The organism is Denitrobacterium detoxificans (assembly GCF_001643775.1).
Classification (GTDB): domain Bacteria; phylum Actinomycetota; class Coriobacteriia; order Coriobacteriales; family Eggerthellaceae; genus Denitrobacterium; species Denitrobacterium detoxificans.
Map to the genome: position 1 here is coordinate 1258700 of NZ_CP011402.1, position 57671 is coordinate 1316370.

50 protein-coding genes and 4 tRNA genes (2 of these 54 running past the window's edge) are annotated in these 57671 nt (G+C 57.5%); 53 read left to right on the forward strand and 1 reads right to left on the reverse strand.

Going from position 1 to position 57671, the window contains the following annotated elements:
- The 44 genes from plsY to AAY81_RS05580 form a co-directional block, all read left to right on the forward strand.
- Positions 1-486, forward strand: the 3' portion of a protein-coding gene (gene plsY, locus AAY81_RS05365) for a glycerol-3-phosphate 1-O-acyltransferase PlsY (RefSeq protein ID WP_066662338.1). It extends 159 nt beyond the left edge of the window; only the last 486 of its 645 coding nucleotides appear in the window; its start codon lies off the left edge, out of view; its stop codon occupies positions 484-486.
- Positions 487-493: 7 nt separating this feature from the next.
- Positions 494-1498: an NAD(P)H-dependent glycerol-3-phosphate dehydrogenase gene (locus tag AAY81_RS05370; RefSeq protein ID WP_066662339.1), complete on the forward strand. Its 1005-nt coding sequence runs from the start codon at positions 494-496 to the stop codon at positions 1496-1498.
- 5 nt (positions 1499-1503) lie between these two features.
- The gene (locus tag AAY81_RS05375) at positions 1504-1971 is read left to right on the forward strand and encodes a methylated-DNA--[protein]-cysteine S-methyltransferase (RefSeq protein ID WP_066662343.1); all 468 of its coding nucleotides are present in this window, start codon (positions 1504-1506) and stop codon (positions 1969-1971) included.
- Positions 1972-2036: 65 nt separating this feature from the next.
- Entirely contained in the window at positions 2037-2726 is a 690-nt protein-coding gene (gene rpe, locus AAY81_RS05380; RefSeq protein WP_066662353.1) for a ribulose-phosphate 3-epimerase, read from the forward strand.
- Between the two features lie 9 nt (positions 2727-2735).
- Positions 2736-3938, forward strand: coding sequence for a cysteine desulfurase family protein (locus AAY81_RS05385; RefSeq protein WP_066662355.1), 1203 nt, complete (start codon positions 2736-2738; stop codon positions 3936-3938).
- 30 nt (positions 3939-3968) lie between these two features.
- On the forward strand, positions 3969-4868 hold the full coding sequence (locus AAY81_RS05390; protein ID WP_066662358.1) for a Nif3-like dinuclear metal center hexameric protein: 900 nt from the start codon (positions 3969-3971) through the stop codon (positions 4866-4868).
- A 5-nt stretch (positions 4869-4873) separates the two neighbouring features.
- Complete coding sequence (locus tag AAY81_RS05395) at positions 4874-5593, forward strand: zinc ribbon domain-containing protein (RefSeq protein WP_066662360.1); 720 nt, start codon at positions 4874-4876, stop codon at positions 5591-5593.
- Complete coding sequence (locus tag AAY81_RS05400) at positions 5557-6462, forward strand: reverse transcriptase-like protein (protein WP_082867880.1); 906 nt, start codon at positions 5557-5559, stop codon at positions 6460-6462. The genes AAY81_RS05395 and AAY81_RS05400 overlap by 37 nt, the downstream gene beginning before the upstream one ends.
- A 25-nt stretch (positions 6463-6487) precedes the next feature.
- Positions 6488-7183 carry an AzlC family ABC transporter permease gene (locus tag AAY81_RS05405; RefSeq protein WP_066662373.1) on the forward strand — a complete coding sequence of 232 codons (696 nt, stop codon included), beginning with the start codon at positions 6488-6490 and terminating at the stop codon, positions 7181-7183.
- Positions 7170-7493, forward strand: coding sequence for an AzlD domain-containing protein (locus tag AAY81_RS05410; RefSeq protein WP_177168523.1), 324 nt, complete (start codon positions 7170-7172; stop codon positions 7491-7493). The genes AAY81_RS05405 and AAY81_RS05410 overlap by 14 nt, the downstream gene beginning before the upstream one ends.
- A gap of 189 nt (positions 7494-7682) precedes the next feature.
- Positions 7683-8027 carry a 50S ribosomal protein L19 gene (rplS, locus tag AAY81_RS05415; protein ID WP_066662376.1) on the forward strand — a complete coding sequence of 115 codons (345 nt, stop codon included), beginning with the start codon at positions 7683-7685 and terminating at the stop codon, positions 8025-8027.
- Positions 8028-8096: 69 nt separating this feature from the next.
- Complete coding sequence (locus AAY81_RS05420; RefSeq protein ID WP_066662379.1) at positions 8097-8885, forward strand: ribonuclease HII; 789 nt, start codon at positions 8097-8099, stop codon at positions 8883-8885.
- Between the two features lie 105 nt (positions 8886-8990).
- Positions 8991-9440 carry a YraN family protein gene (locus AAY81_RS05425; RefSeq protein ID WP_066662382.1) on the forward strand — a complete coding sequence of 150 codons (450 nt, stop codon included), beginning with the start codon at positions 8991-8993 and terminating at the stop codon, positions 9438-9440.
- A gap of 1 nt (position 9441) precedes the next feature.
- A complete protein-coding gene (locus AAY81_RS05430; protein ID WP_066662385.1) occupies positions 9442-10947 on the forward strand; it encodes a YifB family Mg chelatase-like AAA ATPase in 1506 nt (501 codons plus the stop codon).
- Complete coding sequence (gene dprA, locus AAY81_RS05435; RefSeq protein WP_240480554.1) at positions 10944-11939, forward strand: DNA-processing protein DprA; 996 nt, start codon at positions 10944-10946, stop codon at positions 11937-11939. Before AAY81_RS05430 ends, dprA begins: the two co-directional genes overlap by 4 nt.
- Positions 11940-12040: 101 nt before the next feature.
- Positions 12041-13153, forward strand: coding sequence for an Ldh family oxidoreductase (locus AAY81_RS05440; protein ID WP_066662387.1), 1113 nt, complete (start codon positions 12041-12043; stop codon positions 13151-13153).
- A gap of 81 nt (positions 13154-13234) precedes the next feature.
- Complete coding sequence (locus AAY81_RS05445) at positions 13235-14614, forward strand: ISL3 family transposase (RefSeq protein ID WP_066662389.1); 1380 nt, start codon at positions 13235-13237, stop codon at positions 14612-14614.
- A 171-nt stretch (positions 14615-14785) separates the two neighbouring features.
- A complete protein-coding gene (gene trmFO / locus AAY81_RS05450) occupies positions 14786-16186 on the forward strand; it encodes a methylenetetrahydrofolate--tRNA-(uracil(54)-C(5))-methyltransferase (FADH(2)-oxidizing) TrmFO (RefSeq protein WP_420838402.1) in 1401 nt (466 codons plus the stop codon).
- A 3-nt stretch (positions 16187-16189) separates the two neighbouring features.
- Complete coding sequence (locus AAY81_RS05455) at positions 16190-17152, forward strand: tyrosine recombinase XerC (protein ID WP_066662393.1); 963 nt, start codon at positions 16190-16192, stop codon at positions 17150-17152.
- Between the two features lie 99 nt (positions 17153-17251).
- Positions 17252-20083, forward strand: coding sequence for an excinuclease ABC subunit UvrA (gene uvrA, locus AAY81_RS05460; protein ID WP_066662395.1), 2832 nt, complete (start codon positions 17252-17254; stop codon positions 20081-20083).
- A gap of 52 nt (positions 20084-20135) precedes the next feature.
- Entirely contained in the window at positions 20136-20744 is a 609-nt protein-coding gene (locus tag AAY81_RS05465) for a hypothetical protein (protein ID WP_066662398.1), read from the forward strand.
- Between the two features lie 141 nt (positions 20745-20885).
- Positions 20886-22190 (forward strand): NADP-specific glutamate dehydrogenase, encoded by a 1305-nt coding sequence (gene gdhA, locus AAY81_RS05470; RefSeq protein WP_240480636.1) that lies wholly within the window; start codon positions 20886-20888, stop codon positions 22188-22190.
- Between the two features lie 83 nt (positions 22191-22273).
- The gene (gene uvrC / locus AAY81_RS05475; RefSeq protein ID WP_066662401.1) at positions 22274-24232 is read left to right on the forward strand and encodes an excinuclease ABC subunit UvrC; all 1959 of its coding nucleotides are present in this window, start codon (positions 22274-22276) and stop codon (positions 24230-24232) included.
- 35 nt (positions 24233-24267) lie between these two features.
- Positions 24268-25188: an RNase adapter RapZ gene (rapZ, locus tag AAY81_RS05480; protein WP_082868018.1), complete on the forward strand. Its 921-nt coding sequence runs from the start codon at positions 24268-24270 to the stop codon at positions 25186-25188.
- The gene (locus AAY81_RS05485) at positions 25188-26294 is read left to right on the forward strand and encodes a gluconeogenesis factor YvcK family protein (protein ID WP_066662406.1); all 1107 of its coding nucleotides are present in this window, start codon (positions 25188-25190) and stop codon (positions 26292-26294) included. Before rapZ ends, AAY81_RS05485 begins: the two co-directional genes overlap by 1 nt.
- On the forward strand, positions 26273-27202 hold the full coding sequence (gene whiA, locus AAY81_RS05490; protein WP_066662408.1) for a DNA-binding protein WhiA: 930 nt from the start codon (positions 26273-26275) through the stop codon (positions 27200-27202). Before AAY81_RS05485 ends, whiA begins: the two co-directional genes overlap by 22 nt.
- 71 nt (positions 27203-27273) lie before the next feature.
- Positions 27274-28275 carry a type I glyceraldehyde-3-phosphate dehydrogenase gene (gene gap, locus AAY81_RS05495; RefSeq protein ID WP_066662410.1) on the forward strand — a complete coding sequence of 334 codons (1002 nt, stop codon included), beginning with the start codon at positions 27274-27276 and terminating at the stop codon, positions 28273-28275.
- 77 nt (positions 28276-28352) lie between these two features.
- A complete protein-coding gene (locus AAY81_RS05500; protein WP_066662411.1) occupies positions 28353-29543 on the forward strand; it encodes a phosphoglycerate kinase in 1191 nt (396 codons plus the stop codon).
- 2 nt (positions 29544-29545) lie between these two features.
- Positions 29546-30313 (forward strand): triose-phosphate isomerase, encoded by a 768-nt coding sequence (gene tpiA, locus AAY81_RS05505; RefSeq protein ID WP_066662413.1) that lies wholly within the window; start codon positions 29546-29548, stop codon positions 30311-30313.
- Between the two features lie 21 nt (positions 30314-30334).
- Positions 30335-31882 carry a 2,3-bisphosphoglycerate-independent phosphoglycerate mutase gene (gpmI, locus tag AAY81_RS05510; RefSeq protein ID WP_066662415.1) on the forward strand — a complete coding sequence of 516 codons (1548 nt, stop codon included), beginning with the start codon at positions 30335-30337 and terminating at the stop codon, positions 31880-31882.
- 191 nt (positions 31883-32073) lie between these two features.
- Positions 32074-32325, forward strand: coding sequence for a preprotein translocase subunit SecG (gene secG, locus AAY81_RS05515; RefSeq protein ID WP_066662419.1), 252 nt, complete (start codon positions 32074-32076; stop codon positions 32323-32325).
- A gap of 55 nt (positions 32326-32380) precedes the next feature.
- A tRNA-Leu gene (locus AAY81_RS05520) sits at positions 32381-32468 on the forward strand.
- Positions 32469-32584: 116 nt separating this feature from the next.
- Complete coding sequence (locus tag AAY81_RS05525; RefSeq protein WP_066662421.1) at positions 32585-33514, forward strand: InlB B-repeat-containing protein; 930 nt, start codon at positions 32585-32587, stop codon at positions 33512-33514.
- 101 nt (positions 33515-33615) lie between these two features.
- A tRNA-Gly gene (locus AAY81_RS05530) sits at positions 33616-33691 on the forward strand.
- A 51-nt stretch (positions 33692-33742) separates the two neighbouring features.
- Positions 33743-33816 (forward strand) — tRNA-Cys (locus tag AAY81_RS05535).
- Positions 33817-33909: 93 nt separating this feature from the next.
- Positions 33910-33984 (forward strand) — tRNA-Val (locus AAY81_RS05540).
- Positions 33985-34347: 363 nt separating this feature from the next.
- Positions 34348-37686, forward strand: coding sequence for an ABC transporter ATP-binding protein/permease (locus AAY81_RS05545; RefSeq protein ID WP_066662424.1), 3339 nt, complete (start codon positions 34348-34350; stop codon positions 37684-37686).
- A gap of 72 nt (positions 37687-37758) precedes the next feature.
- Positions 37759-38622, forward strand: coding sequence for a hypothetical protein (locus AAY81_RS05550; RefSeq protein ID WP_066662427.1), 864 nt, complete (start codon positions 37759-37761; stop codon positions 38620-38622).
- 301 nt (positions 38623-38923) lie between these two features.
- Positions 38924-40435 carry an HAD family hydrolase gene (locus tag AAY81_RS05555; protein WP_156501499.1) on the forward strand — a complete coding sequence of 504 codons (1512 nt, stop codon included), beginning with the start codon at positions 38924-38926 and terminating at the stop codon, positions 40433-40435.
- 99 nt (positions 40436-40534) lie between these two features.
- Complete coding sequence (locus AAY81_RS05560) at positions 40535-41266, forward strand: DUF554 domain-containing protein (protein ID WP_240480555.1); 732 nt, start codon at positions 40535-40537, stop codon at positions 41264-41266.
- Positions 41267-41406: 140 nt separating this feature from the next.
- Positions 41407-42156: a lysoplasmalogenase family protein gene (locus AAY81_RS05565; protein ID WP_066662431.1), complete on the forward strand. Its 750-nt coding sequence runs from the start codon at positions 41407-41409 to the stop codon at positions 42154-42156.
- A gap of 202 nt (positions 42157-42358) precedes the next feature.
- Positions 42359-42925: a hypothetical protein gene (locus tag AAY81_RS05570; RefSeq protein WP_066662433.1), complete on the forward strand. Its 567-nt coding sequence runs from the start codon at positions 42359-42361 to the stop codon at positions 42923-42925.
- Between the two features lie 6 nt (positions 42926-42931).
- Positions 42932-45079, forward strand: a complete 2148-nt coding sequence (locus AAY81_RS05575) for an NHLP family bacteriocin export ABC transporter peptidase/permease/ATPase subunit (protein WP_066662436.1) — start codon at positions 42932-42934, stop codon at positions 45077-45079.
- 1 nt (position 45080) lies between these two features.
- Positions 45081-47267 (forward strand): ATP-binding cassette domain-containing protein, encoded by a 2187-nt coding sequence (locus tag AAY81_RS05580; RefSeq protein WP_066662439.1) that lies wholly within the window; start codon positions 45081-45083, stop codon positions 47265-47267.
- Positions 47268-47377: 110 nt separating this feature from the next.
- On the opposite strand, the gene AAY81_RS05585 is transcribed toward AAY81_RS05580, so the two are convergent.
- Positions 47378-49489 (reverse strand): glycosyltransferase, encoded by a 2112-nt coding sequence (locus AAY81_RS05585; RefSeq protein WP_066662442.1) that lies wholly within the window; start codon positions 49487-49489, stop codon positions 47378-47380.
- Positions 49490-49868: 379 nt separating this feature from the next.
- Between AAY81_RS05585 and AAY81_RS05590 the strand changes: the two genes are divergently transcribed.
- The 9 genes from AAY81_RS05590 to AAY81_RS05630 all read left to right on the forward strand — a co-directional run.
- Entirely contained in the window at positions 49869-50660 is a 792-nt protein-coding gene (locus AAY81_RS05590) for a sulfite exporter TauE/SafE family protein (protein WP_066662445.1), read from the forward strand.
- 228 nt (positions 50661-50888) lie between these two features.
- Positions 50889-52805, forward strand: coding sequence for an NADH-quinone oxidoreductase subunit 5 family protein (locus AAY81_RS05595; RefSeq protein WP_177168521.1), 1917 nt, complete (start codon positions 50889-50891; stop codon positions 52803-52805).
- A gap of 28 nt (positions 52806-52833) precedes the next feature.
- Complete coding sequence (locus AAY81_RS05600; RefSeq protein ID WP_066665002.1) at positions 52834-53706, forward strand: NADH-quinone oxidoreductase subunit H; 873 nt, start codon at positions 52834-52836, stop codon at positions 53704-53706.
- 13 nt (positions 53707-53719) lie between these two features.
- A complete protein-coding gene (locus AAY81_RS05605; protein WP_082867881.1) occupies positions 53720-54223 on the forward strand; it encodes an NADH-quinone oxidoreductase subunit B family protein in 504 nt (167 codons plus the stop codon).
- Complete coding sequence (locus AAY81_RS05610) at positions 54223-54681, forward strand: NADH-quinone oxidoreductase subunit C (RefSeq protein WP_066662448.1); 459 nt, start codon at positions 54223-54225, stop codon at positions 54679-54681. Before AAY81_RS05605 ends, AAY81_RS05610 begins: the two co-directional genes overlap by 1 nt.
- A 1-nt stretch (position 54682) precedes the next feature.
- On the forward strand, positions 54683-55771 hold the full coding sequence (locus tag AAY81_RS05615; RefSeq protein WP_066662450.1) for a hydrogenase large subunit: 1089 nt from the start codon (positions 54683-54685) through the stop codon (positions 55769-55771).
- A 4-nt stretch (positions 55772-55775) separates the two neighbouring features.
- Positions 55776-56213 (forward strand): 4Fe-4S dicluster domain-containing protein, encoded by a 438-nt coding sequence (locus AAY81_RS05620; RefSeq protein WP_066662452.1) that lies wholly within the window; start codon positions 55776-55778, stop codon positions 56211-56213.
- Positions 56214-56296: 83 nt separating this feature from the next.
- Positions 56297-56947: a CDP-alcohol phosphatidyltransferase family protein gene (locus AAY81_RS05625; RefSeq protein WP_066662455.1), complete on the forward strand. Its 651-nt coding sequence runs from the start codon at positions 56297-56299 to the stop codon at positions 56945-56947.
- 344 nt (positions 56948-57291) lie between these two features.
- Positions 57292-57671, forward strand: the beginning of a protein-coding gene (locus tag AAY81_RS05630) for a VanW family protein (protein WP_169815798.1). The gene runs 1519 nt beyond the window's last position; the window shows 380 of its 1899 coding nt (coding positions 1-380); the start codon lies at positions 57292-57294; its stop codon lies beyond the right edge, outside the window.

Below are 57671 nucleotides of genomic sequence, written 5' to 3' on the forward strand. Positions count from 1 at the left end.
AAGAAGGGCGGTTATCTGGTCTTCCTGATGGACTTTGGCAAGGGCCTGCTTGCTGGGTTGCTTGCCATGCTCATCACGTCGGCTTTTGCCTCCGCCGAGGGTATGTTTACCACGGGTGACGCCATGGCCATGGCGCTTGCCGGCGGATGCCTGGGCCACGTGTTTTCGCCTTGGCTTGGGTTCCATGGTGGTAAGGGCATTGCCGTGTCCGTTGGCGCCCTCTTTTTTGTCTTCGGCCCCGTTCCCGCCCTAATCGAACTCGCTTCGTTCATCGTGGTCGTGGTGCTAACCAAGTATATTTCCGCGGGCTCCATCACGGCTGCGGTGCTCTGCCCGTTCATGTCGTTCTACGTGTTCTGGGGCGATTGGTTCGCCGCCATCGTTTGCGCGCTCGTGGGCATCCTGGTGGTGTGGGCGCATCGTGCGAACATCTCCCGCTTGCGTGCGGGTACTGAAAACCGCATTGGCAGCTCTAAAAGGGGGTAGTCTCTGTATGAAAATCGGCGTCATCGGTGCAGGTTCCTGGGGTACTGCCATTGCCCAGATGCTTGGGAGCAATGGCCAGAACGTGAACATTTGGGCTCGCAGGCCCGAAGTCGTCTCTTCCATTAATTGCGATCACGTGAACCCACGTTATTTCAGCGATGTTGAGCTCTCGCACAACATCGTTGCTACCGTTGGGTATCGCGATTGCCTGTACAACGCCGACGCCGTTGCCGTTGTCACGCCTTCGAAGCTGTTGCGTGGCGTAGCTCGTGCGCTTGCTCCCATTGCAAGCGATACGCTCCCCATCGTCATCTGCAGCAAGGGCGTGGAAGCCGAAAGCGGTTTGCTTCCCGTGCAGATCTTCGAGCAGGAGATGGGCAACCCTGATCGCTTTGCCGTGCTCTCGGGGCCCAATCATGCCGAGGAAGTCATTCAGGGCATGCCGGCTGCTACGGTCATCGCATCCAAGTCGCCCGAAGTGGCCGCGTTCCTGCAGCAAGCGTTTGCGAGCGACCATTTCCGCACCTACACGTGTTCCGACGTCGTGGGCGTTGAGATTTGCGCTGCCTGCAAGAACGTGATTGCGTTGGCGGTGGGCATGTCATTTGGCCTTGGATACGGGGACAATACTGCTTCGCTGCTCATGACGCGCGGTCTGGCGGAGATGAGCCGTCTGGTGAATGCCCTTGGTGGTGAGGCCATCACGTGTATGGGCCTTGCCGGTACGGGCGACCTAATTGCCACGTGCACTTCCCAGCACTCGCGTAACCGCCGCTTCGGCGAGATGGTGGCGCGCGGTGGCACGCTCGAGGAGTTTACCAACGAAACGCACATGGTCGTTGAAGGTGCGTACGCATGCCAGACGCTCCTTCCGCTGGCGAAGAAGGCCGGTGTGGAAATGCCCATAACCGAAGCCGTACGCCAGGTAATTTGGGAAGGCGCCGACCCTCGTGTTGAGGGGTTGTCTCTGAGCGATCGTCCTCTCAAGCAAGAGTTCTACGGCTTGGGCTAGCCTCCATGCTCAGGCAAACGCATTTCGCATACAACACGCCCCTGGGGCATCTCACACTTTCGTCGAATGGCGAAGCCATAACCGGTCTTGCCTTTGGCGCGGTAGAGCTCGATGGGGAAGAGGCCCCCACCTTGCTTACGAACAGGGCGGCTAACGAGCTCCAGGAGTACTTTGCCGGCAAGCGCCAGGCGTTCACCGTACCTCTTAGCGTTTCCGGATCGGCATTCCAGGAATCCGTTTGGCATGCCATTGCGCGTATTCCATATGGGCAGACTAGATCGTATTCCGATATCGCCGCATCGGCGGGGAGTCCGGGCGCGTATCGCGCATGTGGCATGGCCGCGAATGCCAACCCCATACCCATTTTCATTCCGTGCCACCGCGTTATTGGCGCCAACGGGAAGCTCGTTGGATATGCGGGAGGCATGGATATCAAGGAATTCCTGCTCAATTTGGAAAGAGATTATGCCTAGTTAATTCCTGGGGGTTACAATCGGGTGGCTTTGAGGAACTACTTGCTGTAATCGAAAGGTCTGGCATGTTCGAAACGGTCCGCGTATCGCCTTCAATTTTGTCCTCCGATTTCATGAACCTTCAGTCAGAGATTGCTTCCATCGAGGCAGGTGGTGCGGATTGGGTTCATGTTGACGTCATGGATGGCCATTTCGTTCCGAATCTCACCATCGGTGTACCTGTTGCGCAGCAGCTCGCGCGCATTACGTCTATGCCGCTCGACGTGCATCTCATGATTTCGAATCCACTTGTCCAGCTTCCCTGGTTCCTTGCTTCGCAGCCGTATATGGTCACCATTCACTGGGAAGCGCTCGACCCCGCATGTCCGAATGACGAAGCCAGGAAGGCCGTCGAGCTCATTCACGAGGCTGGCTCGAAGGCCGCAATCGCGTTGAAGCCCGACACCGATGTTTCCGTTCTTGCCCAAACCATTGGTCTTTGGGATATGGTCCTGGTCATGAGCGTGTTCCCGGGCTTTTCCGGGCAGTCGTTCATCGAGGAAACGCCCAATCGCATCCGTCAGGTCGTTCAGCTTGCAAAGGAAGCGGGCGCATCTCCGCTCATCCAGGTGGATGGTGGCATCAATCCCACCACGGCCGCTCTCGTTGGCGCAGCGGGTGCTGATGTCATGGTTGCTGGCAATGGCGTCTTTAAGGCGGCCGATCGCGCCGCCGCCATCGAATCTATTCGTCTTTCTGCTGGTAACGCACGTTAGGAGCACGAAATGGATCGCGTGTATTTCGACTGGGCGGCCACGACGCCGTTGTGCCAGGAAGCGCAGCAGGCAATGGAACCGTATATGCAGGCGGGCATGGGCAACATCGCCGTTGGAGCGAATGCGAACTCCCTTCATTCCGAAGGTCGTGCGGCGTTTGCCGCGCTCGAGCAAGCACGTGCTGACGTTGCCCGTTGCATTGACGCGCGTCCCGATGAAATCATCTTCATGAGTGGCGCTACCGAGTCCGATAACATGGCTCTTTTGGGGATATCGCATGTCGCCTTCGGGGAACTCAAAAAGAGCGGCCGTTCCAGCGTGAGAGGGCATGTTGTCGTATCGGCAATCGAGCACGATGCCGTTTTCAAGACGGCGCGTATGCTCGAACGCATAGGCGTTGACGTTTCGTACCTGCAGCCCGATGCCAACGGCTTTGTTGCGCCCGAGGATCTCAAGAAGGTTTTGCGGCCCGATACCTTCCTCGTTTCCGTTATGCTCGCGAATAACGAAATCGGATCGATTCAGCCTATTGCCGAGCTTGCAAATGTGGCGCATGGGGCGGGCGCACTATTTCATACCGATGCTACGCAGGCTTTGGCGAAGATGCCCGTCTCGGTGCGCGATTTGGGCGTGGATGCCATGAGCTTTTCCTCTCATAAAATTTGCGGCCCGAAGGGCGTAGGTGCACTTTTCCTGCGCCATGGCGTTTCGTGCGACCCTCTCATTTTGGGTGGCGGTCAGGAATCGGGCATGCGCAGTGGCACTCAGAATGTCGCTGGCGTGGTAGGCTTCGCCGCTGCAATGAAGAGGTTCTGCGGTGATTCCGATGCGATTGCCGCAGAGGCGGCAAGGCAGCGTGCGTTGCGTGATTCCCTGTACGAAGGACTTTTGAAGTATCCCCAGGTAGTCAAGACGGTTGATTGCAACGAGGGCGATGCAAACTATCTACCCAACATCGTTAACGTCTGCGTGCGTGGTTTGGAAAGCGAAACGCTCATTCTTCGTTTCGATAGGGAAGGCGTTTCCCTTTCGGGTGGTTCGGCGTGCAGCTCGCATTCCCTCGAGCCCAGTCGCGTCCTGAAGACCATTGGCATCGAGCGAGATCTTGCCCTTTGCAGCCTTCGTTTCAGCTTTGGCGCATTTACGACCGCCCAGGATGTGCAATATGTCCTCCAGACGTTTGATCGCGTGGTGAATTGGAATAAGCGCTAAAATGGTACGTGCATTTTAGGGGTTGATCCAATGGTCAATAGCACGAAGAGTTCTACCAACGGCGCCCATGATTTGGCGCCCGTTCATGCCGAGACGCTAAGCGTGCCCGGTACTGGTTCCTTTACGGTTGGCGACATCGAGCGCGCCCTGCTTTCGCTCTTTCCGAAAAACCAGGCGGAATCCTGGGACAAGATGGGCCTGCTTGTGGGAGACCCTTCCGTTCGGGTAACGAATGTGGGCATTGCTCTCGACCCCACGCTTTCCGCGGTACGCCAGGCTCATCGTATGGGGTGCCAGCTTCTGCTTACGCATCATCCCGTGTTCATCGAGGCCCCCGAATCGTTCACGCCCGCTTCTCAGAGCGTTGTTTCGCCTGGTTCCGTGGTGTTCGAAGCTGCCAGGTTGGGCGTTGCCCTCATGAACTTCCATACCGCGCTCGACGTTAATCCGCGCGTGCCCCAGCTGATTTCTTCAATGCTTGGGCTTTCGTTCCAGGGCATCGTCGATGTCGTCTACCCCGAATCTCAGCGGGGATATGGCCATCTTTGCTATCCCAATGAGGAATCGATTACGCTGCGCACCCTTGCTGCGCGCTGCGTTTCCGTGTTTGGACGTATCCCGCGCGTGTGGGGTGATTTCGATATGCGCGTCCAGAGCGTCGTTACGTGTACGGGCTCGCAGGGAGATTTGGCCCAGATATGTGTTGAACGGGGCCATGATGTGCTAATTTGCGGCGAGATACGCTATCATGACGCTCTTCCCGCAGCAGAGGCGGGATTGGGAATCATCGAGCTTGGGCATGATGTCAGCGAATTGCCGCTGTGTCTCGTGCTCGCCGATGCGCTAGAGGAAATTGGCATGGCTCGTACGGCTATGCATATCATCGACCAGAACTGCAATTGGCTAACACCCGAAGCGGTGAGAAAGTAGGAAGCATGCAGGCTACAGCTGAACAGATTCAAGCCCTCGAATCCCTGCAGGACATCGATCGCCGCCGGCTGCGTGCCCGTATGGAGGTCGAGTCTCTTCCTCATGGGAAGAAGATCGCCGAAATCCGCCACAAGCGTGCTCAGGCCGACGCCAAGCGTGCGCAGGTGGAAGCCATTCTGGCCAAGGCCGAAGAGCAGATGAATCGCTATTCCGAAGAGGACGAGCAGCTCGAGGGCAAGCAGCGCGAAACGCAGGCGAAGATCAACGAGGTGCAGGGCGATTACCGTAGCGTTACGTCCCTCACGCGTGATCTCGACGGGATGCGCAAGCGCCGCGAGACGCTCGAGTTCGAAATGGGCAAGCTTGACAAGAAGATCGAGGAAATCCGCTCGGTTGCCGAGCAGGCTGGCAAGGTCGTAGCTACGCTCTCCTCGCAGGAAACCAAGCTTACTGAGCAGTTCCGCACCGAGACCGCTCGTCTTCAGAACGAGATCGCACAGGCCGACTCCGAGCGCGCCTCCCAGGTAAAGCTCGTGCACGAGCCGCTGCTTTCCACGTACGAAGCTGCGCTCGAGCGTTGTGGCGGCGTTGCCATCGCAAAGCTCGACGACACGCGCTGCTCTGCCTGTCGCAACGTCATCGAGGCGAATAGGCTTCTGCAGATCAAGCGTGAAGCCCCCATTTCGCAGTGTCCCCATTGCCGTCGCCTGCTGCTCATCGACTAGTGTCTACGGGCGTTCTCTACATAGACGGCGCCTCTCACGGCAATCCGGGCCCTTCTGCGTGCGCTTTCGCCTTGCTATCTGAATCGGGTGGGGAAGTGTCGCATGGTGCCTGGTACCTGGGCGATGCCACGAACAACATTGCGGCTTACATGGCGCTCATTTGGGGCATGCAGAATGCCCTGGCAAGCGGGTTTACCGCCGTTGATGTGCGCTGTGATAGCCAGCTCGTGGCCCTGCAGATGGGCGGCGCGCTGAAGGTGAAGACGGCCGATCTAGTTCCCCTGTATCGCAAGGCGTCCGATTTGGCTGGACGCTTCGAATCGTTTTCGATTACGCGCATTCGCCGCGCCGAAAATCACGCCCTGAACGAATTGGCGTGCGAGGCTCTTGACGAGCGCTCGCATAGTGGATCCTATGCGGTGCCTCTCGACGCTGGTCAGGATACGCTCTTCCAGGTACGTGACGAGGCGGAGTCTCCAATTGAGTCTGTTTTCAGCCCCGATGCGTCGTTCCTGTACAAGGGTGGCTATTACGAGCTCACCATCAAGAGTCGCTTCGAGCAGATCACTCCTACCGGTGACCCCGTTACGTGGAGCGTGGAAGCGCGCGTGTCCTCGGAAGAGCTTGACGCGCAAGGTCGCGTCATCTCGTTGGGGACCATGCAGCAGATGCTCGCCGATGTTATCGATGGCCTTGATGGCGCCGATCTTTCCCGGCAAGAGCCTTTCGATGCTCTGCCCGCTACCATGGAGCACCTGGCGCGCGTTATTTTCTGGCGTTTGGATCCTGCCTTGCCTCCGCGCGTTCAGCTTGATGAGGTCGGTATATGGTCTTCGGCTATAGGAGCTAAAATCGTGTATCGCCCGTAGAGGGCAATGTCTATACTACCCAGGTATGGTTAGGAAAGACACATTCTCAAGCGCGCTCAAGGCGGCTATTCCCGTTATGGCTGGCTACGTCGGTATCGGCGTCCCGTGCGGAATCATGGAAAGCTCGGTTGGGCTCAATGCGCTCATGGCATTCGCCGTGAGCATGACGTTCTATTCTGGTGCCGGCCAGTTCATGGTGTCCAGCATGTGGCTTGCGGGAAATCCCGTTTCCGCAATCGTAGCGTCGGTCTCGTTCGTAAATACGCGCCAGATGCTGTATTCCACTGCGTTCGCGCCGTATTTTGCCGGCGTAAAGAAGTGGCTTACCTTCCTGTTTTCCGCCACGGTCACCGACGAGAGCTTTGGCGTGAACATGGGTTTGTTCAGGCAGGGTGGCTGGCGTCCGGCGCAGGCTACGCTCGTTAACTTGCTGTGCATGACCACCTGGGCGCTTTCCAATTCCGTGGGTGTGCTTATAGGAGACGCCCTCTCCATACCCACTGCCATTGCCTCCTTTGCCATGACCTCGATCTTCATCTGCCTGCTCGTTACGCAGAAGTTCGATCGAACCAATATCGTCGTGGTCGTCGCATCCTTTGTGGGCGTGTTTCTGTTCAAGCTCATTGGCCTTTCGGGGGCTGCCATCTTGCTTGGCGCCTGCCTAGGCGTTGCCTGCGGAATGCTCTTCCGCCGAATTGGAGGTCATCGTGAGCTGGTCTGAGTTTCTGCTCATCTATGGATTGTGCCTGGTGGCTATCGTGCTCTGCCGCTGCGTACCCATATTTGCTCTGAAGGGGCGCGATTTGCCGCGTAACGTGCAGACGGCGCTCTTCCTTATCCCGCCTGCTGCGTTTGCCGCGCTCGTCGCGAACGACCTGCTTTCGCCCACAATGTTCGACGCGGGAGTGTGGCAGGGTGTCATGCCCCTGCTGAGCGCTGCCGTTGTCGTGGTTGTTGCGTGGAAAACCCGCTCGTTGATTTGGTGTGCCCTCGCTGGCGTTGCGGTATATGCGATACTAACCCTGCTGTAAGCAGCGTGCATGGTGCCGCTAGTTCTAAACCGTTGGGGCGGTCGAAGCTTTGGGGGATAAGTCCAGCTCCCAAAACCTTCATAACCAGGAACTGCTTCTTGCAGAACCAAGGTTAGGGCGTTATACTTTTCAATCGCGTCTTTACCGGACATTCAGTTTTGAATTGCAAAAATAGAAGGACAACGAACAATGGATATCATTCGCGCTATTGAACAGCAGCAAATCAAGCAGGACATTCCTGAGTTTCATGTGGGCGATACCGTAAAGGTGCACTATCGTATTACCGAGGGTAACCGCGAGCGTATCCAGGTTTTCCAGGGCGACGTCATCCGTCGTCATGGCGCTAGCAACCGCGAGACCTTCACGGTTCGTAAGATCAGCTTCTCCATTGGCGTTGAGCGTACCTTCCCCGTGCATTCCCCCAAGATCGACAAGATCGAGGTTGTCCGTCACGGTGATGTTCGTCGCGCCAAGCTCTACTACCTGCGTGACAAGGTTGGCAAAGCTGCCAAGATCAAGGAAAAGGCATTCTAGGCTTAACACGCCATTGGGATGTTCGGGGGCCTGCTTGCAGGCCCCTTCTTTTATGCAAGGGGAACGTTGATGAAGCAGAATTTCCATACCGCACAGGATATCGTCGATCGTCTACGCGTAGCAGACGAAGCCGAACTGTCTACGCTCGAGCGCTCGCTTGCTGCCGATACGCGCAAGACCGTTCAACGGGCACTTGCCAGCGCGCGTCGTCGCATCGAGGCGGAACGAGTCGAACGGGAGCGCGTGGAGGGCATGTATTCCTTCCAAGACGAGCTTGCGTCTGGAAAGCTGCTCGTGGGCCTGGACGAAGTTGGTCGCGGCCCGCTTGCGGGTCCCCTTACCGTTGGCGCGGTGGTTCTGCCGAAGGAGCCCGTCATCTATGGGCTGAATGATTCGAAGCAGCTTACCCCTCAGCGAAGGGAAGAGCTCGCAGCACAAATCAAGGAGCAGGCGCTTGCCTGGTCCATTCAATACATTCAGCCGCGCGATATAGATGAAAACGGCATGACGGCTTCGTTGCGTGCGGCTTTTTCCGCGGCTATTCGCGACATCGAGGACAAGGGCGTAGACGTTCAAGTCGTTTTGCTTGACGGCAATGCGCTTCATCTCGATAGCCGCGAAATCAACGTCGTAAAGGGCGATGCTCGCTGTGCGAGCATTTCGGCTGCCTCCATCATTGCCAAGGTGGAACGTGATGCGCTTATGGTTCAGTATGCTAATGAGTATTCTGAATATGGTTTCGATGGCAACAAGGGCTATGGTTCCGCCGCTCATATTGAAGCCATCAAGCAATATGGGCTTTCGCCCATTCATCGTGCTTCGTTCTGCACTGCGTTCGTTCAGGATAAGCTCTTCTAGTCTTGCAAGCTTTGCGCGACGCTTTGGCGACGATTCTGCGATGAATAACGTATCGCTTCGTTAGAGCGTACACGTACCTTGGACCCCATGTAGAAAGGGGTCCATATGGAAAAGGCGAATACCGTAAATCATGTCTTTGGCGCAACGGATGAGGCCAAATCCGAGTCATCGTCGTCGAGCCACAATATCGAATTGGGTAAACGGGGCGAAGATGCCGCTGCCGCCTACCTAAGTCAACGAGGCTACAACGTTCTGGCGCGCAATTGGCGTTGTCCTGCAGGAGAGGCCGACATTGTAGCGGCTGACGAAAATGGTCTTCATTTCATCGAGGTGAAGACGCGCATGAGCGAGCGTCGTGGTTTCCCCGCAGAGGCGGTCGACGAGAAGAAGCGTCAGAAATACGAACGCATGGCGGAGATATATCTGTGTGACCGCGGAATCGACGAAGATGAATGCGACGTTTACTTCGATATCATCTCGATTCTGGTTGGCGATAACAATCGTGCGTTCCTCCGCTTTCACAAGAACGCGTTCGGACGCGAATGCGAGCACTAGCATGACGCGGAAGCAATGTAGCGTCATGAGCGCCACCATCGTGGGTGTAAAGGCCATCCCGGTCTCTGTAGAAGTCGCCATCACTAGCGGCATCCCCGGCTTTGCCATCGTCGGCATGCCCGATGCCGCTATCCAGGAAGCGCGCGAACGCATTCGGTCTGCCATCAAGGCATGCGGCTACACCATGCCGCGTGAAAAAGTGGTGGTGAACCTTGCTCCTGGCTCGCTTAGAAAGACGGGTTCGGGGTTCGATTTGCCCATCGCCGTTGCGCTGCTCGTGGCAACCGGACAGATTGAGCCGAGCATTGTGAGTGATGCGCTGGTTGTAGGCGAGCTTTCGCTCGAGGGAGGCGTGCGCCCCATACCCGGCATGCTCGCGTATCTTCTATGCGCGCGTGACCTTGGCGTAAAGTTGCTTTGCCCGCATTCCGATGTGGCGTGCTTTCCCGATGATTCCAACAATGACATCGTGGTTTTGCGGCATCTGGGAGCGTTTTCCACGGGAGAATTCGAGCATCCGTGTTCCACCTGCGGGCTGATGCTCGCCATAGAACCCGATTATGCTGACATTGGCGGCCATGAGTTCGAGAAGCGCGCCATGCAGATTGCCGCTGCCGGCAATCATGGCGTATTGCTTATGGGGCCTCCGGGTTCGGGCAAGACCATGCTTGCTTCTCGTCTACCCAGCATCCTTCCTCCGCTTTCCGAGCGCGAGATTATGGAAACTGCCTGCGTCCATTCGGTTGCGGGGGAGGACGTGTCGGCGATTCTTCGCGGCGTTCGGCCGTTCAGGTCTCCCCATCATTCCGCGACAATGGCTGGCTTGGTTGGAGGCGGATCCGTTATTCGCCCAGGTGAGCTTACGCTTGCGCATAATGGCGTACTGTTCCTAGACGAGTTGGGCGAGTTCTCGGGTCATGTGCTGCAGTCCATTCGGCAACCCTTGGAATCGGGGCGCATTACCATCACGCGCGCCAACGGCAACGTTGAAATGCCCGCGCGATTCATGTTGGTCGCGGCAAGCAATCCGTGTCCGTGCGGCTATTTCGGTGACGAGAAGATATCTTGCACCTGTTCTCCCGCGCGCGTCAGCGATTACCAGAATCGCATTGGCGGTCCCCTCATCGACCGCATCGATATCTGTCTCGATGTTTGGCGCAGCGATTACGAAGACGTCGTGTCATCCGGCTCTAGCCTCGATTCGGCTACGCTTCGTGAGGGTGTTCTTGCAGGTAGGGAGTTTGCATATGAAAGATGGCGACGAAGCGATGCGCCCCTGGCTGTCTCCACGCACGACATGTTGCGTGCCTGCATGATGGAAGGGGAGACCGAACGCTTTTTCAAGGGCATGGCCGAGGCGCATATTCTTTCGGGTAGGGGCATCATGCGCGTTCTTTCCGTTGCTCGCACCATTGCCGATATCGAACAAAGCGTGCGCGTTACCGACGACCATATAGCCGAAGCGTTCAGCTTGCGCGTGCGTTCACAGATTGGGGCTGCAGCATGACGAGCGCGTTCGAGATTCCTACGGAGGCGCAGGCGAAGCTCGATCAGAAGCGCATGGGCTTTCGTGGCTATTCTGGCCCCAAGCTGAAGGGGGAGCGCGTGGTATTGCGCGCCAGCGAGGCCGATTTCCCTGCACAGCTTAGGGCTATTCCACATCCACCGAACGAGTTGTACGTAATCGGAAACCCTGCAGCGCTCCAGGAGGGTTTGGCTATCGTGGGGGCGCGGAAGGCCACGCCGTATGGCTTGGCCTGCGTAGACGAATTCGGCGGCATGGCGGCACGTGTTGGTATTTCCATTATCTCGGGTGGTGCTCGGGGGTGCGATTCGCGCGCCCATGAAGCCGCCCTGCGGGAAGGCGCGCCAACGGTGGCGTTTCTGGGTGGCGGATGCGACCAGGTCTATCCCGCGAACAATTACGGCTTGTTCCAGCGTATCGTCGATGCGGGTGGTGCCATCGTCTCGGAACAGCCATGGGAATTCCCTGCGGTTCCCTATGCTTTCAGGCTGAGAAATCGCCTGATAGCTGGCCTTGCCCGCGCCACGCTCATCGTGGAGGCGGGGCTTCCCTCGGGTACCTTTTCCACGGCAGATGAGGCTCTTCAGGCGAATAGGGACGTGCTCGTAGTGCCAGGCGCTATTACGTCACCAACCTCTGCTGGCTCGAATCGCCTGCTCTACCAGGGTGCCACGCCCGTGGTGGATAGGGAATCGTTTGAAGACTACCTGCTTTCCACCTTTGGCATGCTGAGCTTTTCGCATGTCGAACCTTCCAAGAAGCACTCGAAGGGGAAGGCCGACCCGGTGCTACGGGCCCTGTTGGCCGAACCGATGCGCATGGATAGGCTTATCCGCGTCATGGGCGAAGCGGGCACTGTTTCGGGCGATGCCAGGGTGCGTGTGCAGAAGCGCGTAGCCGAACTGGAACGTGATGGCGTTATTGCCCGATATCCCGATGGAAGATATGGTCCCAAGCGGATAGGCGTACTTTAGCGCGGTGTATTCTCTTCACGTAGAGTTTTCAATCCTCGCGTGAGCTGGTATATGCGGCCGTATAATGTGCCCACTGAATTCAATCATGCGAAAGGTGCGCTATGGGTTACGTGAAGTGGAGTTTCGATACGCTCGATCGTTTCTGCGGGGATGTCTTCTCCGCCTTCGGTTTTTCCGAGGAAGACGGCAACATCATCAAGGACGTTCTGCTCACCGCCGATTTGTTTGGCATCGAAAGCCACGGCATGCAGCGCATGGTTCGCTATCACAAGGGCATTGAAAAGGGCACTATCCACCCCCAGGAGAAGCCCGAAGTCGTATTCGATACCCCTATTTCCGCCGTTATCGACGGTCATAACGGCATGGGCCAGCTCGTGTCTCATTTTGCCATGACCAAGGCTATCGAAAAGGCCAAGCAGTCGGGCGTTGGAATTGTGAGCGTGCGCAATTCGAACCATTACGGCATCGCTGGTTACTACGCTAAGATGGCCGTTGACGAGGGCCTTATGGGCTTCAGCTGCACGAATTCCGAAGCCATCATGGTTCCCACCTTCGCACGCAAGGCCATGCTTGGTTCGAACCCTATCGCCATTGCCATGCCTGCCGATCCGTATCCGTTCTGGTTCGATAGCTCCACGTCCGTCGTTACGCGTGGCAAGCTGGAAATCTATAACAAGCGCGGGGAAGCGCTGCCCGAGGGCTGGGCGCTCGACGAGAATGGCAATCCCTGCTCCGAAGCGCCGCGCGTGCTGAAGAACATCGTCGAGAAGAACGGCGGCGGCATCATGCCCCTGGGTGGCAACACCGAAAAGCTTGGTAGCCATAAGGGCTATGGTTACGGTATGGTCTGCGAGCTGTTTAGCTCCATTCTTTCCCAGGGCGTATTCTCCAGCTCCTGCTGCACGTTCGACGACAAGACTGGCATCTGCCACGGCTTCATGGCCATCAATCCCGCATACTTCGGCGATCCCGATGCCATTCGCGCGCACCTGTCCGAATTTATGGAAGAGCTGCGCAATGCGCCCAAGGCCGAAGGCGCCGAGCGCATTTACACGCATGGCGAAAAGGAAGTGCTTGCCGAAAAGGAACGTCGCGAAAACGGCATTCCCGTTAACGACGGCACCATGGTGGAAATTGGGCTCTTCGGTGGTTTCTGTGGGAGAGATTCCGGCATAGGCCCAGCTCAGCGGGCGAAAACAACGATCTGGAACTGAAACGGCCCCGGGAGGGGCCGTTTCCGCGTCATCCGCCTATGATTGCTAAGCCAAATTCAGACAACCGAAGAGGTGTGACGCATGAAGAGTCTACTACTTCTCGCCCTCGGTCTGGCCCGCACGGTCGTCCTGGGCGCGCGCATCGAGGCCGAGCGCATCGTCGTGAGCGTCCGGCCCTACAAGCGCGAGCAGCGCCGCTGCCCCGTATGCGGCAGGGCCTGCGACTTCTACGACATGGCGAACCGCGGGGCCCCCAGGCTGTGGAGGGCGATGGACCTGGCGCGCTCGGCCTGCTACCTGGAGTACGCGCCCTGCAGGGTGCGCTGCCCGGAGCACGGCGTGCGCACCGAGGCCGTCCCCTGGGCGCGGCACGGGGCGCGCTTCACGCGTGACTTCGAGGACTGGGTGGCGTGGCTGGCGGTCCGCTGCACCGCCTCGGCGGTCTCCGAGCTCGCCCGCGTCGAGTGGCACAGCGTGGGCGGCGTGTGCAGGCGCGTCTACGCCGAGCTGGAGGCCGCGCGCGGCGCCTCGAGGTTCGACGGCGTGCGCCGCATCGGCATCGACGAGACGTCGTACAAGAAGGGCCACAAGTACGTCACGGTGGTCGTCGACCACGACCGCGGCTGCCTCATCTGGGCGCACGAGGGCACCGGCAAGGACGTGCTCAACCTGTTCCTCGACGAGCTCACGCGCGAGCAGAGGCGCGCCATAGAGGTGGTGACCGCCGACGGCGCGAGGTGGATAAGGCAGCTGGTCAAGCGCCGCTGCCCCAACGCGAGGTGGGTCATGGACCCCTTCCACGTGGTCCAGTGGATGAACGACGCGCTCGACGCCGTGCGCTGCGAGGAGTGGAACGCCGCCAGGGCCGCCGCCAGGGCCGCCAGGCCCAGGCCCGAGGGCAAGCGCGGCAGGCCTGCCAAAGGCGAGCTGCCGCCCGAGGAGGTCAGGGCGCTCGAGGAGGAGGCGGCCTCCATCAAGGGCAGCCGCTACGCGCTCGTGAAGAACCCCGAGGACCTCACCGACGGCCAGAGGGCGAGGCTCGAGGCGCTCAAGAAGAGGGCCGGCTCGCGGCTGGTCAGGGCCTGGGAGCTCAAGGAGGACCTGCGGGCCGTCTTCCGGGCAGCCGACGGCTCCGAGGCCGCCGAGCTGCTCGACGACTGGATGCACAGGGCCGCCTACTGCAAGATCGCCAAGGTCGTCGCCGTGGAGAAGAAGGTGCGCCGCCGGCGCGACGACATCATCGCCGCAGTCGAGCTCGGCATCAGCAACGGGCGCGTAGAGGCCATCAACAACAAGATCAAGGTGACGGTGAGGATGGGCTACGGCTTCCGCAACACCGACAACCTCGTGGCCCTGCTCATGCTCAGGTGCGGCGACTGCCAGCCCCAGCCTCCCGGGTCGCCCGGTGAAGGCGAGGAAGAAGGGCGTGAAGGGAGCGAAGAGCGTTGCTGCCTAGGCTAGCCCCTTGTCACACAAACTACCGAAGCCTCGGAAATTGCCAACCTCTGCAACTATCTGAAGCTCGATTTCGCTTCGTATTTCCCTGGTTACGAGCTTCCTCAGGACAGCACGTTTTTCGCTGGCAATTACTAGGATGAGCTTGAACGGTAGCACGCGTCGATGACTTGCAATGTGAACATAATCGGAGCGGGCCTTGCAGGCAGCGAGGCTGCTCTCTATCTGGCTCACCTGGGTTGCTCGGTTACGCTTTTCGAGCAGCGGCCCGAACGCACTACGCCCGTGCATACGGGCGATGCGTGCGCCGAGCTCGTTTGCTCGAATTCGCTGAAGAGCATGAAACCCGAAAGCGCTGCCGGCATGCTGAAGGGCGAATTGGCCGCCTTGGGTTCCTTTCTTTACGAGGCTGCCCTCGACAATCGCGTTTCTGCAGGTGGGGCACTTGCCGTCAACCGCGAAGACTTCTCTGAATCGGTGACGCGTGCTATTGAATCGAACGATCGCATTACCTTGGTGCGTGGCGAAGTGGTTTCGCTGCGCGAGGATGGTTCCGTATGCCTTGCCGGAATGTCCGAACCCGTTGGGTGCGATGCCGACGCGGTCATTCTGGCATCTGGGCCCCTTACCTCCGATGCCCTAGCCGAGTGGCTGCGTGGCATCACGGGGGAAGACACGCTTGCGTTTTACGACGCAGCGGCGCCTATCGTCCTGGCGGATTCGCTCGATATGACAAAGGTATTTCGCCAGAGCCGCTACGAGGAAGGCGTGGGCGATTATCTGAACGCCCCCTTCTCGAAGGAAGAATACGAGACCTTTGCCCATGAGCTCGTGGGTGCCGAACGGGTCATTATGCGCGATTTCGAAACGCGTGACCTTTTCCAGGCGTGCCAGCCCATCGAGGAAATCGCCCGCAAGGGCTTCGACGCGCCGCGCTTCGGTCCGCTCAAGCCCGTTGGCCTTACCGACCCGCGCACGGGGCGTCGCCCCTGGGCGGCACTGCAGCTTCGCGCTGAAGACGCCCATGGGCAGAGCTTCAATCTGGTGGGATTTCAGACGAACCTCACGTTCCCCGAACAGAAGCGCGTATTCAGGCTCATTCCCGGCTTGGAGCATGCGGAATTCGTGCGCTATGGCGTGATGCATCGCAATACCTTCGTCGATGCGCCTCATATCCTCGACACTTCGCTTCGCGTTGTTTCCAACCCACTTTCCGTGCCCCTGTACATGGCTGGGCAGGTTGCGGGCACCGAAGGCTATTGCGAGGCTATTCGTTCGGGGCTTCATGCGGCTATCTCCGTGTTTTCCCAGCCTATGGGGAAACAGGGCGTGACCCTTCCGTCCGAAACCGCCTTTGGCGCACTCCTTTCCTATGCGTGTAACCCGGAAACGTCCGATTATCAGCCCATGCACGTCAACTTTGGCATCATGACGCCCCTGGAGCGCAAAATCCGGAACAAGGGCGAGCGCTATGCGGCCTATGCCGAGCGCGGCAACCGTGCGCTCGGGGAGTATCGTAGCCAGCTTGCGTCTTTGGGTATTGCCCTGCGTGGCCCCATCGACCCTTCCGAAGCGTAGGCCATGGTCACGCATCCTTCGGAAGGAAAAGAATCCGATTTTCCCGTTGTGTTTGCCGAACGCGTTGACGCGTATCTGACGTCGCTGCGCGTCGAGGAGAACGTGTCGGCTCATACGCTGCGCAATTATCGCATCGACCTCGAGGCGTATGGCCGTTGGGCGGTTCGCGCTCATGTGGACCCCTGCGCCGTTACCCATAAGCAGTTGCGTCGCTACCTGGGCGAACTCGATGCCGCGCGCTATGCTCGCAGCACGGTGAACAGGCGATTGAGCAGCCTGCGTGGCTTCTTTCGCTGGATGGTCGTAAACGAGCATATCGAAGCGAATCCCGTTGACGTCATTCCATCGGTACGGGCTTCGAAGCGACTGCCGCATCGTATTCCCGCTGCTGATATGGCGCGCATCCTTTCCGTGCATGGATCTATCGATGCCAACGGGCATACACGACACCAAACTCCATCTCAACTTCGCGACCAGGCGATTCTTGAATTCCTCTATGCATGCGGCGCGCGTATTTCCGAGGCATGCAACCTGCGGGTCCAAGATGTCGACTTCCAGCAAATGCAGGTTCGCATGGTGGGCAAGGGCAACAAGGAGCGCATCGTGCCCCTGCACGAACTCTCTCTTTCCAGCTTGCGCGCCTACTTCGATTTCGGACGTCCGGAATTGCTGGGGGAGCGTCCCGACCCAGGATTTGCCTTCCTTTCCACGCGGGGAAATCGCATGGGGCCCGACGCAATGCGCAAGATGTTCGCCAAGACGCTCGTGGAAGCTGGCGTCGATGCGCATTATACGCCGCATGATATGCGGCATACCTTCGCCACCGATGTGCTCGAGGGTGGCGCCGACTTGCGTAGCGTCCAGGAGATGCTTGGCCATGCAAGTCTTTCCACTACGCAGATATACACGCATCTTTCCGTGGGTCGCCTGAGTGAGGTGCATCATAGCGCGCACCCGCGTGGATAGTACATGTGTTCGTATTCTAGCGATGCGGTAACAACCCGACCATAGCGTTCGTACGGCTATAAAATGAGCCTATCGAATACGCATGTGTTAGGCGGTTATATGTCGCAGAATTCAATCGTTATCAAAGGTGCCCGCGAGCACAATCTGAAGAACATAGACGTAACCATTCCGCGCGATAAGCTCGTGGTTATCACGGGTCTTTCGGGCTCGGGCAAGAGCTCCCTGGCTTTCGACACCATTTACGCCGAAGGACAGCGTCGCTACGTTGAAAGCCTTTCCAGCTACGCGCGTATGTTCCTGGGCCAAATGAGCAAGCCAGATCTTGATAGCATCGACGGCCTTTCGCCTGCGGTTTCCATTGATCAGAAGACCACGAGCAAGAATCCGCGCTCTACGGTGGGCACCGTCACCGAAATCTACGACTACCTGCGCCTTCTGTTCGCCCGCGTGGGTGTTCCGCATTGCCCGGAATGCGGTAGGGAAATCAAGAAACAAACCACCGACCAGGTTACCGACGAGATTCTGGCCCTGGGCGAAGACGTTCGCGCGCTTGTCATGGCCCCCATGGTCATTGGGCGCAAGGGCGAATTCACCAAGCTGTTTCAAGATATTCGCGCCGAGGGCTTTTCCCGCGTGCGTGTCGATGGCGAGGTTATGCGCCTCGACGAAGAAGAGGGCTTGAAGCTCGACAAGAAGTTCAAGCATACGATCGAGGTCGTCGTCGACCGCGTAGTGCTGAAGTCCTCTGCCACGTCGCGCATCGCCGAGGCTGTCGAGGTGGCCACGCGTCTTGCAAACGGCCGCGTGGTCATTCATACCATGAAGGAAGAAGGGGAAGAGGATCACCTGTTCAGCTTGGCTTTGGCATGCCCCGAACATGGCCATTCCATGGACGAGCTGCAGCCGCGCGATTTCAGCTTCAATGCCCCCTATGGTGCGTGTCCCGACTGCCTGGGCATCGGTAGCCGCGAGGAAGTCGATCCCAGTCTCATCATTCCCGATCCTTCGCTTTCGCTGAACCAGGGCGTTGTAGCGCCGCTTTCCAGCGGCAATTATTATCCCCAGGTGCTGCGCGCCGTTGCCAAGCATCTGGGTTACGACGCCGATACTCCATGGGAGGATTTCTCGCGCAAGGCGCAGAAGGCCCTCATGGAAGGCTTGCCCGAAAAGGAAAAGGTTCGCGTCGACTATCACACCGTCGACGGCCGCGAAACGTATTGGTTCATCGAATGGGAGGGCATTCGCGCAGCGGTCATGAATCGCTACAAAGAGGCAAGTAGCGATCGCCAGCGCGAGAAGTACGAGAAGTACTTTGCCGTGGTTCCCTGCGCTACCTGCGGTGGAAAGCGCCTGAAGCCGGAAATCCTGGCGGTAACGGTGAATGGCAAGAACATTCACGAGGTTTGCGAGCTTTCCGCGCGCGATTCGCTGTCGTTCTTCAACTGCCTATCCTTTGATGGGCCCGACGCCCAAATTGCGAACCCCATCGTAAAGGAGATTCGCTCCCGCCTTCAGTTCCTGGTCGATGTGGGCCTCGACTACCTTACGCTTGAACGCGCTACCGCTACGCTTTCCGGTGGCGAGGCGCAGCGTATTCGCCTGGCAACGCAGATTGGCGCGGGCCTTATGGGCGTGCTCTATATTCTCGACGAGCCTTCCATTGGCCTTCACCAGCGCGACAACGAGCGTCTTATCGGAACGTTGGAACACCTGCGTGACCTGGGCAATACCGTCGTCGTGGTAGAGCACGACGAAGATACCATTCGCCATGCCGATTACGTTATCGACATGGGGCCCGGTGCGGGCGAGCATGGCGGGGAAGTGGTTGCCGCGGGAACGCCCGCGCAAATCGTACATTGCCCCGATTCGCTTACCGCAGCGTACCTCACGGGCAAACGTGAGATTTCCGTTCCCGAAGAGCGCAGAAACCCCCGTCGCGGAAAAATAACCATCTCGGGTTGTCGCGCCAACAACCTGCGCAATCTTACCGTAAGCATCCCCATCGGCACGCTTACGGTGGTTACGGGCGTTTCGGGCTCGGGGAAGAGCTCGCTTATCACCGATACGCTGGCTCCTGCGCTTGCCAATCGTGTGAACCACGCCCATCGCAGTACGGGCGAGTATCGCAAGATTACCGGCATTGAAAAGCTCGACAAGGTCGTCGATATCGATCAATCGCCCATTGGCCGTACGCCGCGTTCGAACCCCGCCACCTATGTGGGCCTGTGGGACGATATTCGCAAGCTCATGGCATCTACGCAGGAATCGAAGGCACGTGGCTATTCGCCGGGTCGCTTTAGTTTCAACGTTCCGGGCGGTCGTTGCGAAGCCTGCAAGGGCGACGGCCAGGTGAAAATCGAAATGCACTTCCTGCCCGACGTGTATGTACCCTGCGAGGTCTGCAACGGCCAGCGCTACAATCGCGAAACGCTGCAGGTGCGCTACCGCGGCAAGAACGTCTACGAGCTGCTCGACATGACGGTTGACGAAGCGCTCGAATTCTTCTCGAGCATTCCGCGTATTACGCGCAAGCTGCAAACGTTGCACGATGTCGGTCTGGGCTATATCCGCCTTGGCCAGCCCGCCACCACGCTTTCCGGTGGCGAAGCCCAGCGCGTAAAGCTTTCCAGCGAACTGCAGCGCGTGCAAACGGGGAAGACGTTCTACATTCTCGACGAACCCACTACGGGTTTGCACTTCGAGGACGTGCGCCAGCTCATCGTCGTGCTGCAGCGTCTTGTCGACGCTGGCAACACCGTGCTCATCGTCGAGCATAATCTCGATGTCATAAAATGCGCCGACCATATCATCGACTTGGGTCCCGAAGGTGGCGAGCGAGGTGGTGGAATCGTGTGCGAGGGCACGCCAGAAGATGTTGCCTCGTGTTATGAGAGCCATACTGGGCGTTTTCTCGCCAATATGCTTTCATAAGCGCTTATAATCGTGGACTATGAGTCAAAGGTCCCGAGAGAAAATAGCATTGATGGTGTTCGTCGCGCTGATCTTCGTAGTGATCAGCGGCGGAATTTGGTACATCAATGTTGGCCATAATTGGAATACCGCAGCAACCACCATCGATGACGCCACGGGCTCTATGGAGGGCTATACCGCCATCGTTTTCGATGGCGTCGATATTCCCACGGTTGAAGAAGCGGCGGCTACCACCAAGCCCGTTACGCGCTATAGCGTTCTTGCCAGCTACCACGAAAAGAATGCCACGGTCGTGAGCCTGGATCTCATCAATACCGCGTTGTACGACGAGGGCCTCATTGTGAAGGCTGGTTCAAAGCGTATTGGCGTGCTCTGCGTCGATTCCCTGGAAGACGCCAGCATGTACCAGAACAGCATCCGCGCCTTCGAGCGGCAGGAAGTCGATTTCGTCGTATGCATTACGCCCGACGCTCAGCTTCTCTGCAGTAGCTCCGTTGGCGTAAACGGGATTGACATCGTCATTTCCACGCAGCGCAACACGAGCTCCGTGCTCGATGGTACGCTGGGCAGCGCCTATTGCGTCGATTCTCCTTGCGTTGGCAAGATCGGCGTCATTCTCATTTCTCCCAGCAACGTCGTTTCCTCAAAGGTCATTTCCTAAAACGCGCTTTTGTTTCAGCGACGTTAATAATTCGTTAAAAGCTTGTTTCACTACATCACGCGAAAGTGCCGCCGTATAATAGTGCGCGTTGGCAATCGCACTAAGGAGGTAACCTTGAGTTACACGCAGCAAGTTATCGATATGGTGAAGGCGAAGGACGCCGACCAGCCCGAGTTTATCCAGGCTGTCACCGAGGTCCTCACCTCTCTCCAGCCTGTCATCGACGCTCATCCCGAGTATCAGAAGAAGGCCCTGCTCGAGCGCATCGTTGAGCCCGAGCGCGTGGTCATGTTCCGCGTTCCCTGGGAAGACGACGAGGGCAACATCCATGTGAACCGCGGCTTCCGCATCCAGTTCAACAGCGCTCTGGGGCCCTACAAGGGTGGCCTGCGCCTGCATCCCTCGGTTAACCTCTCCATCCTGAAGTTCCTCGGCTTCGAGCAGATCTTCAAGAACAGCCTGACCACGCTGCCCATGGGTGGCGGCAAGGGAGGCTCCGACTTCGACCCCAAGGGCAAGTCCGACCGCGAGGTCATGCGCTTCTGCCAGAGCTTCATGACCGAGCTCTGCCGTCACATCGGCCCCGACACCGACGTTCCCGCTGGTGACATCGGTACTGGCGCTCGTGAGATCGGCTACCTGTTTGGCCAGTACAAGCGCATTCGCGACGAATGGTCCAGCGTTCTCACCGGCAAGGGCCTGTCCTTCGGCGGTTCTCTGGCCCGTACCGAAGCTACCGGCTATGGCCTGGTGTACTTCGTGCAGGAATACCTGAACTGCCATGACGACAGCTTCGAGGGCAAGACGGTTACCATTTCCGGTTCCGGCAACGTTGCCATCTACGCTGCGGAAAAGGCTCAGCAGCTGGGTGCTACCGTTGTAACGGTGTCCGACTCCACGGGTTGGATTCATGCTCCCCAGGGCATCGACATTGCTCTGCTGAAGCAGATCAAGGAAGTCGAGCGCGCCCGCATCAGCGAGTACGCAAAGCGCGCCGAGGGCGTTGAGTATCACGAGGGTCGTGGCGTATGGCAGATTCCCTGCGATATCGCGCTTCCCTGCGCTACGCAGAATGAGCTGCTCATCGACGATGCCAAGCAGCTTGCCGCTAATGGCTGCAAGGTCGTTGCCGAAGGCGCTAACATGCCCACCACCATGGACGCTACCACCTACCTGCAGGAAAACGGCGTAACGTTCATGCCTGGCAAGGCTGCCAACGCTGGTGGCGTTGCTACCTCCGGCCTGGAGATGAGCCAGAACCACGAGCATCTGTCCTGGACGTTCGAGGAAGTCGACGAGAAGCTGCACGGCATCATGAAGAGCATTTACCATGCCGCCGACGACGCTGCTCGCGAGTATGGCTTCGAAGGCAACTACGTTGTTGGCGCTAATATCGCCGGCTTCAAGAAGATTGCCGACGCCATGATCGCCCAGGGCCTCGTGTAGGTCGTACGCCATCAGGCAACATCTTCGATGCTTTTGAGCCGCGGGGCCTTTATGGTCCCGCGGCTTTCGTTATACTTTCTTCCATGAACGAAGAGCGCATCGAAACCATTAAACGCCAGCTTGACGAAGTACCCACGCTTCCCGGCGTCTACCTGTGGAAAGACGCTGATGGGCAGGTTATCTATGTGGGTAAGGCAAAGCAGCTGCGCGCTCGTATGCGCCAGTATGTCAATTTCCAAGACGATCGCGCTAAGATTCCACTTCTGGTCGACCAGATACGCTCGTTCGAATACATCGTCGTCGACAACGAATACGAAAGCCTGGTTCTGGAAAAGAACCTCATCGATCAGTATGCGCCGTTCTTCAACGCCGACTTCAAAGACGACAAGAGTTATCCGTTCATCGCCCTAACGAAGGGGGATACGTTTCCCGCCATTAAGTTCACCCGCGAGAAGCACAAGCCCGAGACGCAGTACTTCGGCCCCTACACCGATAGCCGTGCTGCGCGACGCATGATCGAGATAGCGCGCAAGGTGGTACCCATCTGCGCTGCCTCGTGCTCGCAATGGCGTGCCATGAATCGCGAAATCGAAAAGAACGGCCTTGAGGAATACCTATCCGAGCAGCGCAAACCCTGCTTCGATTGCCACGTGGGCATAGGCCCGGGCGCATGCTGCGGGAAGATCTCGCCCGAGGCGTACGCAGATAACGTGCGTCGTGTTGAGCGTTTCTTGCGAGGCAATCATGCCGAGTTCATTTCCGAGCTAAAAGAGGACATGACTCAGGCGGCCTCGGAACTCGATTTCGAGAAAGCGGGGCGCATCAAGGAGCGCATCGAGGTCATCGAGCGCCTTACCGATAAGCAGCACGCGGTTATGGCGCATGACGTAAATGCCGACGTCATCGGGTTCTATCGCGAGGAGACCATTGCGGGCGTTCACGTGCTCATGGTGCGCGAAGGTCGCGTTATCAATGGCAACGAGTTCGTGCTGGACAAGGGCAAGAACGTGCCCGACCAGGATATTCTTCATTCGTTCCTCTTGCGTTACTACAGCGTCACGGAATCCATTCCGCGTGAGGTCATCGTGGCCAACGAGCCCGAGGACAAGCCAACGATGGAAGATTGGCTTACGAATCGCCTGGCAAGCAAGTTTGGCGCCCGCGTGCGCTTCGTTGTGCCCGAACGTGGCGAAAAGCGCGATCTGCTCGAAATGGCCCAGGTCAATGCAAAGCATACGCTTATGCGCTACAAGGTTCGCACCAATTACGAGGACAAGCGCATCAATGAGGCGTTGCTTCAGCTGGAAAGCGCTCTTGCGCTCGATGCGCCACCCATGCGCATCGAATGCTTCGACATTTCCACGCTCCATGGCACGTATACGGTTGCTTCCATGGTGGTGTTCACCGACGGAAAGCCCGACAAGGGCCAATATCGTAGGTTCAAGATTCGTGCCGAACTCGATGAAGCGAACGATTTCGTGTCCATGCAGGAAGTGCTGGGGCGTAGGTATTCGCCCGAGCGCATGGCCGACGAACGATTTGGCCGCAAGCCCGACCTGCTCATCCTTGACGGTGGCAAGCCGCAGCTTTCCGCCGCCATGGAGCAACTGGGGTCCATGGGAGTTGATATTCCCATGGCTGGCCTGGCAAAACGAGACGAGGAATTGTTCGTTCCCTGGCAGGATACCGGCCCCGTGGTGCTTCCTAGTGGTTCTGCTTCTCTCTACCTGGTGAAACAGGTGCGTGACGAGTCCCACCGCTTTGCCATTACCTTCCATCGCGAATTGCGTGGGAAGGGCATGACGACGAGCATTCTCGATGAGGTGGCTGGCGTTGGCCCCGTTCGCAAGAAGGCGCTCCTCAAGGCGATGGGTGGATTTCGCAAGCTGCGCGAAGCGACGCTGCAGGACATCATGGATGCTCATGTTGTGCCCGATGATGTGGCACGCGAGGTATATGCGGTGCTGCGGCAGTATAATGACACGCGTAAGAACAGCACGATTGACGAATCTGATCATTCTTCCGTGGAAGAAGGGGAATAGCGTATATGGCAAGCAATGATGCGCAAAACGCTCCAATGCCGCATCCTACGCCCGACCTGGTTGTCATTACCGGCATGAGCGGTGCAGGGCGCACGGAGGCGATGCATACGTTCGAGGACATGAACTATTTCTGCATCGACAACCTTCCGCCGGCGCTTCTCATGTCTCTCGTCTCGTCCGATAGCATTCCCAGCCAGGATGGCGCTTCGGGAAAGCTCGCCGTGGTGTGCGACGCCCGAAATAGGAACTACTTTCGCGAGCTTACGCGCGAACTTGCGCGTTTAAGCGAAGCGGGAATCGATTACTCCATCATCTTTCTCGACGCTTCCGACGAGGCCATTCTCGCGCGGTATAAGGCATCGCGTCGCCGCCACCCGATGTGCGTCGATAACAAGACGACCATTTCCCAGGGCATTGCCATGGAGCGCGAGCTTACACAAGAGCTGCGCGCAACCGCTGATGCCATCATTGATACCTCCAACATGCGGCCCATCGTGCTGCGCGAGCGCATTCGCTCGCTTTTCGCGCACGAAACCCCTCGTCAGGGCATGAGCGTCGTGGTGTATTCGTTTGGGTTCAAGCATGGCTCCGCCGCCGACGCAGACATTCTCATCGACGTGCGCTTCCTGCCCAACCCCTACTACGACCCCGAAATGCGCCATCTCACTGGGCTCGATGACAAGGTTCGTACCTTCGTCATGGAGCGTTCCGAAACCAAGGAGTTCATGGTTCGCTGGACGGCCTTGCTCGATTGCGTCATGCCTGGCTACGTGGCCGAAGGCAAGCAGCAGCTGGCCATTGGCGTTGGCTGCACGGGCGGACAGCATCGTAGCGTTGCAATTGCCGTTGCCACGGGTGAATACCTGCGGAAATGCGGCTACCAGGTGCATGTTTCCCATCGTGACCTCTCGCGTGCCGATACGGGCGAAGCGAAGAAGAGCGGGGAGGGGGAGTAATGGCGAATTCCGCATTCAGGCAAGACCCCTCCGCAACGGGCTCGTTTGACAAGATTCGCGGCATCGAGCCCGTAGTCGGCAATGCGCAGCCTGCTCATGCCGTGGTTATTGGCGGTGGAACGGGCGCACCGGTTTCCATTCGCACCCTGGTATCCATGGGCGTGCGTACGTCCGCCGTGGTCGCCATGGCCGATGACGGTGGTTCCACCGGTGCCTTGCGCGAGCTTGCCAACGTCACCCCTCCTGGTGACATCCGCAAGTGCCTCGTTGCCTTTGCCGACGATCCTCATGATCCGCTGACCAGGGCGTTCAAGTACCGTTTCGAGCTGGCGAACAATCATGCGCTGGGCAATCTGCTCATTACCGCACTCGAAGATGCAACGGGGTCTTTTCCCGAGGCCATTCGCATTTGCGAAGACCTGCTGCATGCGAAGGGCCACGTGTATCCTTCCACGCTCGACAAGGTGACGCTCTGCGGCCGCACGCTCGATGGTCGCATCATCGAAGGTCAGGCCAATATTTCTCATTCGCGCACCGCTATCGAAAGCGTGTGGCTGAAGGCGCCCTATACCGGCACGCCGTATCCGGCTGCCATCAAGGCGATTTGCGAGGCCGACCTCATCGTGTTGGGGCCCGGCTCGCTCTTCACGTCCATCATTCCGAACTTGCTCATTCCGGGCGTGCTGGAGGCAATTCGCAGTTCGCGCGCGAAGACGGTCTTCGTCTGCAGCGTTGCCGATTTCCAGGGTGAGACCTGGGGTTTTTCCGCCGAAGAGCACGTACGTGCCCTGCAGGACCACGGTATGGCGGGCTTGCTCGATTACGTTCTGGTGCACACGCCCGTGCAGTTGCGTCCGGGCGGTCACGAACCGGGCAACTATAACCAGGTCGCACGCGAGGAGCCGCTGCCGAGCGATTACGATGGCTCAGGCCGCGTTCGCCCGGTTCCCATTACCTACGATGCTGCGTATCGCATTCAGGAAAGCGGCCCCGTCGTTATTGCGCGCGACTTCGTAGACCCTGCTCATCCAACCATTCACAATCCCATTGCCCTGCGCGATGCTCTTACGGGGGTGCTCAAGCTTTGTCGTTCACCGCAGATGTAAAGGAAGAGCTTTCCCGCGTTCCTCCCGTATGCTCGCATTGCGAGCGCGCCACGCTTGCCGCCCTCATTCGCATGGAAGGCTCGCTTTTCCTGGCTGGTTCCGGGCGCTTTCGCATCGAAGTCGATACCGATTCGCCGTCCGTTGCGCGCCTGCTCGTAAAGCTCTTGCACGAGCAGTACGGCCTGAAGACCGATTGGACCGTTCGTCGCAGCGTACTGCATAAGACGCCAAACTACCTCATCGAGGTGCCCATGCAAAAGGGGCTTCCCGAAGCCATGAAGGACATGGGCGTGCTCACGTCGGGCGGCTTCGACCGCGGCGTATACCCGAAGCTTGTCGAGAAGCGCTGCTGTGCCGCCGCATACTTGCGTGGCGCTTTCCTAGGAAGCGGGTTCATTGCCAACCCGAAGGGCGATTTTCATTTCGAGATGTCGGTCGAATCCGAAGAGTTGGCAAACGGGCTCGTAGACCTTATGGCCGAACGCGATATTTCGGCAAAGATCATGCAGCGTCGCAGCAACTACATCGTCTACATGAAAAGCGGGTCGGCCATTTCGGCCTTCCTAGCCGTAGTCGGCGCGCACCAAAGCGCCCTTGCCATGGAAAATGTTCGCGTGATCAAGAGCGTGCGCAACGACGTGAATCGCAGGGTCAACGCCGAGCTGGCCAACCAGCAGAAGGCCACCGAAGCCAGCATGGAGCAGATCATGGCCATTCACGCAGTGGTCGATCGCTATGGCTTGGAAAGCCTTCCACCGGCTCTTCAAGAATTCATCAAACTTCGCGTATCACACCCCGATGCCACGTTGAAGGAACTCGGGGAATACGCCGATCCGCCTTTGTCCAAATCCGCCGTATACCATCGCGTTCGTCGAATCGAGCAGCTTGCCGCGCAGGTTGAGCGGTAAATGCGTTATAGTATCCCACGGTGCGACCTGCGGGTTGTACCTGAATAGTATCGAGAGATAAGGAGTGCCTAATGGCAACGAGGGTAGCGATCAACGGGTTCGGCCGCATTGGACGCCTGGTCTTCCGTGCGATGGCAAAAGACCCTGCTTTGGAAGTGGTCGCAGTAAACGATCCCGGCTCTGTTGAGGCCATGACCCACCTTCTGAAGTACGATTCCATTCATGGTCGCGATTTCGAATCGGTCGAGGTCACGGAAGACGGTTTCGTGGCAGACGGCCAGAACGTGAAGGTTTTCTCCGACCGCAATCCATCCAACCTGCCCTGGGGCGAGCTCGACATCGATATCGTCGTTGAGTCAACGGGCGTGTTCCGCGACCGCGAAGGCGCACAGAAGCACATCGATGCTGGCGCCAAGAAGGTCATCATCACCGCTCCCGGCAAGAACGAGGACATTACCATCGTCATGGGCGTGAACGACCACCTGTACGATCCGGCCGTTCACAACATCGTGAGCAACGCTTCCTGCACCACGAACTGCCTCGCTCCGTTTGCGAAGGTGCTGCTCGACAACTTCGGAATCAAGCGTGGCTACATGAACACCATCCATGCGTACACGAACGACCAGAAGATCCTGGACCTTCCTCATAAGGACCTGCGTCGTGCTCGTGCCGCAGCCATGTCGATCATCCCCACCACCACGGGCGCTGCCCGCGCCGTTTCCCTGGTTCTCCCCGAACTGAAGGGCAAGCTCGACGGTTTCGCTACGCGCGTGCCCATTCCCGACGGCTCCATGGTCGACCTCACCGTCGAACTCGAGAAGTCCGTTACGAAGGAAGAAATCAACGCTGCTATGAAGGCCGCTGCCGAAGGCCCGCTGAAGGGCATCCTGGAATACAGCGAGGATCCGCTGGTCTCCATCGACATCGTCCATAACAGCCACTCTTCCATCTTCGACGCTGGCCTTACCATGGTCATGGGCGGGGAAAACAACCTCGTTAAGTGCGTCAGCTGGTACGACAACGAGTGGGGTTATTCCAACCGCGTGAAGGACCTGGCGAAGATTCTGCTCTAAGGTCTTATGTCATTACGGCCGGAACATGCACGCTTGGCGCTGCGGTTCCGGCCTTGTTTTGTGTAGAAAGGAAAAGCATGGCTGAAGTGAAGTCACTTGAGCAAGCCGATGTTGCCGGTAAACGAGTTCTCTGTCGCGTTGATTTCAACGTGCCGCTTGATGGCGCTACCGTTACCGACGACACGCGCATCCGCGCGGCGCTTCCCACGATCGAGTATCTGGTGGGGAAGGGTGCCAAGGTCATCCTCATGAGCCACCTGGGTCGTCCTGCTGGCACCGGCTTCGAGGAGAAGTTTTCCCTCGCTCCCGCTGCCGAACGTCTTTCCCAGCTCATTAGCGCTCCCGTTACGTTTGCGTCCGACACCGTGGGCCCCCATGCCCATGCGGTCGTAGAAGCCATGGAAGATGGCCAGGTCGTGGTTCTGGAAAACCTGCGTTTCGACAAGCGCGAGAAGAAGAACGATCCCGCTTTCTGCGAAGAGCTGGCCAAGCTGGGCGATCTTTACGTGAACGACGCCTTCGGCACCGCACATCGCGCCCATGCTTCCACGGCTGGCGTTGCCGCTCTGCTGCCCGCGTATGCCGGCTACCTCATGCTGCGCGAAGTGGGCACGCTTTCCGGCATGCTCGATGAGCCCAAGCGCCCCTTCGTCGCCATCCTTGGCGGTTCGAAGGTTTCCGACAAGGTGGGCGTTATCGACGCGCTTATTGAAAAGGCCGATACCATCATCATCGGTGGCGGTATGTGCTTCACGTTCCTGCTTGCCCAGGGCAAGCAGGTGGGCACTAGCCTGAAGGAAGAAGACTGGGTCGAGCGCGCTGCCGGCATGATCGAGCATGCAAAGGAAGCTGGCGTCGAGCTGCTGCTCCCCACCGACGTGGTCGTTGCCGATCGCTTCGCTGAAGACGCAAACACCGCAACCGTTTCCGTGGACGAAATCCCCAGCGACATGATGGGTCTCGATATCGGTCCTGAAACCGAGAAGCTGTATGCCCAGGCTATCGCTCACGGCAGCACCGTGTTCTGGAATGGCCCCATGGGCGTGTTCGAGATGGCCGCCTTCGAGCATGGCACGAAGGCCGTTGCCCTGGCCGTTGCGGAAAACGCGGAAGCCGACACCATCATCGGTGGTGGCGACAGCGTTGCCGCTGTTAACAAATTCGACCTTGGAAGCAAGATGACCTTCATCTCCACCGGCGGTGGCGCTTCCATGGAGCTGGTGCAGGGCCTGCCCCTGCCTGGCGTTGAGGCTCTTAAGGAGGCGTAATCATGCGCAAGCCCATGATGGCTGGAAACTGGAAGATGAACAAGACCTGGGCCGAGTCCGTCGTGCTCGCCCAGGGCATTTCCAATCGCTGCGATGACGCGTGGGATGCTGTCGACGTTGTGCTGTGCCCGCCCGCCTGCAATCTGAAAGCGGTGCATACGGTACTCGAGTTCGATCGTCGTGACATTCACGTGGGCGCTCAGAACTGCCACTGGGAAGAAGGTGGCGCCTTCACTGGCGAGATCTCTATTCCCATGCTGGAAGATATCGGCGTCGACCACTGCATCGTGGGCCATTCCGAGCGTCGCGAGTACTTCAGCGAGACCGACGAAATGGTTAATCGCAAGGTAATGGCGCTGGTTGCCCATGGGGTTACCCCCATCGTCTGCGTGGGCGAGTCGCTGGCCGTGCGTGATGCGGGTACGTATCTGGAATTCATTTGCAACGAGCTGCGTGCCGATTTTGCAGGCCTGGAGCCCGAAGAGGCTGCCAAGTGCGTCGTCGCCTACGAGCCCATCTGGGCCATTGGCACGGGTCGCACGGCCACGCCCGAACAGGCCCAGGAGGTCTGCTCGGCCATTAGGGCCGCCCTTTCGGATCTTTTTGGCGAGGAAGTTGCCAGCGGTATGCGCGTACTCTATGGTGGCTCCATGAAACCCGCCAATGTGGATGGCCTCATGGCCCAGCCCGACATCGACGGCGGACTCATCGGCGGTGCCGCGCTTTCCGCCGATTCCTTTGCCGAACTCGTTGAAGCGTGTCTGAAATAGGCGCGAGAAAGAAGCAACTTTATGGATAAGAGCAAGCTCCATCTGCCTGCGGCGCTCATCATCATGGATGGCTTCGGCATCGCCGAGCCTGGCCCGGGCAATGCCATTTCGCTTGCGAATACGCCCCATCTCGACCATTTGCGCGAAACGGCCTCGAACATTCAGATTCAGGCGTCGGGCGAATACGTGGGTCTTCCCGATGGCCAGATGGGCAACTCCGAAGTGGGTCATCTGAACATTGGCGCTGGTCGCATCGTCTATCAGGAGCTTACGCGCATCAACAACGCATGCCGTAGCGGCGGCATCGCCGAAAACGAGAAGCTGTGCGCGGCCATGGAACGCGTGAAGGCGGCTGGTTCCGTACTGCATGTTATGGGCCTCGTTTCCGATGGCGGAGTGCATTCCAGCAACGAGCATCTCTATGCGCTGCTGAAGATGGCAGCTCAGCACGAGGTTCCGCACGTCTTCGTTCATTGCTTCATGGATGGACGCGACGTTCCGCCTGCTAGCGGTCTTGGCTACATCGAAGAGCTGGAAGAGCGCATCGCCGAATACACGACTGATGCGTGCCGGATCTCGATTGCGTCCATTTCCGGTCGCTATTACGCGATGGACCGCGATAATCGCTGGGAACGCGTGAAGAAGGCGTTCGACGCCATTGCACACGCTTTGCCCCATAGCGAGCTTTCTCCCACCGAGTTCATGCAGGCAAGCTACGACGCCCAGGTAACCGACGAGTTCGTCGTTCCGGGTTCGTTTGCAACGCGCGGCGTGGAAGACGACGATGCCGTCATCTTCTTCAACTTCCGCCCCGATCGTGCGCGTCAGATTACGCATGCTTTCGTCGATGCAGAGCCGTTCGAGTCCGAATCGTTTCCGCGTCCGTATTTCGTGTGCCTCACTGAATACGACCCCGAGATTCCCGCCGACATTGCATTCGCGAAGGAATTCCCCGAAAACGTTCTTGCCGATGTGCTTTCCAGTGCGGGGTTGAAGCAGTATCACATTGCCGAGACGGAAAAGTACGCCCATGTCACGTTCTTCCTGAATGGCGGCATCGAAGCCCAGAAGGAAGGGGAGCGCAGGCAGATCATCGATAGCCCCAAGGTGGCTACGTACGACCTTCAGCCTGAGATGAGCGAGCCTGCGGTTGCCCAGACGCTTGCCGATGCCATCGACGCCGATACGGCAGATGTGTACATCGTCAACTTCGCCAACTGCGATATGGTGGGGCATACGGGCTCCATTCCCGCTGCTACGGCGGCCGTAGAGGCCGTGGATGCAGGCGTGGGGCAGGTTCTTGCCGCCATCGAGCGCAAGGGTGGCGTGGCGCTTGTCACGGCCGACCACGGCAATGCCGACAAGATGATCGCTGAGGATGGCCAGCCCCATACGGCACATACCACCAATCCGGTGCCCCTGTTCCTGGCTGACTACGCGGGTCTGGGATACCAGCTTGCGCAGCCCGAAGGCACGTGCGGCGCCCTCTGCAATCTTGCTCCTACGCTGTTGCAGATGATTGGCTTGGAGGTTCCCGCCGAGATGACAGCTCCCAGCCTGCTCGCCTAATCTACGCCCATTTGGAACGCCCGCTTCGTGCGGGCGTTCTGCTTTTGCGGCGTCTGCGATGCCTTCATAAGGGCATACTGTGCGTAATTGGCATGAGAACTGTTGCTCTCGTGCTCAGATTGACTATAATTTTGCAGTTGCGAGTTGTCGGCACATACGGTGCCGTAGTCACAGAGAAGAAAGAGTTCGCTTTGAATCCGTTGCTTATTCTGGTTATCATCGCCCTGGTCATTTCGGGTGCTGGTCTTATCGTCTTCATCATGCTGCATTCCGGCAAGGGCACGGGCATTTCCGACGCCATTGCCAGCTCGCTGTATTCCACGAGCTCTGGTACCAGCATCATCGAAAAGAATCTCGATCGCATCACCATCATTTTTGCCGTGGTGTTCCTGATTTCGCTCATCCTTTTGATGATTATTTATCCTCAGGGCACAATTGCCTAAAATTCTCGCTTGCAATGAGGAAACTTGTGCTATAGTACCCCTCGTTGCTTTTCACGTCGGAGTGGTGGAACGGCAGACACGCTAGCTTGAGGTGCTAGTGCCCACTTTAGGGCTTGCGGGTTCAAATCCCGCCTCCGACACCAGGAATTACAAGCCGCCTTCGGGCGGCTTTTTTATTTGCTATGCTGTAGTCCTCTAGGAAAATGTGCAGGAGATGTGTGCAGTGGGGGATACGGCAAAAACTTCTTCAAAGACGGGATTGGCGCTTGCAGCTCTCTTGCTTTTCCTGTTCCTCCTCGTCGTCTTCACATTTCGTACATCTTTCATTCCGCCGCTCGACCAGCTCCTGTTTTCCGATATCTCCTTTGATGCTCATGGTGGATCCATCGAGGGAGCGCAAGCGGGCTCTCAGAGGGTCTGGGCTTGGGAGCCCGTATCGATGCCGCAAGCGTATAAAGACGGTTACGTGCTGCTCGGATGGGTTGATAGCGCCTCAGGAGCCGTTACAGGGCCTGGTGGCGGCAGGGTAGGGGGTAGTGGCACCCTACGGGCGGTATGGACGCGCGACAGGTATGCCATATCCTATGATTTGGCATGTGGTTCGCTCGAGGGTCGGCCGCCCACGTCGTACTCCATTGCATCTGATGCCGTGATACTTCCAGAGCCTTTTCGCTATGCGTATGAATTCCAGGGTTGGCGTATCGATGGATGCGAGGAGTTGGTCGATAGCATCGACTCTATGCTTGCCCGGGATGTCACTGCACATGCAGTCTGGACGCCTGCGGTAGATGCCGAGCCTGCGACGCTGTATCTTGGCGATGGACTCGATGCCGTTCCGTATTCCTATTGCTATGGGTGGGATACCGCCCCAGCGCAGGAGGCTGGCATCTGGCAAGGCGTTGGATGCGTTACCGATGGGGATCCGACGTATTACATCGGGCACAATCCCGGCATCTTCGCCCAGGTAGCCGATTTTCACGTAGGGAGTCTTTTCGCGGTATGCGACGATGCGGGCAACCTTGGCTGTTATCGCGTTGTGCGCATCGTAACGGTGCTGCATGACGGGACCATTTTTACACCCGAATTGCAGGCGATGGTTATGCCTCAGGGGGAATATGCCACGCTTCAAACCTGCCGTCTCGACAATGTCTACATGGACATATTCGTAGGTAAGCGCATTGATGCCTAGCCTTCTTTTTTATAAGTTCATCTGGGATTATGTGCTCAGCTACAAAAAATAAAATACCCTCTTGCCAGAAAGGGTGAGTCGCGTATAATACTTTCTTGCGCGCGGACATGGCTCAGTTGGTAGAGCACCACCTTGCCAAGGTGGGGGTCGCGGGTTCGAACCCCGTTGTCCGCTCCATTGTTCATGTGAGCCGGCCGAGCAATCGGCTGGCTCTTTTAAGCAAAACATGGCGACGTGGCCAAGTGGTAAGGCAGAGGCCTGCAAAGCCTTTACCCCCGGTTCGAATCCGGGCGTCGCCTCCAATTTGCTTCATGAACGCAGCGCTGGAAGTTTTTAAAATTGGGTGTTTACAAAGCACTCAGCTCTGTTAGAATACTTCCTGCTGCAAAGCTAACGGGCGTTTAGCTCAGGGGGAGAGCGCTTCCCTGACACGGAAGAGGTCACAAGTTCAAATCTTGTAACGCCCACCACATGAAACACCAGGTCAGATAGCAATTCTGGCCTGGTTTTTTTGCGAAATGCACAAAATGGCCTCTGGATTACATTCGTTTTCTCAGAATCCTATCTTTGCTCCCAATCCCCAACCGAGCCGCAGAAGTCGATGCGGTCTCTATGCTGCGCGCCTCTTCCTAGGGTAATCGCGCCGCATGGCCCCTCACGTCACCTTTTCCCTGGTAACAGTCGTTTATCCATAGTCTGACGGTGCGATGCCAGCGAAGAGCGCATGCTAAAATGATGCTGGGGGTTAGCTTTCTAAGCGCAATCATTACTCGATGGCGGCATTTCGCGTGGCAAGCACGCCAATACACATTAGCTGAAAGCAAGGTTTGATCATGATTGAACTGCGCGATATAGGCAAGAACTACCTTAAGGGAGAGATTACGGCACTTTCCGATGTGTCCGTCGCCTTCGGAGATTGCGGCCTTGTTGCGATTTGCGGGCCGGCGGCTTGTGGCAAGTCCGTGCTCCTGAACATCCTGGGAGGAATCGAGCAGCCCGATTCAGGTGAAGTGATCATTGATGGCAAGTCGACCCGTACATTCAGAGAGGCCGATTGGAATGAATACCGCAACGCGCGCGTCGGGTTTGCGTTCCAGGACCCTGTTCTCGTGGGGCATCGAACCGCACTCGAGAATGTCGAGCTGGCTTTAACGATTGGAAACGTTCGCCAAACCGAGCGCAGTGAACGAGCACTCGAAGCCCTTCGTCTTCTGGGTGTTGAAAACTGTGCGTCGAAGAAGCCAGCGGCCCTTTCATGCGCCCAGCAGCGCCTTGTGGCGATTGCTCGCACCTTGGCGAAAGAGCCTGATATCCTTCTTGCGGACGAGCCGACGTGCGGGCTTGACAAAAGCTCCGCGGAAACGGTAGTAAACGCTCTCGAGCGCGCCGCGAGGAGTCGACTTGTGATACTGGCTACGAGCGACGATGAACTGGCTTCGCGCGCCAGTCGGATCTTGCGCTTTGCCAACGGCAAAGTGGTCAGCGATGTATCTACGCACAATGGAACCATCGTCGGGACCATCGAGCAATCCGCGCAGCTTTCGGGAAAGAGCAGCTCTAATCCCCGCTTACGCGCGAAATCGCGTCGGAGCATGCCGTTTTTCGCTGTGGTAGGCTATTCGATCCGTAACATGTCTGCGAAGAAGGGGCGGGCAATACTTACAGCCATCGCATCGGCCATAAGCATGATAGGCATCGCTACCATCGTTGCGCTTGGTGGCGGTGCAAATAATCTCATTGCTGGTTTCGAAGAGTCTACGATTGCCACCGACCCTATCGTTGTAGGGAAATCTAACCTTGACCTCACGAGCTTGCTTAGCAGCGAGAGCTTGAGGAATCTCAATTCCCAGAGTGCGGCCACAGAGGAAAGCTCGTCGTCTCCGGGCACTGTAAAGGTAAATACTCTCGATGGCTCCATTCAAGACGTATCATCGATGCTCGCGGAAACGATCTCGCACGTTCGCGATAATGACCTTGCTGGTTTCAAGCAATTCGTCGATTCAAATTCGGATGGCATTCTCGATTATGTTGACACCGTCACATATGATTATGGCATTGTGCCCCTCGTATACAATGGCGACACGACCCAGGGCGTTGAACAGCTTAATCCTTCGTCGCTTTCGGAAATGGTCACGCGTCGGGCCAACTCGACCGCAAGCTCGCTTAATAGCCTAGGCGGGTTCCATCAGATGATCGACAGCCAAGATATATTGGACGAGCAGATGGACGTTGTCTATGGCACTTGGCCTCAAAGCTACGACGAATGCGTGATTGTGCTCGACAAAAACGGCGGTATCAGCGACCTTACGCTCTATTACCTTGGACTCTACGACCACGAGGCAGTTAACGACGCGCTGAATGCGGCTCTCGACGGGCAGAGCGTCGAGTTTCCCGATTCGCCATCCGAGCTTAGCTACGACCAGCTCATGGACGCGAATTTCGTGGTTCTGCCGCGCGTGAGCCTTTACCAGAGGGATGAGGCACGAGGTACGTGGGCCGATAAGTCGCTGGACGACGATTATGTTTCCGGCAAAATAGCCCAAGAAGGCATCAAGCTGAAGGTGTGCGGTATCGTACAGCCGAAACGTGATACGCTTTCCCCTCTCATGCCCGAAGGCGTCGGGTATACCTCCGAACTCGTCGATTATCTCGTCGGGGTATCCGCTCAAAGCGCGATCACCAAGCAACAGCTCGACAACCCTGATGTCGACGTGTTTACGGGTAAGAGCTTTGAGGATTTGAAGGCGCATCCGGCGGGCAATCTGAACCTCGAGAACGTCATTACCGTAAATGATCAGGCGATTGCTCGCCTGCTCGGCATGTTTGGAGATAGTGATGTGGAAGAGACTGATTCCGGTGATGACGACCTTGAGCTGCTTTGGGCTGACCTCTCGAAGATTGACTGGTCGCAATTTGAGATTGACGAACGCGACATACTCGACGCGGTGAACGAACAGAGGATCTACGATGCCATCGAACTCGCCTCGATGCTCGATCCCGAAGAATCCGGCTTGGAGCTGACCGCTGAGCAGAAAGCCGAGGTAAGTATATTAACGGGGGGCATGGTTGCCAACTTCACCGCCTGGGCCATTGACGAGGGGGCCACTGCCGAGGATCTGAGCGATTCGGATAAGGTTAGCAGCTATTGGAAAGGCTACTTGCAAACCGATGTCGGCAAGCAGCAAATGCTCGAGCTCGACCTTCTCGTGGGGCAGAGCTACGGTGAAGTCGTGCGTGGGCAGCTCGAAGATTACCTAACGGGCGTTTACGTCGAGGTCCTTATCGACGAAGTCAGTGCCGAAATCATTGAACAGTCCATGGAAGAAATCGCGAAGGAGGCCGAAGAGGAGCTTGAGCGCGAGTTTCCGGCTGTTGCCGACGAACTAGGCAGAGAACTCGAAGCGGCCATAGCTAATGAGCTCGACCGCATTCTCACCGAGGTCGACAATGGGGTCGCTGTGGCTGGAAACGAACTAACCAACGTAATCCAGATCAACATGAGCGAAGAGGACCTCGTTGCGTTTCTTAACAACCTATCTGACTCATCCGAGATAGGCTATGACAACAACATTGCCAAGCTTGGCTACGTAGACATGAGCAAGCCGCTCTCGATGAGCATCTATCCAAAAGATCTTGCTGCAAAGCAGAAGGTGATTGGGATTATCACGGCTTACAACGATCGCATGGACCAGGCGGGAATGCACGATCGAACTATCATCTATAACAATAATTCAGGCGACATGTCCGAAACCCTGTCTGGCGTTGTGGACATCGTGGGCCTGGTGCTGATCGTTCTCATTGGCGTCTCGCTGGTTGTCGGTTCCATTATGCTAGCGCTCCTTACCTACACTGGCATAGCTGAACGACGCCGAGAAATGGGGCTTCTGCGATCCCTTGGCGCATCGCGGGGCAACCTGGTGGCCATGTTCAACATCGAGACGTTCGTGGAAGGCTTGCTCGCAGGCGTGATTGCGGTGGGCGTCGTCTACGCAATGTCTGCGGGCGTGAACAGCATGACGGCCACAAGCTTTGCGGGCGTAGACGTCATGGTTCTGTCCCCTCAGATAGCCGCCGCGCTCATCGTGCTCTCGGGCGTGCTTCCGCTGCTTGTCGGCTTGGCACTGTCATTTGTCGTGTCATGCAAGCGCCCAGCTCGATTTCTGAGTAGCTAACGAATCGATTGTGGCTGCGGGAGTGCTTGGCTCTGCAGTTGGTCTCTTGCGATGATCCGCCGAGGAGGAACCATGCTTGATTTGAATTACGCTTTGCCCGATTTCACAAGCAACCTGAAGATGAATCTGGCCTTGATTGAAGCCTGGCGCAAGAACCCTGCCGTGTTCCGCGACGGAGTGCGCTTTGGAAGCGTATACGGCTCTTTCCCGCTCTGCAAGGCGAATGGCGGGCGGCAGTATGTGGGGCTGCTACCGTATTCGTCTAATCAAATGCATGCCACCTTTACGGCGCTCAACGAGGCGGGCGTGAAAGCGCGTCTCACCTTCACCAACATGTTCATCGACGGTTGCATGCTCAGAGACGATACGTACATCCGGAAGATCCTGGCTATTGCAAGCCAGTACGACGTGGAGGTTATCGTCTACTCGGATGAAGTGGCAGATTATCTGCGCGAAAACTACCCGTTCAAGCTCGTGCTCTCGACGAGCCGAGAGATTACCGACATCGATGCGCTCAACGATGCACTTGAGCGTTATGACTACGTGGTCCTCAACTATAATTTGAACAAGGATTACGACTTCATTGCCCAGGTCTCGCACCCTGAACGCCTTGAGGTGATGGTCAACGAGCTCTGCGCACCGAATTGCCCCGTGCGCCAGCTGCACTACGAGCATGAAAGCCGCGATCAGCTGAATGGTGAGGCCACGCTGTTCCCCGAGGAATGCCGCCGCCCGAAAGCCGATCTCGTCGACTTATTCAGCGGTCCTATTGTCCTCTCAAACGAGGAGGTAGATGCCCTGCGCGCCACGTACGGCATCCGCTATTTCAAGATCGTCGGACGCAATAGGAAGCGCGAAAACCTCGTTGATGTGCTCTTGTACTACCTGGTAAAACCCGAGTACCACGAAGACGTTCGACGACTGCTCGTTGGGTAGACGTCACTTTCGAATGGCTATGGCGACTTACGTTCCTCCATGGAGGAGGGCTCGGGGTCCTGGGCGGTCTGGCCGATGCCCCGTTTCCCGAAGGCGGCCTCTTCGCTTCTCGCGCTTCCGAGCTCGGTAAATAGGTGCTCTATGACCTGCGAGTTAAATGGGCGTTTCCAATGCATTACAAGGCTGTTCGGACGCTAGATGCTTGATGATGGCTCTGCAAAGATACCCCCAAGCTACTTCAGGGAGTTCGGAAAGGGGATGGGTGACCGTGAGATCACTTATTAAAAATCTCGTTGTCACAATGATCGTGTTGGCATGCGCAAGTGGCGCCGTTGCCTGCTCGGGGCAGGGTTCGTCGGGTGGGGGTACCCCATCCGAAATGGAAAGTGCGGATGTTAAGACGCTCTACGTTTCGGGTACGTCGTTCGCTCCGGCAACGGAAGCTGCCATCAACGACTTCATTGCGACATACGGGAAGGATTCCCCCGATTGGAACGAAAGCGCATATGTGGTTTGCGATTTCGATAATACGACGGCGATTTTCGATATTACCTATCAGTGCAATGCCTACCAGATTCAAACGATGGCCTTTGCCGTAGACCCTGCGGGGCTGCGCGCAGCGCTCTCGTCGGAAATCAATCCGGAGGCAGATGATAACAACCTATGGCTCGATGATATCGAGAACGCATACCAGTACCTGTGGACCATCTATGGCCCCTTCACTTCTTCCGGCCTGGACGAGGAGGCCCAGAAGGCCATTCAAGCCGATCCCGAGTGGATGGAATTTGCCGCCAAGATGAAGGCGTTTTACGAGCACGTGGAAGATACCATTGACGACCCGACGGCGTGTGCCTGGGTGCTGAACTGGTATTCCGGCATGTCCGAACAGGAAGTCTACAACTTGTATATGCGTTCATGCGAAACGTATCGTGACGTAGACACCGTCGACGTGGTGTGGGAGTCCCCAGCGAGCATTGCCTCTGAGGTGGGTGTCGCATCCAGTGAATTCCCCCTGGGCGTTTCCGTGACCGAAGACGTGCGGGAGATGCTGAAGGCATACAGCGACAACGGAATCGATGTATGGATTTGCTCCGCCTCGCACGCGGATGGCGTACGCGCTGCGGTTGACGCATATGGCCTGAGCGAGAGCGTGCATGGCATCATTGGCATGACCCAGAAGCTTTCCGACGGCATCTACGTGCCCGCATACGATTGGGATGAGGGCTACGCATGGCTGAACAGCGGAAACGGCACCTGGGAAAAGACGGATATGGCCATTCATGCGCTCCCTTCTCGCGAGGGGAAGGTCCAAGCCATCGAGAATACGCTCGTCCCGCTCTATGGCGCTGGTCCGCTTGCTGGCTTCATGGACTCCTCTGGCGACTACAACTTCTGCACCGAATTCGATTCGATGAAGATGGTCATTTGCTATAACCGTGCGAACCGCAAGATTACCGAGGGTGCGGGCATTGTGGCTGCGGTGGCTGTCTACCAGCAGGATGTTCTGAACTACGATTTGGCAAGCGCAAACGCGGCGGGAGATACGTACTATCTGCTGCAGGGTCGCGATGAAAACGGGAAGCGCACGCTTCGCCCCTCGGACGAAACCGTTCGCCTGGGCAGTAGCGAGCCAAAGCTGTTTGCCAACGAAGACAACGATGCGCTCCTTTCCTATATCGAGGCACATGGCATGACGACAGCGCAGGTGTTTGGCACGTTCTCCGTGCGCTGCGATGCAAGCGACCCGAATAACAAGTTGGGGGTCACGTACGGGTATCTCGACGAATACTCAGGCTACCATTCGCATCGCTAGCTTGCCTCCCCTGTGGTCTAGTTTTGCGTGAACGCATCGACTTAACTGCCAGGTAAACGGGTACAATCGATGCAATGAACGAAACCGAAGGGGAGCAACATGGTCATTCCCGGACTGGGAACAATCGTAAACGTCGCTGCCATTGTAGTAGCGGGATTCTTCGGGGCAGCGGCCGGAAAGCTGCTGAACGAACGTCTGCAAGATGGATTGGCCAAAGCTGCGGGTGTTTGCGTGCTCTTCATTGGAATCGCTGGCGCCATGCAGGGCATGCTCGCTCTCGATGGCGACGTTCTTGCGTCGGGGAAGTCGCTGTTTGTCGTGACCAGCATAGTGGCAGGTACGCTCATTGGCGAGATTGCCGACATAGATGGCCTCGTGAGGCGCTTTGGCGAATGGCTCAAGCGCAAGACGGGTAATGCCGGGGACCGCTCCTTCGTCGATGCGTTCGTCACCGCATCGGTGACGGTTTGCGTGGGCGCTATGGCCGTAGTCGGAGCGGTTGAAGACGGCATGCTCGGCGACATCTCGATCCTATGCACTAAGGCTATTCTGGACTTCGTCATCATTTTGGTTATGACCTGCTCGCTTGGGCGGGGATGCGCATTCTCCGCTATTCCCGTTGGCGTCTTCCAGGGCGCGGTTACGGCGCTATCGGTGCTTATTCGCCCGCTCATGACCGATTCCGCTTTGGCTGGCCTTTCGCTCGTGGGAAGCATTCTCATATTCTGCGTTGGCGTAAACCTCGTATGGAATACCAAGATTCGCGTGGCGAACATGTTGCCCGCCATCATAATTGCCCCGTTGCTCACCTTCTTGCCGATTGCGTGGTAAGCGTAGACCATGTCCTTTCCCCTTCCAAAGAATGCTATTGTGACTCGCTAAGGCAAGCGGCTATTGCCAGGCAATAGCCGCTTGAAGCCGGGGCTTCATCGCGCGGCGTTGACGTGTATCAACATAAAAGGGGAGACTGCATGACGGCAGAGCAGAAGGGCATGGCGGGAACCATGAATGCCTGCAGGGGAATCGTAAGTGCCTATCTGGCGGTTGAGGTTGTCCTATTTGCCCTCATCCATGTGTGCGAGATATTCGAACTGGGCCTGCTTACGAACGTAAGCATGTATGCGTCGGTGGTCTTGGGTGCGATCGTCGCCTTGTGGTTCTACGCTCGCTTTGGCAAGAGCGCGGGAAACAAACGTGCGAATATCATCGTTGCGGGACTTGTTGCCACGGCAGTCTCTGACATCTTTCTAACCCTCATCGACACGGAATGGACCCTCTTGCCTGGCTTTGTGGCATTCTGCGTAACTGAGGTTGTGTACTGGGGGTATGTGGGCTTTTCCCTGCGGTCTCTCGTAGCGCGTATAGGCGCGATGATCGCATTGTTCGCTCTCATTTGGTCGATGGGCGAACTTACCTTTTCCCATGCGGTTGGCCTAATCGACATTGCCTTGGTCTTGTGCAATGCCGTGCAGGCGTGGCTCAACCGAAAGACGGGCGTTTCGCTGCTCTTCGCAATAGGCATAACGCTCTTCTTTTGCTGCGATGCCTCTATCGCAGTTCGCATCTTGTCGGCAGGCGTCGTACATGACGTATCGGCACTACTGGTGTGGGCGTTCTACGTGCCCGCCCAGGTGTTTATTACGATGTCGTATGTGCATAGCGTCCGCCCCTCGTCTTGCCAGGGAGCTATACCAAACGCATGCGCGGAAGCGGCTGCGTAGGGAAGGCGCCAGGATTCAGGAACCCACTGTTTTCGCCAAATCTTCCGTTGGCCAACGTAGTCGAAAGCATCCAGGCAGGCAGCAAGTCATAGCGAATTCCGTTTGGATTCAAATGGTAACTAAACGTTGGCCTGCGCGCATGCATTTCCGTCCGAGCTGGTAAAATGCTACCCGTACGTGAAGCAAGGCAAGGGGAGAGCCCATGGCGCAGAAGATTGTCGAACCCGAAAGCGTTTTCGGACATTCGGCTCTGAACCGCGTTTCCAGCTCCGACGAGCTGGATCAATACATCAAGGTCGCCAATCCAAGCGCGTGGGTGATTGCTCTTGCTTCGCTCCTGCTTATGGTAGGCATCGCCGTATGGGCTGCGGTCGCAATCGTTCCCGTCACGCTCAACCTCACGGGATTTGCCTATATCCCCGAAGGGTCCACCGAACCCGTGGTGTTTTGCCTGGTCGACAAATCAACGCTCGACAAAATCCAAGATTCGGGAGCCACGGTAAGCATCAATGGCATCAATGCGGAAATCGAAAGCTGCAGTGCCACGCCCATTTCCGCATCTGAGGCGAAAACATACATCGGCAGTGACTACTACGACGAATCCCTGCACCTTTCCGACTGGAACTACGTGATAACCATCAAGCCATCAAGCGAGCTCCCTGGCTCGACATTTTCCATTGCAACCGCCGGGGGAGAGGCACGACTCGTTCCCGTGAGCATGGTCGTTTCCGAAACGCGCCCCATCAACATCGTACTGGGAAAGCAATAGGCTCGCATGCGCTCTACCACGAAAAACGTTCCCGTAATCATGCAGATGGAGGCGTCCGAATGCGGCGCCATCTGCCTTGCCATGATGCTTGCCTATTACGGACGCTGGGTGCCACTCGAGGAGGCCCGCGTTGCATGCGGCGTCAGCCGCGATGGATCGAAGGAGGCCAACATCGCGAAAGCGGGGGAGTCATACGGACTTGCCGCCACTACGAACGCATATTCCATCGACGAGCTTCGCGAAAAGGCTTCCTTTCCCTGCATTGCGTCTTGGAAGGGAGCGCATTTCGTTGTCGTAAAGGGCATTTCCGGGAGCAAGGTCCTCCTGAATGACCCCAGTCGCGGGTCCGTGAAAGTACCCCTGCACTCCTTCGAGCGATCATACGGCGGTACGGTGCTTGCATTCGAACCGACTTCTACATTCGAAAAGGGCGGACAGCGACCCTCTACCTGGGCGTTCACCCGCAGGCGCTTGCGTGGGATGAAGGCACCCATCGCCTTCGTGGCAGTCGCCACATTCGTGCTATCGCTTGCCACCATCCTTAGCACGACCGTGTCTACGGCATTCATGGACTACGTGCTCTCGGGCGAAATCCCGCAGTGGTTTGGATCCATCCTGACCTTGCTGAGTATTGCTGTGGTGGTGCGCTGCGCCGTGAGCATCGCCAATGCCGCCTACCTCAATTGCATTCGGGGAAAATTCGCGGTTGTCGGCGCCTCGGAATTCATGTGGCATCTATTGCATCTCCCCGTGGGCTTTTACGAACAGCGTGCCATAGGCGACTTGCAGCAACGCCAAGAAGCAAACGAAACCGTTGCCGCTACGCTCGTAGAGCGCCTCGCGCCTGCGCTATTCAATGTCGTCCTTCTGGTGCTCTACCTGGGCGTCATGCTGGCATACAGTTGGAAACTCACGCTCGTGGGCGTGGGGGCAGTCGCCGTAAACGTCATCGTGGCCAACTGGGCCTCGCGGGCTCGCGTGAACGTTTCGCGCCAGCAGATGCGCAGCCGAGGACTGCTCTATTCCTCCACCATGGCCGGCATCGAATCCATCGAGACGATCAAGGCCTCGGGAGCCGAAGAGGGCTTCTTCGAGCGTTGGTCGGGCTACCAGGCGCTCGTAAACAACGCGAGCGTAAGGTTCAGCAAGGTCGACCTGTACTTTGCGGCGGTTCCCGAGTTTCTGGCGCAGTTCGCCAACATCGCGGTCTTGCTGCTGGGTACGTTCCTCATCATGAGCGGCCAGTTTACCGCTGGCATGCTCATGGCCTTTCAGGGCCTGCTTGCAAGCTTCATGGGTCCCGTGGATTCGGTTATCGGCTTGGGCCAGCAGATACAGGAGATGCGCACCTCGATGGAGCGTGTGCAGGACGTGCTGGAGCATCCCGCAGACGCAAGCGAATCCACGTTGCCAGCCGCTGACGTAAACGACAAGCTGTCGGGCAAGGTGGAGATCGAGCACCTAAGTTTCGGCTATTCTCCGCTCGAACCTGCCCTCATCAAGGATTTTTCTCTTTCGCTCGAACCTGGCTCTTGGGTAGCCCTCGTAGGATCTTCCGGTTCGGGAAAATCCACTATCGCAAAGCTGGTGAGCGGCCTCTACGAGCCATGGCAGGGGAGCATCAAATTCGATGGCATGCCTCGATCCGCCATCGACCCCGATAGGCTTCACGCATCGCTTTCCGTAGTCGACCAGGACATCATGACGGTGCCCGACACCATCGATGCCAATATTCGTCTTTGGGACCAGTCCATCGAAGAGTACGAAGTGATCATGGCTGCACGCGACGCGGGCATTCATGACGCCATCACGCAACGTGCCGCTGGGTACCAGGAAGTAATCGCTCCACGCGGTAGAAACTTCTCGGGCGGTCAGCTCCAACGCCTTGAAATAGCTCGTGCGCTAGCAGCCGACCCAAGCATTCTCATCCTCGACGAGGCGACGAGCGCGCTTGACGCGAAGACGGAGGCTCACATCATGCAATCCGTGCGCGAACGGGGCATTACGTGCATTGTCGTGGCGCACCGTCTTTCCACCATCCGCGATTGCGACGAGATCATCGTTCTGCACGAGGGAACGATCGTCGAACGTGGCACGCACGACCAGCTTATTGCCGCGAACGGCACCTACGCAAATCTGGTACGGAGCAACTAGTATGACCTGGTTCTCCGAACAAATCGAAGCACGTCGTCGCCTTGATAGGGAAGAGCTCGAAGACTCGTATGAGCGCTTGGCGGCATCCGTAATGGGGCCGGGCCAATCAACCCGCTTCCCCGTCGACGATGCATGCGCAGCCGACATGGCAATCGATGCCATTCTCTCGTTTTACGGCTGCAAGCCCTTCGAGGTTCCCAACGACGTGACCGACCCTATGGGGCGCATTGAATGCGCATTGCGTCCAACGGGCATCATGAAGCGCCCCGTTCGACTCGAAGACGGCTGGTGGCGAAATGCTACCGGCGCGTACCTGGGAAGGCTCAAGGACGGAAATCTCGTTGCAATCCTGCCGCTGGGCACGCATGGCTATGGCTATTTCGACCCGGCAAAGAAAGAGCGCGTGCCCCTGAACAAACGCACAGCGGGTCTTTTTGAGGCAGAGGCGCTCTGCTTCTATCGACCGCTGCCCGCACGCGAACTCTCAACACGCGACGTGCTTGCGTACATGCTCCGCTCGCTGGCAATTTCCGATTACGCGCTTATGATTATCGCAACAACGCTCGTCACGCTTCTAGGCATGTTGCCCACCATTGCATATCGGTTGCTGTTCAGCGCCGTCATCCCCTCGGGTCTGGAGTCGCTCATCTCGCCCATAGGCTTGCTGCTCTTCGGTGTTATCTTCGCGCAGGCGCTCATCAAGCTAACGAGCAATGTCGTCACCGCCCGGCTCATGCTAAAGCTACGCGTTCAAATCGAAGCCGCCACCTATGCCCGCGTCATGCTGCTGCCACCGTCATTCTTCAGGCAGATTGCACCTGGCGACCTGGCACATCGCGTTTCCACCATCTCGCTGTTCGTCGAGCTTTTCTCCAAGAGCATCTTGAACGTTGGCCTTACCTGCGTATTCGCGCTCTTGTACGTCGTGCAGATTTTCTCGTTCGCTCCTGCGCTCGCGCTTCCCGCATTGTGCGTAGCCGCTATCCAGATTGCCGCCGTGCTCCTGGCCCTGAAGTCAACCATTCGCTACAACCGAAAGCAGATGCAGCAGAAAACGAAGCTTTCGGGTGTTGTGCCCGCATTGCTCCATGGCGTGGCGAAACTGAAAATCGCGGGAGCGGAATCTCGCGCATTCTCGTTTTGGGCGCGCCGTTACGCCGAAATGTCGCAAGCCATCTATGGGCGACCTGCGCTTTTGCTTGCAGCGCCATCACTCATACCACTCGTCGCCGTCGCGGGAACCATCGCATTCTACGTGGCAGCCGTGGCGGGAAGCGTAAACGTCGCCGATTACATAGCGTTCAACTACGCATTCGGCATGGTTTCGGGCGCCATAACCGCACTCGCAACATCCATCCCCATGCTTGCGCGTCTGCGACCATTGCTCGAAATGGTCGAACCCATCATGAAAGCCGTACCGGAAACGCTTTCGAACAAGAAGCAAGTGTCCGCACTTGAAGGAGGAATCGAGGTCACCAACGTATCGTTTCGATACGCCAGCAATCTGCCCTTGGTGCTTGATGGGGTTTCCCTGAGGGTCTCCCCAGGTGAATACGTAGCCATCGTGGGAACCACAGGCTGCGGTAAGTCCACACTCTTGCGTATGCTCCTTGGATTCGAGCAGCCGTGCTCGGGAACGATCGCCTACGATGGCAGGGACCTGGCCTCTGTAGATGTTCGCTCGGTTCGGCGCAACATCGGAGTAGTCATGCAAAATGGCGACCTCTTCGCAGGCGACATCTTCGGCAACATCACCATCATGCACCCACGCGCCACGCTCGACGACGCATGGGAAGCGGCCGAACTCGCGGGCATAGCCGATGACATCCGAAAGATGCCCATGGGCATGCAGACGCTCATCAGCGAAGGTAGCGGGGGCGTTTCGGGCGGACAGCGCCAACGCCTGCTTATCGCGCGCGCTATCTGCGGAAAACCTCGTATCCTCATGCTCGACGAAGCCACGAGCGCACTCGATAACGTCACGCAAAAGCACGTAAGCGATGCTCTTGAGGGGCTGAACTGCACGCGCATCGTCATCGCTCATCGTCTTTCGACCATTCGCCATGCCGATCGCATCGTCATGCTCGACGGCGGAACCATCGTGGAAGACGGAACGTACGAAGAGCTCCTTGCGCATGGAGGCAAGTTCGCCGACCTCGTCGCACGTCAGCAGCTCGACCGCAAGTAGTTCACGACCCATCTGGTTTCGGTTCGTCGCCACCGGGAATAAGCGCCCGACGCGAGAAAGGCATGCGAACGAGCGCTTCGCCACCACTCTCCCCGAATACGCATTCGGGGCTAGCGTATGCGCTGCTTTAGCTGGGGTGCCTGAGCGTGATGCACACGGCGTAGCCCGTAGCGATGGGCGTTTTTCGCGTCGGCGCCAGCAGGTAAGCCCATGTACTCTTGGATTTCGCGTTCGGGCTTCTTCAGAAACACGGAATAGACGCCTACGAGCACGGCCTGCTCGTAGGATAGAATGCCCGCACGGTAAAGCCCGATAGAATCGAGCGTGCGATCGCGATTCCTCTCGTCGGAAAGCGCACTTATGATCTGCGATTCCATTGCGTACATGCGCTTTACGTTCACGCCATTCTCTTCCGAGAATACGCGAATCGCTCCATCGCTCGTTTCGTCGCACACGGCAACGTAGACGGTATCGCCCTCCACCATCAGGGGCAGGATCTTCATCTTTCGCAGGCGTTCCCGATCGAACTGTTCCAGGGTCCTACGGTAGCCAAGCTTGCTCACGACGCCATCGGGCAGGAAGAGAACATGCTGAACGTGGCTTAGGGCCTGCACCATCTGCACCTCGGTAATGAGCCCTTTGCGAATGAGGTATGCGCCGATGTGCTCGCCGGACTCGCGATCCATTTCCTCCAGCGCATCCCTGAACTCCTCTGCCGTCAGGCATCCTTGGACGATGAGGGTGTCGCCAAGTTTGCGACGATAGCGCTGCAGCTGCTCGCTCGTTAGAAACTCATGGTCAGTCTTGGCCCACTTGACCTTACGGCGCGGGCTCTTCTTTGCCTTTTCCTTCTGAGGGCGATTCTTTCCCACGCGGAAACGCATGCTGATGGCGCCCTTGGTTGCGGCGAAGTTGATGATGTTACCGTAAATGAGGCGAATGGGAAGCAGCGGGGGAAGAAAGCAGCCAAAGAATGCGCTCTTCAGACCATATACGCGATAGAGCGAATGCGCCCTGGTAACCTGACGCACGAACATCATCAGGAATACCAGTACGGCCAAAAAGAAGAAGGGGGAGTCCTCGGGGAACATCTTTGGGAGGCCGAGCGGAAACGAGACGATGCAGTAGAGCGAAGCTGCATAGCCAATGATGGGCATAAGATTGATGTACTTCGACTTGACGTCCTTGTAGAAAGAGTAACGGCCCGCAAAGCTCACGCCCTTCGAGAAGAAGACATCCTTCAAGCTGATGGATTGCATGGTGATGCCGTACGCCCAGCGCGTCTTCTGGCGCACTGCAGCGTGAAACGTTGCGGGGAACAGGGCGCGCGTGGTGATGAAATCGTCCTTGATCTTGCCGTTCGGCAGAACGCGAGGCAATCGTTCGAGAACGTAATGCAGAGAAATGCCCTTCTTGTACAGCTGAAGCGAAAGCAGGTAGTCCTCCGTGAGGCTGTCGCTCGGCAAGACGTCCTCGCCATTGAACCGGTCGATCAGTTCCCTCGAAAGCGCAAATCCAGTGCCGGCGCAAGGCACGAACGCACCCAGGTTTCTGCGCGCAACAAGCGTCGTGAAATGGTGCTCCGCAAACTCGTCGGCGTATGTTCCCGTGGTGAGCTGCCTGAAGAAGTTCTTGAATGTCGGCATCTCCATGATCGGGAACACGGGGAACTGCAGCGCCTCATGCTTGTCGATAAGGTAGTTCGTAGCCAGAAGCTCGTAGGAATGGATAACGTCCTCGGAGTCGTGAACGGTCAACGAGGCAAACCGAATATGATTCTGCTCTTCGTAGAGCTTAATTTGGCGGATGACGTGATTGATGTTCTGGGCTTTCGTAGTGGGCCCATCGATGCAGTTAACAATGGCATGCACGTTGGGAAAGCGCTTAGAAGCCGATTTCACGGCGGCAATCGTTTCAGGATCGTTCGGGTAGACGCCCACGAATAGGTGATACATCGACTTGGGGTAGTCGGTGTTTGTGACGAAGGTGTCGATGACGTCTTCGATTACATTCGACTCGTGCCACGCGGCAATGCACACGGCAAGCATTTTGGGGGGAGTCGAGCGCATTTGCTCGAAATTGATTCGGGCATTATTCGACTTCCTGCGGTAGATGCGCGAGCAGAAGGACACGATGTCCCAAATGGCGTCATCTATGCCGCAGAAGAGAAAAACAAAAATTGTGAACGCGCCGAACCCCACGACGAACGTTTGCAAATCCATACGCACCTCAGCAGTAACATTTTTCAAGGTCCGTATTGTGAGGAGCAGTTATGAAGCGAGACTGATATTCGCAATTTCGACACTTCGCCCATTTCGTGAACGCGTTTGACGTGGAGAAACGCAATAATCCAAATGACGAGAGGCGATTATTGTTCCGAGAGTGAATTAATCGCTCGCTATTTCTCCACAACTATGCAATTTGAACATTGCCGCAGATGAGTTGCCATCCGTCCATCTTTTCGCTCCGCTGCGCGCATGCGCCCATGCGCGCCGTTGATGGCTCTTGTTAATTGTTGGAGGACTAAGAGAGGGAAGTTGCGAGCGCCAGACTCTGCGCTACCGTTATATGCGATCTGTTGTTTAAGGCATTAAGGGAATCGTGGATCTCACTCAGTTCTTTCTTGGCGGTCTACCCGCTTGGTCACTCTTGATAATCGCACCGCTGCTGTTTGCCGCGGGCTTCGTAGATGCCGTAGGCGGCGGGGGAGGCCTGGTTTCGCTTCCCGCATACATCCTGTGCGGCCTTCCTTCCCACGCGGCTATCGCCACGAACAAGATGTCGTCGACCATGGGAACGACCATCGCCACGATAAAGTACGCACGGCGTGGCTACATGGATTGGAAGCTCTGCATTCCCTCCGTAGCGCTTGCCATCTGCGGTTCGTTCCTGGGGTCGAATCTTGCCCTCCTGGCAAGCGACCGCCTGCTCATTATCGTCATGCTCGTGGCCCTGCCCCTCGTAGGCGGATATGTGCTCTTCAAGAAAGACATCTCCCCGAAGACGCCCGCGTTTCCCTTCGGCAAGACCGTGGCGCTCTGCATGCTCATCGCATTCACGATTGGCATCTACGACGGCTTCTACGGCCCTGGAACCGGCACGTTTCTCATGCTGCTCCTCATGGGCGTGGCCCGACTCGACGTCTTCAAGACCGCCGGCGTAACCAAAAGCATCAATCTCACCACCAATGTCACGTCCCTTGCCGTATTCCTGGTGAATGGGGAAGTGCTCATCGGCCTGGGCTTACTCGCCGGCCTCTTCAACATCGCGGGCAACTACCTTGGCGCCACGTACTTTTCAAACAAGGGAGTAGGCATCGTTCGCCCCATCGTCCTTGTTGTAATCGCAATCTTCTTCGTACGGTTGGTGCTTCAGCTTTTGGGCATCTTTTAACGCGAACATGTGCAGATTATGGACGATTCGGAAAGCTGAGCCGTCCACCCTCATTTTCGCGCCGTCTGCGCGCAACGGAGGGGGCCGCTTTCCCGCCTACCGAGAAATTATGTGGCTGAACAGCCCCACTAGCGAAGAGTGGAGCAGCTTTTGATACTCTGTCTACGGTGCTACAAGGCACCGTTTTTTATAGCAGTCGAGAAGTAAGAAGGGGTGAAGCTCGTGGAAATGATTGGTTTCCTGATTCTGTTCCCGCTGGTGATTGCAGCAGTATTGCTCTTCATCAAGAACAATAGCGTGCGAACGGCAATCGTATGCAGTGCCGCGGCCATCATCGCATTGGCCACGCTGGTATTCTGCGCCACCAATATTGCCACACCCGGCGTTTACATCGAATTCAGCTCGCAGATCATCGACTACATCTGCGCTCTGGCTAGCATTCTCATCGGAGTATGCGTTATTGCCTTTGCCATTCGATACAAGAACGTGTGGGCGGGTATCCTCGCGGGCGTACAACTCGTAGCTTCCCTCGTCTTCGAATTTGCATTTGCCCATGGCATTCACGTTGCCTACGGCTTGTACTTCGATTCCCTTTCGGTGGCCATGGCATTCATCATCGGCATCATCGGTACGGGCATCTGCGTATATGCTCTGGGCTACATGGAAGATTTCCAACGCGAACATGCTGACGAGAAGGACCGTCGCCCGGTGTTCTTCGCCATCATGTTCCTATTCCTGTCGGCTATGTACGCCGTCGTTTTCTCGAACAACATGTCGTGGCTGTTCACCGCTTGGGAAATCACCACGGTTTGCTCGTTCCTGCTCATTGGCTACACGCGTACCGAAGAAGCCATTCGCAACGCATTCCGCCAGATCATCATGAACATTGCTGGTGGCCTGGGCTTTTCCGTAGCGCTGTACTTCTGCGCCATCGCGCTGAAGACGTTGTCGTTCTACGAATTCATCGCACTGGGTGCCTATACGCCCGCGCTGGTCGTCCTTCCCGCAAGCGCACTTGCCTTCGCGGGCCTTACCAAGGCGGCGCAGATGCCGTTCCATACCTGGCTGCTCGGCGCCATGGTTGCACCTACGCCCACGAGCGCCTTGCTCCACAGCTCCACGATGGTGAAGGCCGGCGTATTCATGCTGGTGAAGCTTGCCCCCGTATTCGTGGTATCCATGGTTCCGTCCATGATGGTCATCCTGGTTGGCGGTATCACGTTCATGCTCGCCTCGTTCATGGCCATTAGCCAGAGCAACGCCAAGCGCGTGCTGGCGTATTCCACCATTGCGAACCTGGGCCTGATCGTTGCCTGCGCAGGCGTGGGCACGCCTGAAGCCATCTGGGCGGCTATCTTCCTCATTCTGTTCCACGCCATTGCCAAATCTCTGCTGTTCCTGTGCGTGGGCACCGCCGAACATCACATTGGCAGCCGCAACATCGAAGACATGGACCTGCTGTTCGAGCGCATGCCGAAGTTGGCCCGCCTCATGATGCTCGGCATCATGACCATGTTCATCGCGCCGTTTGGCATGCTCATCTCGAAATGGGCCACGCTGGTATCCCTCGTGGAAATGAACCAAGTCGTGCTGCTCGTGCTTCTGGCGTTTGGCTCGGCCGCCACGTTCATGTTCTGGGCGAAGTGGCTTGGCAAGCTCTCGGGCATTGCCGCAGCTCAGGAAAGCGTCGAGGTCACGGTTACCAAGACCGAATGGGCGTCTTTGTACCTCATGGCCGCACTCATCGTACTATGCTGCTTCTTCCTGCCGGTGATCAGCAACTACATCGTGCTGCCCTATATTGCAACCGTGTACGCAAACCCCGTTGCCGCACTGGGCGACGATATCCTATGGATCACGGGCATCCTTGCAGTGGTTGTTACGCTGCTTCTGTTCGTAGGCTTGAATCGCAAGGCACCCAAGGGCAAGAAGGCAAGCGTGTACCTGGCTGGCGTAAGTGCCGACAATGCAAATCGCACGTACATCAATGCCATGAGCCAGCGTTCCGAAGCCACGGTGCGCAATTGGTACCTGGAATCGCTGTTCGGTGAAAGCCGCATCAAGCCCATCGGCGAGATAAGCTGCACGCTCATCATCATCGCCGCATTCGCCATGTCCCTCGCCAGCATCACGGCCGTTTTCTAGAAAGGAGCGCAAGATGACACCCATTCTCATGGCAATTCTGAAGACCCTCATCGCCACGGTCATTTTCGCCGTCGTCGCTCCCGTTATCGGCTGCCTGCTGGCTGGCCTGGAGCGCATCATCAGCGCCCGCATGCAGGGGCGCGTTGGCCCGAAGCTGCTGCAGCCCTACTGGGACGTGCGCAAGCTTTTGGAAAAGGAGCGCGCTAGCGTCAACGGCGTCGAAGGCGTCTACATTGCCGCAGCACTTGGCTTCGCCATGCTGGCGGGCGGCATCTTCTTCAGCGGCGGAAACCTGCTGCTGTGCGTCTTCGTCATTACGCTGTCGAGCCTGTTCTTCATTATCGCCGCGTACTCCACGCGTTCACCCTATGCCGAAATTGGTGCGGCACGCGAAACCATCCAGGTTATGAGCTACGAGCCCATGGTCCTGTTCATGGCCATCGTGTTTTACCAGGTCACGCATTCGTTTGACGTGGTTGCCGCATTCCGCCTCACGCATCCCATCATCTGCTTCGGCCTGGGTGCGTTCATCGGGCTGGCATTCATCCTCACCATCAAGCTCCGCAAGAGCCCCTTCGACATCTCCGACAGCGGCCACCACGGCCACCAGGACATCGTGAAGGGCGTTACCACGGAAATGTCAGGCCCCACGCTCGCCAAGGTCGAGATCATGCATTGGGTTGAAGACGTGCTCTTCCTGGGCTGGGTAGGCATGTTCTTCGTCTGGGGCGGCCCCGTGACCATCATCGTCGCCATCGTCTTCGCGCTGGTCATGTGGTTCCTGGAAATCTGGATCGACAACAACTTTGCCCGCGTGAAGTGGCAACCCATGCTCAAGTGGGCGTGGGCAGTTGCCCTGGTCGCCGGCGGTATCAACATCGCCGTGTTGGCATTCATATAGGAAGGAGGCTCACATGTCTTTTGCAAGCAAATCCCCGTGGGTCATCCACTACGACGCTTCCAGCTGCAATGGCTGCGACATCGAAGTGCTTGCGGCCCTATGCCCCGGGTTCGACGCCGAACGCTTTGGCGTGGTGAATACCGGCAACCCGAAACACGCCGACATCTTCCTGGTAACGGGTAGCGTCAACGAACGCAATATCCACGTCGTGCGCGAGATCTACAGCCAGATGCTCGAGCCGAAGGTCGTTGTGGCTTGCGGCTGCTGCGCCTGCACGGGCGGCGTGTTCCACGACTGCTACAACGTGCTCGGCGGCGTAGACAAGGCCATTCCCGTCGACGTGTACGCACCCGGCTGCGCCGTGCGCCCCGAAGCGCTCATCGACGCCGTCGTGGAAGCCGTGGGCATCCTGGACGAAAAGAGCAAGGCCATCAAGGCCGGCACCTACGTTCCGCCGAAGCTGCCCGAACTCACGCGCGGCACGCCCATCGAAGAAGAGATAGCGAAGGGGGCATAATGGCAATCGACCAGCACTTTCAAGATATTCAGCTCTCCGAGCTCCGTGCGATTGCGCAACGTCGCAACGCCGAAGGCTGGCGCGCCGTGCAGACGCATTGCGTAAACGCCGAAGAGGGCATTGACATCACGTACACCTTCGAACGCGAAGGCATCTACGAGAATTTCCGCATTCGCGGGGTGCAGAAGACCGACGAGGTTCCCTCGCTGCAGGACATGTTCCTGGGTCTCTTTCCCTTCGAAAACGAGGCGCACGACCTGTTCGGCGTAAACATGATCGGCATGGTCCTCGACTTCCAGGGCGCGTTCTACGACCTGGCCATGAAGGAGCCCATGACCGTCATTAGCCCCGAGCAGAAGGCGGCCCGCGAAAAGGCCGCGAAGATCGCCGCTGCGAAGGCGGCAAAGGCCAAGGCAGCAGCTGCCAAGAAGGCAGCCGAAGAAGGGGAAGGGGAGTAGCATGGGCAAGGCAACCGTCATTCCTTTCGGTCCGCAGCACCCGGTTCTACCCGAACCGCTTCATCTGGACCTGGTAGTAGAAGACGAAAAGGTCGTCGAAGCCATTCCCCAGATTGGCTTCATCCATCGCGGTCTGGAAAAGCTTACCGAAACGCGCGATTACAACCAGTTCATCTACATCGCGGAACGCATCTGTGGCATCTGCGCATTCGGCCATAGCATGGGCTACGCGGAAACCGTCGAAAAGCTCATGGGCGTGGAAATCCCCACGCGTGCGGAATACCTGCGCGTCATCCTGCACGAACTTTCGCGTGTTCATTCGCACATCCTGTGGATGGGCCTGGCAGCCGACGCATTCGGCTTCGAAAGCCTGTTCATGCACTGCTGGCGCCTGCGCGAGCGCGTGCTCGATTGCTTCGAGCGCATGACCGGCGGCCGCGTAATCTTCTCGGCCGTAGTTGTGGGCGGCATGGTGCGTGACCAGGACGCAGAGACGCTGCGCTACCTGCAAGACACGCTTGCTGGCATCAAAGACGAGTACCAGCAGCTCATGAATACCTTCGTGAATGACACGAGCGTTCGCTCGCGCCTGGTGGGCGTGGGCGTCATCACCCCCGAAGACGCAGCGAAGTACGGCATGGTAGGCCCCTTCGGCCGTGCCAGCAACCTGAACAACGACGTGCGTCGCCTGGGCAATGGCGGCTATAAGTACCTGAGCGACTTCCAGCCGATCCTCTCCACCGACGGCGATTGCATGGCTCGCGTCATCGTACGAGCCCAGGAAGTGCTGCAGAGCATTGATATCATCAACGAGATGTGTGCCACCATCCCTGCAGGCGACATTGCGGTTCCCGTGAAGGGTTCGCCCAAGGCGGGTGCGCAGGCGTGCAATGCCCTCGAGCAGCCGCGTGGCGAATGCTACTACTACGCTTCGGGCAACGGCACGAAGTATCTTGAGCGCATGCGCATTCGCACGCCAACCAGCGCGAACCTGGCCGGCATGGCAACGGCACTCGCTGGCTGCGAGCTTACCGACGTGAACATGATCGTCCTCACGATCGACCCCTGCATCAGCTGCACGGAAAGGTAGGGCCATGGGTAGTTTCAAACTTGGAAAAATGACCTTGGGCTCGCTTTTCAAGAAGCCCGAGACGCTGCTGTATCCCTTCGAGACGAAGCCTGCACCTGCGGGCCTGAAGGGTCACATCGAAAACGACATGAAGGTCTGCATCCTGTGCGGCATCTGCCAGAAGGCATGCCCCGCGCATTCCATCACCGTCGATAAGAAGGCTGGCACCTGGACAATCGACCACTTCGGCTGCGTCCAGTGTAGCTCGTGCGTGCGTGCCTGCCCGAAGAGCTGCCTTACCATGCTACCCACGTACCAGAAGCCGACGCGCGCCATGGCTCCCGAGGTTTTCACGAAGCCCGAAGAGTCCGAAGAAGAGAAGGCGGCCAAAGAAGCTGCGAAGAAAGCGAAACTTGAAGCTGCTATGAAAGCCAAAGCCGAACGCGAGGCCGCGAAGGAATAGGTCTGCAATTTTCGCTACAATAGAGAGTCGGGTGTCTATTCGCACCCGACTCTTTTTGTTTTGATTAGCAGAAACGCAGGGACATGACGCAAGAGAACGACATCATCAAAGGCACTCCGGAGAATCCATCTGACGCTATAATCACGCTTCCCAATGCGGTTAGCTTTGTGCGTCTGTGCATGATTCCCGCGTTCTTCGTCATGCTCATGCAGGGGAACAACATCGCGGCTACCGCGTTGTTTGCGATTGCCGCCTGCACCGATTTCCTCGACGGGCAAATCGCTCGCCGAACGAACCGGGTTACGAAACTGGGTCGCATGCTCGACCCAGCGGTAGACCGCCTGCTCATGATTCTGGGCGTGCTCGGCGTATACCTTACGGGCCGCATCCCCCTGTGGATTATCGCGCTCGTGCTGGGTCGCGACATCGTACTTATGGCGGGATACGCCATCCTCCTCAAGCGCTGGAAGGTGCGCGTCGACGTCATCTACCCAGGTAAGGTTGCCACCACGTTCTTCTTCATCGGCTTTGCGGGCCTGGTGTTGAACGCACCGCTCATTCCCGGTTTGGGATGGTGCGACATCGCGTGGCTTCCCGGCTTCAACGGAACGAGCGTTTGCTGGGCCATCTGGTTTATCTATGCCGGTCTTCTGTTGGGGGCGTATTCCACCACGTACTACGTGCGAGAAGCCCTGCGGAAGCTTTCCGCAGCTAGGAAAGCTGAGCGTTCGTAGCAATGGCTGAAGCTCGTCACAATCGGAGTTCGTCTTCCCGCGCATCTTCGCGCGGCGGAAAGCACGCAGGCAGCGCGCAGACGCGACGCGCGCGCAACGCAGCGCCCACACGCTCTTCGCGTAGCGGCGCAGGTAAGGGCACGTCCGCAAACAAGCGATCCACAACGCGCGCAACAAATGCCGCGCGTGCAACCAGGAGAACGCAACCGCAGCGTACTACGCGTTCGCAGAATTCCACGCGTGCGCGTTCCGCAAATGTAGGAGCGATTCGCACGCAGCAGCCGCGCTCCGCGCATCGCGGGAAAGCCAAGAGCCGCAATATCGTAGCCGTCATCCTGGGCGGATTGGCCACGGGCCTGTTTTCGTTCTTCTCGCTTATCGGAAAGGGCATTCTGCATGCATTCGGCTCGCTTCGCGCCAGGCACCCCCGCACGGCCGTGCTTGCCGCCGTGCTCGTGGTGTTCGTGCTTTTCAATTGCGTGTGCTACGCAGGCGATTACGTAACGCGCTGGGGCAAGGTAATGCCCAACGTAACGGTCGGGGGCATCGACGTTGCCGGCATGACGCGCGACGAGGCCATCGACGCCGTAAAAACGGTATACGAGCCGCGACTTACCAGTTCCGACGTGGAAATCTACTCCAGCGAAGAGGGCATGGCGCTGCATCACACCAATGCCGCTTCCAGCGACGAGGTAACCGTAGAAGAGGAACTGGCCTCCACCGA

Bases quoted from the DNA above. Each gene is read 5' to 3' on its own strand.
- AAY81_RS05560 (WP_240480555.1), top strand. From the start codon at position 40,535: ATGGTCATTCCCGGACTGGGAACAATCGTAAACGTCGCTGCCATTGTA.
- rpe (WP_066662353.1), top strand. From the start codon at position 2,037: ATGTTCGAAACGGTCCGCGTATCGCCTTCAATTTTGTCCTCCGATTTC.
- AAY81_RS05550 (WP_066662427.1), top strand. From the start codon at position 37,759: ATGCTTGATTTGAATTACGCTTTGCCCGATTTCACAAGCAACCTGAAG.
- AAY81_RS05395 (WP_066662360.1), top strand. From the start codon at position 4,874: ATGCAGGCTACAGCTGAACAGATTCAAGCCCTCGAATCCCTGCAGGAC.
- AAY81_RS05375 (WP_066662343.1), top strand. From the start codon at position 1,504: ATGCTCAGGCAAACGCATTTCGCATACAACACGCCCCTGGGGCATCTC.
- AAY81_RS05455 (WP_066662393.1), top strand. From the start codon at position 16,190: ATGGTCACGCATCCTTCGGAAGGAAAAGAATCCGATTTTCCCGTTGTG.
- AAY81_RS05605 (WP_082867881.1), top strand. From the start codon at position 53,720: ATGTCTTTTGCAAGCAAATCCCCGTGGGTCATCCACTACGACGCTTCC.
- AAY81_RS05585 (WP_066662442.1), bottom strand. From the start codon at position 49,489: ATGGATTTGCAAACGTTCGTCGTGGGGTTCGGCGCGTTCACAATTTTT.
- gap (WP_066662410.1), top strand. From the start codon at position 27,274: ATGGCAACGAGGGTAGCGATCAACGGGTTCGGCCGCATTGGACGCCTG.
- AAY81_RS05555 (WP_156501499.1), top strand. From the start codon at position 38,924: ATGATCGTGTTGGCATGCGCAAGTGGCGCCGTTGCCTGCTCGGGGCAG.
- AAY81_RS05615 (WP_066662450.1), top strand. From the start codon at position 54,683: ATGGGCAAGGCAACCGTCATTCCTTTCGGTCCGCAGCACCCGGTTCTA.
- tpiA (WP_066662413.1), top strand. From the start codon at position 29,546: ATGCGCAAGCCCATGATGGCTGGAAACTGGAAGATGAACAAGACCTGG.
- AAY81_RS05405 (WP_066662373.1), top strand. From the start codon at position 6,488: ATGGTTAGGAAAGACACATTCTCAAGCGCGCTCAAGGCGGCTATTCCC.
- AAY81_RS05440 (WP_066662387.1), top strand. From the start codon at position 12,041: ATGGGTTACGTGAAGTGGAGTTTCGATACGCTCGATCGTTTCTGCGGG.
- AAY81_RS05595 (WP_177168521.1), top strand. From the start codon at position 50,889: ATGATTGGTTTCCTGATTCTGTTCCCGCTGGTGATTGCAGCAGTATTG.
- AAY81_RS05485 (WP_066662406.1), top strand. From the start codon at position 25,188: ATGGCGAATTCCGCATTCAGGCAAGACCCCTCCGCAACGGGCTCGTTT.
- AAY81_RS05600 (WP_066665002.1), top strand. From the start codon at position 52,834: ATGGCAATTCTGAAGACCCTCATCGCCACGGTCATTTTCGCCGTCGTC.
- AAY81_RS05390 (WP_066662358.1), top strand. From the start codon at position 3,969: ATGGTCAATAGCACGAAGAGTTCTACCAACGGCGCCCATGATTTGGCG.
- AAY81_RS05625 (WP_066662455.1), top strand. From the start codon at position 56,297: ATGACGCAAGAGAACGACATCATCAAAGGCACTCCGGAGAATCCATCT.
- uvrA (WP_066662395.1), top strand. From the start codon at position 17,252: ATGTCGCAGAATTCAATCGTTATCAAAGGTGCCCGCGAGCACAATCTG.
- AAY81_RS05580 (WP_066662439.1), top strand. From the start codon at position 45,081: ATGACCTGGTTCTCCGAACAAATCGAAGCACGTCGTCGCCTTGATAGG.
- AAY81_RS05545 (WP_066662424.1), top strand. From the start codon at position 34,348: ATGATTGAACTGCGCGATATAGGCAAGAACTACCTTAAGGGAGAGATT.
- AAY81_RS05500 (WP_066662411.1), top strand. From the start codon at position 28,353: ATGGCTGAAGTGAAGTCACTTGAGCAAGCCGATGTTGCCGGTAAACGA.
- rplS (WP_066662376.1), top strand. From the start codon at position 7,683: ATGGATATCATTCGCGCTATTGAACAGCAGCAAATCAAGCAGGACATT.
- AAY81_RS05575 (WP_066662436.1), top strand. From the start codon at position 42,932: ATGCGCTCTACCACGAAAAACGTTCCCGTAATCATGCAGATGGAGGCG.
- AAY81_RS05430 (WP_066662385.1), top strand. From the start codon at position 9,442: ATGACGCGGAAGCAATGTAGCGTCATGAGCGCCACCATCGTGGGTGTA.
- gdhA (WP_240480636.1), top strand. From the start codon at position 20,886: ATGGTGAAGGCGAAGGACGCCGACCAGCCCGAGTTTATCCAGGCTGTC.
- AAY81_RS05565 (WP_066662431.1), top strand. From the start codon at position 41,407: ATGACGGCAGAGCAGAAGGGCATGGCGGGAACCATGAATGCCTGCAGG.
- AAY81_RS05610 (WP_066662448.1), top strand. From the start codon at position 54,223: ATGGCAATCGACCAGCACTTTCAAGATATTCAGCTCTCCGAGCTCCGT.
- AAY81_RS05445 (WP_066662389.1), top strand. From the start codon at position 13,235: ATGAAGAGTCTACTACTTCTCGCCCTCGGTCTGGCCCGCACGGTCGTC.
- gpmI (WP_066662415.1), top strand. From the start codon at position 30,335: ATGGATAAGAGCAAGCTCCATCTGCCTGCGGCGCTCATCATCATGGAT.
- AAY81_RS05370 (WP_066662339.1), top strand. From the start codon at position 494: ATGAAAATCGGCGTCATCGGTGCAGGTTCCTGGGGTACTGCCATTGCC.
- rapZ (WP_082868018.1), top strand. From the start codon at position 24,268: ATGCCGCATCCTACGCCCGACCTGGTTGTCATTACCGGCATGAGCGGT.
- AAY81_RS05570 (WP_066662433.1), top strand. From the start codon at position 42,359: ATGGCGCAGAAGATTGTCGAACCCGAAAGCGTTTTCGGACATTCGGCT.
- AAY81_RS05425 (WP_066662382.1), top strand. From the start codon at position 8,991: ATGGAAAAGGCGAATACCGTAAATCATGTCTTTGGCGCAACGGATGAG.
- AAY81_RS05620 (WP_066662452.1), top strand. From the start codon at position 55,776: ATGGGTAGTTTCAAACTTGGAAAAATGACCTTGGGCTCGCTTTTCAAG.
- AAY81_RS05385 (WP_066662355.1), top strand. From the start codon at position 2,736: ATGGATCGCGTGTATTTCGACTGGGCGGCCACGACGCCGTTGTGCCAG.
- uvrC (WP_066662401.1), top strand. From the start codon at position 22,274: ATGAACGAAGAGCGCATCGAAACCATTAAACGCCAGCTTGACGAAGTA.
- AAY81_RS05465 (WP_066662398.1), top strand. From the start codon at position 20,136: ATGGTGTTCGTCGCGCTGATCTTCGTAGTGATCAGCGGCGGAATTTGG.
- dprA (WP_240480554.1), top strand. From the start codon at position 10,944: ATGACGAGCGCGTTCGAGATTCCTACGGAGGCGCAGGCGAAGCTCGAT.
- AAY81_RS05420 (WP_066662379.1), top strand. From the start codon at position 8,097: ATGAAGCAGAATTTCCATACCGCACAGGATATCGTCGATCGTCTACGC.